The organism is Maribellus sp. CM-23, from assembly GCF_021354595.1.
GTDB lineage: Bacteria > Bacteroidota > Bacteroidia > Bacteroidales > Prolixibacteraceae > Draconibacterium.
In genome coordinates, this window is record NZ_JADWYJ010000008.1 from 115,343 (window position 1) to 162,680 (window position 47,338).

At 40.7% G+C, this 47,338-nt stretch carries 37 protein-coding genes (1 of these 37 only partly in view); 19 read left to right on the forward strand and 18 right to left on the reverse strand.

Annotated features, from left to right (window positions below; all coding sequences use genetic code 11):
• The 7 genes from INQ51_RS21395 to INQ51_RS21425 all read left to right on the forward strand — a co-directional run.
• Positions 1–249, forward strand: the 3' portion of a protein-coding gene (locus INQ51_RS21395) for a hypothetical protein (protein ID WP_119438356.1). It extends 60 nt beyond the left edge of the window; only the last 249 of its 309 coding nucleotides appear in the window; the start codon falls outside the window, past its left edge; the stop codon is at positions 247–249.
• 13 nt (positions 250–262) lie between these two features.
• Positions 263–445, forward strand: a complete 183-nt coding sequence (locus INQ51_RS21400) for a DUF2892 domain-containing protein (protein WP_233380027.1) — start codon at positions 263–265, stop codon at positions 443–445.
• A gap of 229 nt (positions 446–674) precedes the next feature.
• A complete protein-coding gene (locus INQ51_RS21405; RefSeq protein ID WP_233380028.1) occupies positions 675–995 on the forward strand; it encodes a NifB/NifX family molybdenum-iron cluster-binding protein in 321 nt (106 codons plus the stop codon).
• Positions 996–999: 4 nt separating this feature from the next.
• Positions 1,000–1,341 carry a NifB/NifX family molybdenum-iron cluster-binding protein gene (locus INQ51_RS21410; protein WP_233380029.1) on the forward strand — a complete coding sequence of 114 codons (342 nt, stop codon included), beginning with the start codon at positions 1,000–1,002 and terminating at the stop codon, positions 1,339–1,341.
• Between the two features lie 129 nt (positions 1,342–1,470).
• On the forward strand, positions 1,471–2,343 hold the full coding sequence (locus INQ51_RS21415; RefSeq protein ID WP_233380030.1) for a 4Fe-4S binding protein: 873 nt from the start codon (positions 1,471–1,473) through the stop codon (positions 2,341–2,343).
• Between the two features lie 12 nt (positions 2,344–2,355).
• Positions 2,356–3,231 carry an ATP-binding protein gene (locus INQ51_RS21420; RefSeq protein WP_233380031.1) on the forward strand — a complete coding sequence of 292 codons (876 nt, stop codon included), beginning with the start codon at positions 2,356–2,358 and terminating at the stop codon, positions 3,229–3,231.
• Complete coding sequence (locus tag INQ51_RS21425; RefSeq protein ID WP_233380032.1) at positions 3,228–4,013, forward strand: MBL fold metallo-hydrolase; 786 nt, start codon at positions 3,228–3,230, stop codon at positions 4,011–4,013. The genes INQ51_RS21420 and INQ51_RS21425 overlap by 4 nt, the downstream gene beginning before the upstream one ends.
• Here INQ51_RS21425 and INQ51_RS21430 read toward each other — a convergent pair.
• Positions 4,010–5,374 (reverse strand): M23 family metallopeptidase, encoded by a 1,365-nt coding sequence (locus INQ51_RS21430; protein WP_233380033.1) that lies wholly within the window; start codon positions 5,372–5,374, stop codon positions 4,010–4,012. The genes INQ51_RS21425 and INQ51_RS21430 overlap by 4 nt on opposite strands.
• Before the next feature lie 27 nt (positions 5,375–5,401).
• Positions 5,402–6,265, reverse strand: coding sequence for an alpha/beta hydrolase (locus INQ51_RS21435; RefSeq protein ID WP_233380034.1), 864 nt, complete (start codon positions 6,263–6,265; stop codon positions 5,402–5,404).
• A 198-nt stretch (positions 6,266–6,463) separates the two neighbouring features.
• Between INQ51_RS21435 and INQ51_RS21440 the strand changes: the two genes are divergently transcribed.
• Entirely contained in the window at positions 6,464–8,755 is a 2,292-nt protein-coding gene (locus INQ51_RS21440) for a patatin-like phospholipase family protein (RefSeq protein WP_233380035.1), read from the forward strand.
• A gap of 85 nt (positions 8,756–8,840) precedes the next feature.
• Here the strand turns inward: INQ51_RS21440 and INQ51_RS21445 are convergent, their stop codons facing one another.
• Together INQ51_RS21445 and INQ51_RS21450 are read right to left on the reverse strand one after the other, a co-directional pair.
• Positions 8,841–9,194, reverse strand: coding sequence for a PAS domain S-box protein (locus INQ51_RS21445; protein ID WP_233380036.1), 354 nt, complete (start codon positions 9,192–9,194; stop codon positions 8,841–8,843).
• Complete coding sequence (locus INQ51_RS21450; protein ID WP_233380037.1) at positions 9,191–11,005, reverse strand: hypothetical protein; 1,815 nt, start codon at positions 11,003–11,005, stop codon at positions 9,191–9,193. The genes INQ51_RS21445 and INQ51_RS21450 overlap by 4 nt, the downstream gene beginning before the upstream one ends.
• 240 nt (positions 11,006–11,245) lie before the next feature.
• Here INQ51_RS21450 and INQ51_RS21455 point away from each other — a divergent pair, with 240 nt between their 5' ends.
• Both INQ51_RS21455 and INQ51_RS21460 read left to right on the forward strand, forming a co-directional pair.
• Positions 11,246–12,115: a nucleoside phosphorylase gene (locus tag INQ51_RS21455; protein WP_233380038.1), complete on the forward strand. Its 870-nt coding sequence runs from the start codon at positions 11,246–11,248 to the stop codon at positions 12,113–12,115.
• 4 nt (positions 12,116–12,119) lie between these two features.
• Entirely contained in the window at positions 12,120–13,001 is an 882-nt protein-coding gene (locus tag INQ51_RS21460; protein ID WP_233380039.1) for a transglutaminase-like domain-containing protein, read from the forward strand.
• Between the two features lie 204 nt (positions 13,002–13,205).
• Here the strand turns inward: INQ51_RS21460 and rplS are convergent, their stop codons facing one another.
• The 4 genes from rplS to INQ51_RS21480 all read right to left on the reverse strand — a co-directional run bounded on the left by rplS (position 13,206) and on the right by INQ51_RS21480 (position 18,600).
• On the reverse strand, positions 13,206–13,553 hold the full coding sequence (gene rplS / locus INQ51_RS21465; protein WP_233380040.1) for a 50S ribosomal protein L19: 348 nt from the start codon (positions 13,551–13,553) through the stop codon (positions 13,206–13,208).
• A gap of 229 nt (positions 13,554–13,782) precedes the next feature.
• Positions 13,783–15,471, reverse strand: coding sequence for a dipeptidase (locus tag INQ51_RS21470; protein WP_233380041.1), 1,689 nt, complete (start codon positions 15,469–15,471; stop codon positions 13,783–13,785).
• Between the two features lie 123 nt (positions 15,472–15,594).
• Positions 15,595–16,779: an aminotransferase class V-fold PLP-dependent enzyme gene (locus INQ51_RS21475; RefSeq protein ID WP_233380042.1), complete on the reverse strand. Its 1,185-nt coding sequence runs from the start codon at positions 16,777–16,779 to the stop codon at positions 15,595–15,597.
• 123 nt (positions 16,780–16,902) lie between these two features.
• Positions 16,903–18,600 carry a M23 family metallopeptidase gene (locus tag INQ51_RS21480; RefSeq protein ID WP_233380043.1) on the reverse strand — a complete coding sequence of 566 codons (1,698 nt, stop codon included), beginning with the start codon at positions 18,598–18,600 and terminating at the stop codon, positions 16,903–16,905.
• A gap of 211 nt (positions 18,601–18,811) precedes the next feature.
• On the opposite strand from INQ51_RS21480, the gene INQ51_RS21485 reads away from it, so the two are divergent.
• The 3 genes from INQ51_RS21485 to rny all read left to right on the forward strand — a co-directional run bounded on the left by INQ51_RS21485 (position 18,812) and on the right by rny (position 21,064).
• The gene (locus INQ51_RS21485; protein ID WP_233380044.1) at positions 18,812–19,105 is read left to right on the forward strand and encodes a hypothetical protein; all 294 of its coding nucleotides are present in this window, start codon (positions 18,812–18,814) and stop codon (positions 19,103–19,105) included.
• 6 nt (positions 19,106–19,111) lie between these two features.
• Entirely contained in the window at positions 19,112–19,414 is a 303-nt protein-coding gene (locus INQ51_RS21490; RefSeq protein ID WP_233380045.1) for a cell division protein ZapA, read from the forward strand.
• A gap of 90 nt (positions 19,415–19,504) precedes the next feature.
• Positions 19,505–21,064: a ribonuclease Y gene (gene rny / locus INQ51_RS21495; protein WP_233380046.1), complete on the forward strand. Its 1,560-nt coding sequence runs from the start codon at positions 19,505–19,507 to the stop codon at positions 21,062–21,064.
• A gap of 468 nt (positions 21,065–21,532) precedes the next feature.
• On the opposite strand, the gene INQ51_RS21500 is transcribed toward rny, so the two are convergent.
• Together INQ51_RS21500 and gyrA are read right to left on the reverse strand one after the other, a co-directional pair.
• Positions 21,533–22,708: a tetratricopeptide repeat protein gene (locus INQ51_RS21500; RefSeq protein WP_233380047.1), complete on the reverse strand. Its 1,176-nt coding sequence runs from the start codon at positions 22,706–22,708 to the stop codon at positions 21,533–21,535.
• Between the two features lie 73 nt (positions 22,709–22,781).
• Positions 22,782–25,304 (reverse strand): DNA gyrase subunit A, encoded by a 2,523-nt coding sequence (gyrA, locus tag INQ51_RS21505; RefSeq protein ID WP_233380048.1) that lies wholly within the window; start codon positions 25,302–25,304, stop codon positions 22,782–22,784.
• A gap of 269 nt (positions 25,305–25,573) precedes the next feature.
• Here gyrA and INQ51_RS21510 point away from each other — a divergent pair, with 269 nt between their 5' ends.
• Entirely contained in the window at positions 25,574–28,096 is a 2,523-nt protein-coding gene (locus tag INQ51_RS21510; protein ID WP_233380049.1) for an ATP-dependent Clp protease ATP-binding subunit, read from the forward strand.
• 30 nt (positions 28,097–28,126) lie between these two features.
• Here INQ51_RS21510 and INQ51_RS21515 read toward each other — a convergent pair whose 3' ends face one another.
• The 4 genes from INQ51_RS21515 to INQ51_RS21530 form a co-directional block, all read right to left on the reverse strand.
• Positions 28,127–30,043 (reverse strand): SpoIIE family protein phosphatase, encoded by a 1,917-nt coding sequence (locus tag INQ51_RS21515; RefSeq protein WP_233380050.1) that lies wholly within the window; start codon positions 30,041–30,043, stop codon positions 28,127–28,129.
• Positions 30,044–30,074: 31 nt separating this feature from the next.
• On the reverse strand, positions 30,075–30,959 hold the full coding sequence (locus tag INQ51_RS21520; RefSeq protein WP_233380051.1) for a PfkB family carbohydrate kinase: 885 nt from the start codon (positions 30,957–30,959) through the stop codon (positions 30,075–30,077).
• Between the two features lie 247 nt (positions 30,960–31,206).
• Entirely contained in the window at positions 31,207–31,953 is a 747-nt protein-coding gene (fabG, locus tag INQ51_RS21525; RefSeq protein WP_233380052.1) for a 3-oxoacyl-[acyl-carrier-protein] reductase, read from the reverse strand.
• A 169-nt stretch (positions 31,954–32,122) separates the two neighbouring features.
• Positions 32,123–32,860, reverse strand: coding sequence for an SIR2 family NAD-dependent protein deacylase (locus INQ51_RS21530; RefSeq protein ID WP_233380053.1), 738 nt, complete (start codon positions 32,858–32,860; stop codon positions 32,123–32,125).
• Between the two features lie 177 nt (positions 32,861–33,037).
• Here INQ51_RS21530 and mnmE point away from each other — a divergent pair, with 177 nt between their 5' ends.
• On the forward strand, positions 33,038–34,432 hold the full coding sequence (gene mnmE / locus INQ51_RS21535; RefSeq protein ID WP_233380054.1) for a tRNA uridine-5-carboxymethylaminomethyl(34) synthesis GTPase MnmE: 1,395 nt from the start codon (positions 33,038–33,040) through the stop codon (positions 34,430–34,432).
• A 33-nt stretch (positions 34,433–34,465) separates the two neighbouring features.
• Positions 34,466–35,080, forward strand: a complete 615-nt coding sequence (locus INQ51_RS21540) for a DEAD/DEAH box helicase (RefSeq protein ID WP_233380055.1) — start codon at positions 34,466–34,468, stop codon at positions 35,078–35,080.
• Positions 35,081–35,736: 656 nt separating this feature from the next.
• Here INQ51_RS21540 and INQ51_RS21545 read toward each other — a convergent pair.
• Positions 35,737–36,450 carry a hypothetical protein gene (locus INQ51_RS21545; protein ID WP_233380056.1) on the reverse strand — a complete coding sequence of 238 codons (714 nt, stop codon included), beginning with the start codon at positions 36,448–36,450 and terminating at the stop codon, positions 35,737–35,739.
• A gap of 543 nt (positions 36,451–36,993) precedes the next feature.
• Between INQ51_RS21545 and INQ51_RS21550 the strand changes: the two genes are divergently transcribed.
• From INQ51_RS21550 to INQ51_RS21560, 3 genes are read left to right on the forward strand one after another with little or no spacing between them, the layout of a single operon-like run.
• Positions 36,994–37,260 carry a RyR domain-containing protein gene (locus tag INQ51_RS21550; protein WP_233380057.1) on the forward strand — a complete coding sequence of 89 codons (267 nt, stop codon included), beginning with the start codon at positions 36,994–36,996 and terminating at the stop codon, positions 37,258–37,260.
• On the forward strand, positions 37,257–39,305 hold the full coding sequence (locus tag INQ51_RS21555; protein ID WP_233380058.1) for a hypothetical protein: 2,049 nt from the start codon (positions 37,257–37,259) through the stop codon (positions 39,303–39,305). Before INQ51_RS21550 ends, INQ51_RS21555 begins: the two co-directional genes overlap by 4 nt.
• Before the next feature lie 41 nt (positions 39,306–39,346).
• On the forward strand, positions 39,347–43,879 hold the full coding sequence (locus INQ51_RS21560) for a TIR domain-containing protein (protein WP_233380059.1): 4,533 nt from the start codon (positions 39,347–39,349) through the stop codon (positions 43,877–43,879).
• 75 nt (positions 43,880–43,954) lie between these two features.
• Here INQ51_RS21560 and INQ51_RS21565 read toward each other — a convergent pair whose 3' ends face one another.
• From INQ51_RS21565 to INQ51_RS21575, 3 genes are all read right to left on the reverse strand, one after another.
• A complete protein-coding gene (locus INQ51_RS21565) occupies positions 43,955–44,938 on the reverse strand; it encodes a lipoate--protein ligase (protein WP_233380060.1) in 984 nt (327 codons plus the stop codon).
• Positions 44,939–45,033: 95 nt separating this feature from the next.
• The gene (locus tag INQ51_RS21570) at positions 45,034–45,570 is read right to left on the reverse strand and encodes a glutathione peroxidase (protein WP_233380061.1); all 537 of its coding nucleotides are present in this window, start codon (positions 45,568–45,570) and stop codon (positions 45,034–45,036) included.
• Between the two features lie 224 nt (positions 45,571–45,794).
• The coding region (locus tag INQ51_RS21575) for a T9SS type A sorting domain-containing protein (RefSeq protein WP_233380062.1) at positions 45,795–47,338 on the reverse strand (1,544 nt) is incomplete at its 5' end.

Sequence of the window (47,338 nt, forward strand, 5' to 3'; positions counted from 1 at the left end):
GAGCAGCTTCACATTAACTCGTACAGCGAAACCGAGGTGGAAGGCTTCATGAAAGATGTGGAAGGAAAACGGGAAATTGCAAACTGGTTTGGATCCGCAAGACGTCCTTACCGCTACATCATATCTTTCACATTTCTGGAAGAAGACAGGGCCAACGAATTGCTTCGGATGGTAAAGGAATTTAACGATTCGTTCGAGGCCATCAGCCCAATAAACGCTTACATTATGAACGTAGAAAAATATGTTTAAAAAGAATAAAATTATGAGGGAGAGAATTATACGCGGAGTAGCCGGAATTTTTGTTTTGACAAGCCTGCTCCTGGCCATTTTTGTTCATATTTACTGGTTAGGACTGGCCGCTTTTGTGGGGCTGAACCTGTTTCAGTCGTCGTTCACAAAGTTCTGCCCGCTTGAATATTTTTTGAAAAAAGCGGGAATTCAGTAATTGCATTTGATTTTTTTGACAAGCAGAAGGTTGGTGATTTGTTTCATCAACCTTCTTTTTTTGTATTGATTCAAAAATCAGCAGATACAGCATTCCCAGGGGATCCCGAGTCCCTCCATCTCAAAAAAACAGCGTGACATTCAAATTTTATTATGCACATATGTTATTTATTATTTTTTACACTATCTTTGTTTCAGACTTTTACAAATAACAAAGTACAGAAACAACAATGAAAACAATTATCACATCTACCGGGAATAACTTACAATCCGTTTTTGATCCCAGGTTTGGTCGTGCCGGATGGTTTTGCGTGTACGACCGTGAATCCAACTCGACCAATTTCATCGAAAACAGCTTTAAAAATGTAAACGGTGGTGCCGGAACAAAAACATCGGAAATGGCAGCCGAACTGGGCGCCAATCAAGTTATCTCGGGAGACTTCGGGCCTAAAGCCAGAACCATGCTCGAAAAGTTTAAAATACAGATGGTGATTCTGGAAGATGAAGGATTAAGTGTTCAAGACATTATAGACAGAATCAATAAAAATTAACAGAATGAAGAAGAAAGTTGCCATACCCGTTGACGAAAACAGCGTACTGGACGGGCATTTCGGACACTGTCATTACTTTTCGTTACTGACCGTGGAAGATCATAAAATTATTTCCGAAAAAATAGTAACGCCTCCTCCTCACGAGCCGGGCCTGCTTCCCAAATGGCTGGCACAACAGGGAGTAACCGATGTACTTGCCGGAGGAATGGGACAAAAAGCCATCGAGATTTTTAAATACAACGATGTAAACGTGTTTGTTGGAGCGCCCAAATTAACGGCCAACGAGTTAACAGAAGGTTTTCTGAACGGAAGCATCAGTTTTACAGCCAACTACTGCGACCATTAATATAAGTAAACCGGAAAGGTAGAACCTTTTAGACCAGATTTTAAATTAGCTACTGAGATTTCCCCGAAATCATTTTTCGGGGATTTCTTTTCATGCCCGGTAGCTTTCCATTTATCAAGAAAGTATTTTATGCGCATTGCCATTGCCAGCGGAAAAGGTGGAACAGGAAAAACAACTGTGGCCATTCATCTCTACCAATATTTGTCGAAACTTCTGGATGATCAAATTCAGTTGATCGACTGCGACGTGGAAGAACCCAACGATTTGCTTTTTATCCCCGATGCAGTCAATATTTACGAAAACACAGTTTTTACGATGGTTCCGGAGATTGACACTGCCCAATGTACATTTTGCAAAAAGTGTTCTGACTGGTGCGAGTTCAACGCCATTACCCTTGTAAAAAATCTGGAGTTTGCGGAAATAAACAAAGACCTGTGCCATTCGTGTGGCGCCTGCTCTCTTGCCTGCGAATTTGGCGCCATTCGTGAATACAAAAATCCCATCGGAACGATAAGCGGCTACAAAACAACTTTTGGCACGGGGATTACCGAAGGCCGGCTTCGGATTGGCTCTTCGATGCAAACTTCGCTTATTCGTGAGCTAAAAAAGCAGACGGCCAGCAACACTGTGCTTCAAATACTTGATGCTCCTCCAGGAACCAGTTGCCCGGTGGTGGAAACCGTTTCAGGAGCAGCTTATGTTATTCTGGTAACCGAACCAACTCCTTTTGGCCTGTACGATTTAAAACTGACCGTAGACTTGCTTAACAATCTCAAAATTCCGTTTGGAGTAATTGTCAACAAAGCCGGGTTGGGAAACAACGCTGTTTACGCATATCTGGCAGCAAATAATATTGAACTGATCGGGGAAATACCATTTTCGAAAGAATATGCCGAAAGCTACTCCAAAGGAGCACTTCTGAACAATGTTCCGGAAGAACTGGAAAACATTTACCTCAAAACAGCGGAAAGATTGCTGGAAGTGACCGGAATAAAAAAATGACCACTTAACAAAATGAAAGAGATAACAATTGTAAGCGGAAAAGGCGGTGCCGGAAAAACCAGTATTACTGCGGCTTTGGCTTCGCTGGCCGGCAATGCTGTGTTTTGCGACAACGATGTGGACGCCGCCGACCTGCATCTTATTTTCCAGCCCGAGATACTGGAAACTCACCCATTCTCCAGTGGCTCGGTTGCTGAAATAGATCCTGAAAAATGCACGCAATGCGGATTATGTGAAAGTTCATGTCGTTTTGACGCCATCCACACCAACAAGGTTTTATTTCCGGAAGTCAATCCGTTTCTGTGCGAAGGATGCCGCCTCTGTGAAAGAATTTGTCCCGCAGAAGCCATTACAACCCATCAGAAATTCAACAACCACTGGTTTGTTTCCAATACCCGATTTGGCAAGATAGTTCACGCAAAAATGGGCCCGGGAGAAGAAAATTCGGGGCACCTGGTTACCCACATTCGCGAGCACGCCAAAAGCATTGCCCGGGAAATAAAAGCCGAACTTCTGCTCAACGACGGCCCTCCGGGAATTGGCTGCGCAGCCATTGCCTCCGTAACCGGGACCGATGCGGTATTGCTGGTAATAGAACCCACCGTTTCGGGATTGCACGACGCCTCGCGCTTAAAAGAATTGGTTAGCTCGTTCCGGATTCCTATGTTTGCGGTGATCAATAAACATGACATCAACCTGGAAATGACAAGCATTGTGGAAGATTTTCTGAAAGAAAACTGCATACAACTACTGGGCAAAATTCCGTTCGACAAAAAAATGGTGGAGTCGATGGTACACAGCCAAACGATGATGGAGTACGCACCGGATTCTGTTTGCGGCGAAGAATTTCAGAATATTTGGAAAGAATTACGAAAATCCATCGCATGAAGCTGACTGTTTTAACCGACAACACCGCTGGCGGCAGGTTTCAGGCAGAACACGGTCTTTCTTACCTGCTTGAAACAGACGGTGAAAAAATCCTTTTGGACACCGGCCACTCAGATGTTTTTCTGAAAAATGCCCGTAAAATGGGAATCGACATTCAACAGGAGGTACTGAAAATTGTGCTAAGCCACGGACATTGGGACCATGGCAACGGATTGAAGTTTCTTCGGGATAAAACACTGATCACACATCCCGGATCTTTTCGGAGTCGCTTCCGCAAAAGGGACCACTCCCCTGTCGGAATTGAAACAAGCGGAGAAGAGATAGCCCTGCGGTTCCACTTAACACTGTCGGAAAAACCTGTTAAAATCACGGACAACCTTTGGTTTCTGGGAGAAATACCCCGGGAAAACTTATTTGAAAGCCAAGCAACCGCTTTTGAATTTACGGACCACTCGGAAGATTTTGTTAGCGATGATTCGGCATTGGCGGCCGTGGTAAACAATCAACTTGTCATCATCTCGGGCTGTGCACATTCCGGTATTTGCAACATTTGCGAATACGCTAAAAAAGTCACCGGAATTTCAACAATTAAAGCCGTGATCGGCGGTTTTCACCTGAAAGAGCCTAATGAGCAAACATTGCAAACCATCCGTTATCTAAAAGAAAACAAAGTGGAACAGGTACTTCCGGCACATTGCACCGAACTGCCCGCACTGTTTTTGTTTCACAAAGAATTTAATTCAAAACAGGTAAAAACGGGAATGAAACTGGAATTCGCCTAATAAACCATTTGAAATACGATCTCACTTAAACCGGCTGCTTTTTTATTTTCAGGATCGATATAAACACGAACCGTTAGTTTGCGGTCTTCCACCCTTACGGTTCTTTCATCTGTCCATTTTTGCTCGCCTGCCGGCAAGGAGAAAGTTTTATCGGGCACGCCTTCGTATTCAATTTTTTGCCACGATTCGGCTTTTAGGTCGCCCACTTTTGCCCGAATCCGGTATACTCCGTTCCTGACATTTATTTCGTACTCAAAGTAATCATTCGGATTAATACTTTCTGCCGGTGTTCCTGAGAATACCTTTTTCGCTAAACGCACATTGCCTCCTTCGCGCACAGAAACCGCCTCAACCTTATCCGAGCGGTTCCAGCGCCCGAAAATCCATCCTTTGCCCAGGTACTCTTCAAAAGCCGCATTGTTTTTGTCATTTCCGAGATGCGAAGCCGCCCTTCCAAAGCTAATCTTCCCCTTTGAATAAGACTTGCTGGCACTGTAGGTGTAAGCATAATACAACTCGTACAATTGTGGAAAGAAGTTGACACAATTCACAAAACGGTCATCAAAAGAAGGAATCGTATCGTTGCGAACAACCGCCAGGTGCGCGTGCCCCCAATTGGCATTTCCCCAGGCAGTACCGATCAATTCTCCCCGCATCAGCTTCTGCTCCTTTTTTACTTCCAGCGTTTTTTCGTACAGGCAATCGTACACATAATAAATTCCCGGACTTGAATCACTTGCCAGCAACACACAGGCTGTTCCCCCATCCTTTGCCTTGTCGACCCAAACCACAGTGCTGTTCGCGATGGCTACCAACCAATGCTTTTCAATGCCTCGTGCATCTTTCAGGTCAATCCCAATTCCGGGATAGGTTTCGTACTTCTTCTGCTGATCGTCGTACAAGTACGAGAACATGTAGGTATCTTCCTCTCCGTCCCAAACAAAGCCCTGGTTAAAACTTACCGGAAACACAAATTCCTTTTTATCCAGCATTTCCCTGTTTCTGTCGGAAATACACAACAGAATATCCTTTTTCAGCAAACCATGGATGAAAGTATTGTCCGCCAAGGCTTTTACGTTTCGGTTGTCGGCCACAAAAAGCTGTAAGCCGGCAACGCTGTGTGGCAGCGAACGCCCGCTTACTTTTACTTCAAGTGTATCGGCTCCAACCTTTAACTGATTGTATTGATTTTCAACGGACAGTAACTGTACACTGGTACTGTCGTACAAAATGCTGTCTCCAACATTCAGGCTAAAATAAGCGCAGTTTCCCCATAAAAAGTCAGGCTTGGTCTGGGCAACGTTTTTGAATGTAGTACCCAACAATCCCAGCAACAACAATATGGGAAATATGCGTTTCAAAACAATTGATAAAGGAAAAATGATGGATTATCGGTGAAAAGATTCAGCCATAAACTTCAATCCGTCGAATAAGCCAGTACGCCAGTATTCCCACTGGTGACCGCCGTTTCTGACTCTGTATTCGTGCGGAATGCCCAGGTCGCGCATTTTTACATGCAGAGCCGAATTTCCTTTGTACAGGAAGTCGTCGTCGCCACAGTCGATGTAAAAACGAATGGATTTAAGCTTTTCTTTATCTACGCTGTCGAGCAGGTGAATCGGGCTATTGGCTTTCCAGTAGTCGCTCACACCACTTTCGGGTTTTTCGCCATAAATATTTTTGAAATAATGATCGTAACGACCATTGCTGCTAATTTCTTCATCGGTAAAAGTTCCGGCACTCATGGCTACACAAACAGAAAACAATTCGGGATTGTGCATAGACAATAACAAGGCTCCGTTTCCGCCCATCGAAAGTCCGGCAATTGCACGGAATTCCTTTTTCGAACGAATCCGGTATTTCTTTTCCATGGCCGGGATAAACTCCTGGATAAACATGTCTTCCCAGGGATCTTTTCCGTCAAAACTATTCACATACCAGCTAACTTTCCCGTCGGGCATAATGATTATGCAGGGAGGAAAATCTCCGTTGGCAATTCCCTTGTCGGCAATCCGGTTTGCTTCGCCAAACTGGATCCAACCGGTTTCATCGTCAGAATAACCGTGTAGGAGATATAACACAGGATAACTACGGTTAGAAGTTTCATAATCAGCCGGCAGGTAAACAGAATATTCTACCGGGTACGAAACCAGTTTGCTCTCAAATTGAAGGGATTCCATAACTTTCCCGTTTTGAGCAAAAATTGAAAACGGCACGATCGCCAAAAGAAAAATCAAAATGTGTTTATACATGATTCAGGTTTTTAAAGAATGTTCCACAAATCTATTATTATTTGATTCATTGTCCTACAGATTCCAGGCTGTTTCTGAAGCAGTCAGGCATCTTTAACAACAGATATTTCAAAAATGCTTTATTTTTCGGAATATTTCTAATTAACATTCCGTAGATTTTGTAAATTTGGTTGTGTTCAGAATGTAGGCGGAAAAACCATGAAATTTAGACTTTTCCTTAGTTTATTTCTATTGTTAATCAGCATTCAGGGGAACTCCCAATCGGTGGGTGTGGTTTTGAGTGGCGGCGGTGCTAAAGGTATGGCGCACATTGCTGTTTTGCGGGTGCTGGAAGAAAACAATATCCCGATCGATTATATTTCGGGAACCTCGATCGGTGCGATCGTTGGAGGCTTATATGCAGCAGGATACACTCCTGACGAAATGGAAGAGTTGTTTAAATCGGACGACTTCTATTTTTGGTCTACCGGAAAAATTCAAACCGGTTACCGTTATTACTTCAAACAGCCCGAAGCCGATCCAACCTGGCTTCAGCTTAGAATTACCAAAAAGAACGAAAAAGTTAAATTACTCCCTCCCACCAACATTATTCCGGCCGAGCAGATGGATTTTGCATTTATGGAATTAACCGCCGCAACCAGTGCTGCCTGCGATTATAATTTCAACCAACTGATGGTTCCGTTTTTTTGTGTGGCTGCCGACGTGTATAACAGCAAACCGGTTGTTTTGCGAAACGGGGACCTGGGAAATGCCATTCGTGCTTCGATGACGGTGCCTCTGTATTTCAAACCCATTGAAATTGACGGTAATCTATTGTTTGACGGTGGGCTGCTGAACAACTTCCCCACCCAGCAGATGAAGGAAATCTTTAAACCCGATATTATTATCGGACACAAAGTGGCCAACAATGTCAGGGCGGCCGAGGCCGACGACCTGATGCAGCAAATCTCTAACCTCGTTATGCGGCCCACCAATTTCGAGATCGATCCGAAAGATGGTATCCTGCTCGAAACAAGATTTGAAGATGTTGGCTTGCTGGATTTTGCTAAAATTGACCAAGCCATGGAAGCCGGAGGAAAAACAGCCATGAATGCCCTCGACAGCATAAAAGCACTTGTTACCCGAAGAGTGTCGAAAGAGGAAGTACAGGAGAAGCGAAACAATTTTGTGGCGCGTAAACCTGCACTTTATTTTCAAAACATACAGGTGGAAGGCGTGCAAGACAACTTACAACGGCAATTCATTATCCAAAGTATGAAGCACGGAATGCCGATTGTATCGCTGGACAACCTGAAAAAGGAGTATTTTAAACTGGTATCGGATCAGCAGGTAAAATCAATACAGCCCATTACTTATTACAACAAGGAAACAGGCTATTTCGACCTGCATTTAAAAGTGGAGCCCGAGAAAAAAGTGGATGTAAACATTGGCGGGAATATTTCAACCAAACCCATTAACCAGGGATATGTGGGGGTAAATTACCGCATGTATAACCGCAGGGCTTATCTTCTCAACTCAAACCTGTTTTTTGGTCGTTTTTACAGTTCCTTTAAGCTGGGAGGAAGGATTGATTACCCATCGAGATTGCCGTACTACCTGGCATCTTATTTCACCTTGAACCGTTGGGATTATTTTGCTTCCAGCTCCGAGTTATTTTTCGAAAACGTGCGGCCTCCCTACATCATCCGCGACGAGCTTAGTTTCAGAATCGAAACGGGCTTTCCGCTTGGCTTGAACAGCAAATTCTACACGGGAGTTGCCTATTCTTCCGCTTCCGACCAGTATTATCAAACAGAGATTTTCAACAAAGAGGACGAACCGGACGAAAGCACCTTTAATGCCTTTGTAGCCGATGTAAGACTTGAAACCAACTCGCTGAATTACAAACAATATGCAACAGAAGGGCTTCTTCGGATGCTGGATATTAAATATGTTGTGGGCGAAGAAGGACACCTCCCGGGAAGTACATCAGAAGTACGGGGAAGGATCCTGCAGCACCAGGAGTATTTCCAGGTGAATGCCAAACTTCTTCGCTATTTTAATTTCGGGAAAGCCTTCACACTGGGAGTACATGCCGAAGGAATGCTGAGTACGAAAGATCTGTTCAGAAACTACAAAGCAGTAAAATTAAGTGCACCCGGTTTTCAGCCAACGCCGCATAGCAAATCACTGTTTCTGAACAACTTTCACTCCAACCAATTTACAGCAGGCGGACTAAAAACGATCTTTAACTTTACACCCGACATACACCTGCGGCTTGAAAGCTATGCTTTTTTGCCCATCAGGGAAGAGTTGATAAAAGAAGACCTAACGGCATACAGAAGCGACAATCTTTTCCACAATATCTACTGGCAGGGAATGGCAGCCATGGTTTATCAAACCGGAATAGGCCCGATTAGTCTGGCCGTCAATTATTACGAGAAAGAAAATACGCAATGGTATGTAACCCTGAACTTTGGATATATTCTGTTTAACAAACGTGGATTGTAATGGGTACCGGATAACTGTATTGCTGTGTTGCCGTTTGGCAGTTTGGTAGTTTTGCTGTTGTTTATCCCCGCCAAAACGATTGAGTCTATTTTCTAAAGAAATGAGGCATGGACGTATCCAGTTGAAACGAAATCTCAATCACTCCCCGAAACATTCCTTCCTGGTACCACGGAGTTTGATAAATGATTTTAGTAACACCGTCTTTCTCCGTTGTGTACATGTTGTCTATGGGCTTCTCCAACATCTCTTTCAACTTTGTTTTGGAGGGATCGGGATGGCAATCGAGCAAGTTGCTTCCCAAAAGATCGGCACCACCGTATTTATGAAATTGCTCAACAGAACGACGATTCATGTACACAATTATCCCCTTTCGGTCGCAAACTGTAATGGCGCCGTTAAACTCTTCGGCCCAGTCAACATTCCAATTGTTCAGCATCATTTTCTACGATAACATTTTACCCATTCTATTTCGAAATTAACTGCTGATGAAACCGGATTGATCACCAAACTGGAGGCTTCAATAAACAATTGCTTGTTCATTTCCGGCTTTTCCTGTTTCAAAATTTCCACTTCGTTAATTTTCCAAGTGAATGTTGAGCCCGCCTTTTCAACACTAAAAATGTAGGTGCTTTTTTTGAGGTTTGAGATATCGATTCCCTGGCTTTCTACCTTCCCGCTACCATTCAGGAAAGTAAAACCCAGATGGTTTCTGGCCCCCATCTCCAACAAATTCACACGGTTGGTTGCCTTTTCCCCGGTAAGGTACAAAGAGCTGACAACCTGTTTTACAGGATCGAATTTTATTTTAGCTTCCAGAATTCCGTCTTCCACCATAAACCTTGGCGCACTTGAAACCAGCCCGGATGTGTATTCAAAATCGGTCGGTACAAACCCTGCCGGCATTTGCCAAACTTTTCCTTTTGCTTTCTCTTTTTTTACCTGGATCACCAGCTTTTCTTCCACCTTCAGGTTATTTCCACTGGTAAAAATATTGAGGTCGCCCGGCATGGCATAATTCTCGCCCAGCAATTTATCGGCCACCGGAGTAGCAGTCGACCATTTTTCTGTATCCAGTTTTCTGCCCGAAAAATCATCTTCAAAAACAACTTCCAGGTTTCTAAACAAATCAAAATCTTTGGAATCCTTGTACTTGAAATAATTTACAAAATCAGGTATTTGTTTGTCTTTCAGATATTGCTGATACCTGGCGTATTCGGGCGTTTTCTCCCAACGTTTTTTGTCTTCCAACCAGGCTTTTTGTTTCCGGTATTCTTCCGACTGCAAAAGCGCATCCAGTTCGTGGTAGCGTTTCAGGTCGAAAGAATCTTTTACATCGAGGTAATTTTTATACAACGAAGACTTCTCGTACTTCAACACAAACTTTACGGTATCGTCGGCAGCAAGTCGTTTAAACTCGGCCTGTTTCTTATAGGCCTCGCTCTTTTCAAACTTCTGCTTGTCTTTCAAAAAAGCTTCCTTTTCTCTGAACTCTTTCGACTCCACCAAAGCTTTTAGTTCGAGGTATCTCTTCAGATCATGACTGCTACTGATCTCTTTATAAAGTTTCAGTTTTTTTGATTTCTCCAGCTTAAAATAGGCTTTGATCTCGCTGTCGCCCATAATTTTTCTGAACGCCGCTTTGTCTTCCTTGCTGCGGTCAGAAGCATTTTTCAATTCATTATACTTTTTGAATTTTTCGGAGTTTGCAAGGGCTTCGTGCCTCTTCAAAACCTCGGAGCCGTGCAATTCGAGGTAAGCTTTTATTCCTGCCGACTTTGCAAGCTTTTTGTATTCGAGCAGGTGCTTCTCCTCTACCGAACCTTTAAATACCTGGCTGCTAATTTCCTTTTTGTCCTTTTCAAACTGCCCTTCCTTCATATAATCGAGCAATACATAGTAGTTCTTCAGTTTGTCGGACTCACGTTCTTTTTCAAACCGTTTTAAATCGGAAGACCCTTCCACCGAAAAATATTTCTTAATGGGTCCCGACTTCTTTAGCCGCTCAAATTCCTTCCATTCTTTCTCTTCCTTACTCCCCTTATAGCTAAGGCCCTCAATCTCTTTTTTCTTGTTTTTATAAGCCTCCGAATTCGCCCAAGCTTCCAGCTCCAAAAACAGCTTTAATTCTTCCGAGCTTTCGGTCTTTAAAAATGCATCGAAATCTGCTTTTAACTGGGCTCTTTGCTTTTCAATGGTTGCCGTAGGTTTAATTTTACCAGTAAGTTGAAGTGAAAAGATTTTGAATGACATCCGTTTGTATGTTAGATTCGTTTCTCAAAAATAGAAATTTCGGTCGTTATTTTACCTAACCAAGGCAACACATTTCCCACAGCGGGCATTTTTTACCAAAACCGTCTCTCAAAAGCCAGTTTTTAACAAAATAAAAAACACGGGTAAATTTTCAAGATCAGGTTGTTTATATGTTTTCCCCGCTGCAATTGGCTATTCATCTTATTTTAAATAGTTTTGATTTTCATCAAAATTTCCGCTATGATCAGGAATTCTGAATTAATAATGAACCCCGACGGATCCATTTTTCATTTGCATCTGAAACCTGAAAACATTTCAGACAATATAATCCTCGTGGGTGACCCGGCCAGGGTTGACACCATTGCCAAACTTTTCAGTGAAATTGAGTTTACGACTCAAAACCGTGAATTCAAAACAGTTACCGGATGGTACAACAACAAACGTTTTACACTGCTTTCAACCGGAATCGGGACTGACAATATCGATATTGTTGTGAACGAGCTGGATGCGCTGGTAAACATCGACCTGGAGACCCGTGAAATAAAAAAAGAGCACAAAAGCCTGAACATTGTTCGAATTGGCACCTCCGGAGGATTGCAAACCGATTTGCCGGTAAACTCGTTTGTGGTTTCCGAAAAGTCGATTGGTTTCGACGGGCTACTGAATTATTACTCCGGACGAAACAATGTGGTGGACCACGCATTTGAAGAAGCTTTCAAAGCTTACACCGGATGGGATGCCTCGCTGGCTTCGCCCTACGTGGCAGATGCTTCTGCCGGACTTTTAGATCTGTTCAGCGGGGAAAATTTTTCAAAGGGAGTAACCATTTCTGCTCCCGGTTTTTATGGTCCGCAGGGCCGGGAATTAAGAATCCCGCTGGCCTTCCCACAGTTGAATGAAAAAATTGAGTCGTTCTCTTTTAAGGGACTGCGTATTACCAATTTTGAAATGGAAAGCTCAGCTATTTATGGTCTTTCAAAGTTACTGGGACACAATGCTCTAACCGTTTGCCTCATTATTGCCAACCGGGTAACACTTACGGCGAACGAGAATTACCGCGATGAGATGAAAAGACTGATCCAACTTGTGCTCAACAACCTAGCTAAATAAATCTATGGACAAAACCCGCCTGAAAGCACTCATTAACCTCCTCGACGACCCGGATGAAACGGTATTTGGGATGGTCGAAAAAGAGCTGTTAAAAAGTAAAGATGACATTATTCCGGAACTGGAGAAAAAGTGGGAAGCGAGCTTTGACGAACACAGCCAGGAAAGGATTGAAAACATTATTCAGCATTTACAGTTCAAAGAAACCAAGCGGCGAATAAAAAAATGGCTGGGTCATTCTGCCGAAGGCAGGAGTCTACTAAACGGCTTTTGTCATGTAGATCGCTTCCAGTATCCCGATTTGAATCCACTGAACATTCAGCTGAAAATCGAGAACCTGCGAAAAAGCATTTGGCTGGAGCTCAACAATTCGCTTACGCTGCTTGAGAAAGTTACCATTCTGAATCACTTTCTGTTCAACATAAACGGATTCGCGATTAACCTCTCCAATCCGCATTCGCCGCAGAATTGTTTTTTGAACCAGCTTTTGGACACCAAGAAAGGCAACCCGGTTTCGATGAGTATTTTTTACGTCATTGTTGCCCGTCAGCTTGAAATGCCTGCCTACCTTGTCGACTTCCCAAAAAATCCGCTGGTAGCCATTGTAGATGCCGAACTGGCGCAAAAAGTACACGGAACTTCGGTTAGCTCTGATGTTCTGTTCTACGTTAACCCATCCAACAAGGGCGCCATTACCAGCCGCAAAGAAATTGACTACCACCTGAAAAAGCATGAATATCTTCCCCTGTACGAATATACCGAACCCAAACCCGACACGCTGTTTCTGGTGCGCTTGCTGGAGTCGATGATGGAAGCTTATCAAACGGTTGGTTTTACTGACAAGGAAGACAAAATAAAACAGTTGCTGCGCTTGTTTAAAACAGCATAATTCTCATTGAATTTTCACCTCAAACTGAATTAACCTATCCCATTCCGGGTCAACATCGGCTTTTTTTTAAGCATGTTTGTTGAAAGTCTCCGTGTAACTCCGGCTTTAATCAGTGCAACTCTGTGGCAAAAGATTATCAGCAAAAGTTTAAAGCAAAAAAAAGGCCTCTGAACCAGAGACCTTTTTGAATATCGTTGTAAAAGACTAGAATCTTTTTTCTTTGATACGGGCTTTTTTACCAGTAAGACTACGTAAGTAGAAGATTCTTTTGCGACGAACGCTACCGCGTTTGTTCACTTCAATTGAATCGATAAACGGAGAATACAATGGGAAAATTCTTTCTACACCAATGTTTCCCGAAATTTTACGAATAGTGAAAGTTTTGGTAGTTTCTCTTCCGCGAATCTGAATAACCACACCACGGAAATTCTGGATCCTCTCTTTACCACCTTCCGCAATTTTATAACTTACGGTAATTGTATCACCTGCGCCAAACTTTGGGTGCGACGTTGCTACCTCAAATTCCTTTTCTACTGCTTTAATTAAATCCATTTTCTTGTAGTTTTTATAAGTTGGCAATGTAATCCGTCGGCTGACGGACAAGAGATTGCATAAAATCGGCTGCAAAAATAGCATTTCTTTTTATTTCAACAAACTTATTTTTATGTCAAAACTCAATTTTAGTTGACTGATTTTCAGCTAAAAAATAATTTGTCGCTCTAAGTTACAAAAAAAGGCCTCGCAACGGAGACCTTTTTCTATCTGTTTTAGTATGAAATGCTTAATGACTTGAACCAACTACTTTAAAATGATCGCCGGTTGCATTTACGATAGCCCTGTACCACCATTCCGGATATCCGGCAAAAATGGGTGAAGCCGGCATACCTGTTTCAGTACGTTCAAACTGACCGTCTTTTTCTTTTTTGATGTTGCCGTCAGTGTATTTTACCACCAGGTAATTACGGAGTTCTTTCCAACGTTTAGTCATATTGTTCGCCTCGTTTACCGAAAATTCGGAAATAAAACGACGGGCTTCTGCATCCCCTTTTTCTTTGTACAGAATTTCGGCCGCTTTGTCAATCACCGGAACATAACTTACAAATTTGTCCTCCAGTTCCGACTGAACCACCTGCACGTCCTTGATCATATCGTCGTAACGCAGGTAAGCCATGTTTGACACCTGGCTAAATGTCCAGAATGCAGCAGTTTCGCTAAACGTCAGCATGTCACCGTTACCAACAGCAAAGCACTCCGGAATTTCATTAATTCCGCAATACATAGGAGCATAACAGGTGCTATAAGCATCGTCCACTCCAAACCACAGGATTCCACCGATCGGATCGGGCAACCAGCTACGGCTCTGAGTAACAAACGAGAAACCGGTTTGCTGAGTTGAAATGGCCCTTTCGTTGCAGTATTGAACTGAATCCACTTCCCAGGTCAGTCCTCTCCAGCGGTAAGGCAATTTATAAGGGCCTGCTCCCAAATCCTGTGTCATATCCAGTTCAGTGCCTTCGAAATGATCACGCATCATTCCCATTACATCCTGAACGTCTAACTTTCTGTCAGGCTTAATCCACAACGGCATACGGTTGGTTGGAAAATTATGCTCACCACCATGTTCCACAATACCTTTGGCGTATTCAGTATATTTCTCCATTCCGGAAGCAACCATGTTAAAACCGGCCCAAACACGGGCGTCGCAAAAACGGGCTCCACCAAAATCAACCGGTGCATACACGTCAGAGAAACTAAAATCCTTGTTCGGTCCGTCGTACCATCCTTTTTCGCGGGCAAAAGAAATTACGTCCTTGGCATACACGCAATTTTCCTTGTCGTCGAGCGGAAATGTAGTAATACGCGCCTGATTAGCATGTCCGCTAATGTATCCGTCCGGAATACGCATGGCTACCCAAACCGCACCTTTTTCGCCTTCTCCTTTACCTATCAGTTCCAGTATCCAGGCTTCGTTCGGATCCGAAATCGAGAAAGATTCGCCGGAGCTGTAATATCCGTATTTTTCTACCAGGTCGGTCATTACCTCAATGGCTTCACGGGCCGTTTTGGCACGCTGCAAGGCCACATAAATCAAACTGCCGTAATCCATAATAGCACCAGCCTGGCTGGACAGTTCTGAACGGCCTCCGAAGGTAGTTTCAGCGATTGCCAGCTGAAATTCATTCATGTTTCCCACCACACTGTAAGTATGGGCAGGTTGTGGTATTTCGCCCAGGTAAGTCCCGGTATCCCACTCGTAAATCTTGCGCATGGCACCTTCGGGGTGATCCTGTGCCGGCTGGTAATACAATTCACCGTAAAGAGTGTGCGAATCGGCTGCATAGGTAATCATTACTGAACCATCTACCGACGCACCTTTGGTGATCAGGAAATTAGTACACCCATTCGAAACCTGTTGGTTGATAATCAGAAATGCAAAAATCAGCATTCCTATCATTGAAATTTTCTTCATTACTACTACTTATTTATTTTGCGAAAGAGACAAAGATAATGAAATCAGCTTCCCTTCTTATGATATTTTGCAGCTTGGAAATTTTACCTCGTCCATTCTAAATGAAAACAATAAATCAATCTGTTAAGCTAAACAGCTTTTAATTCGTTCCAATACTTCCTCCATGTCTTCGTCCAATCCAACCGACAGCCTGACCAATCCGTCAGACAGGCCCATTTCTTTTTGAACTTCCACCGGAACTTCAGAAGAAGTACTGTGTCCGGAACAACTAAACAGGGTACGGAAGTAGCCCAAAGAAACAGCCAGGTAACCCACGTTGGCCTGTTGCAATTTGAACATGATCTGGTTGGCATTCTTCTCTGTACCAAAATCGATGGCCAACAATCCTCCGTAACCAAAACGCTGGTTCATTAGTTGGGTATGGAGTTCGTGCTGCGGATGGCTTTTCAACCCGGGATATTTTAACGACAGCCCCATTTCTTCCAGTTTCTGAGCCAGATACATCGCGTTCGCACTGTGCTGTTTCATCCGGAGATGCAGTGTGTGAATGTTCTTCAAAATGCTTGAAGACCGCAGCGGATCGAGCACGGGGCCCAACAACATGGCCGTACCGTCGTTTACATTCGACAACTTGGCAATAAACTCCTTCGATCCACAAATGGCTCCTGCCACACAGTCGTTTTTCCCGTTAATAAACTTGGTCATACTGTACACAACAAAGTCGGCTCCCAATTCTGCCGGGGTAAAAATCATAGGCGTAAACGTATTGTCGACCATCAGTTTGGCTCCGGCTGCATGCGCAATTTTAGCCAACTCCGGAATATCGGAAACCTGGAGCAAGGGATTTGTAACCGTTTCGGTGTAAATAACTTTTGTGTTCGGACGCATGGCATTTTGCACCTGCTCCAGGTTGGTGATGTCCACAAAGCTCACCTCGATGTTGTACCTGGGCAGCCAGTTTTTCAAAAAGGCATAGGTACCGCCATAAGTTGTAACACTGGTTACAATATGGTCGCCTGAGCTGCATAATTGCAACAATGCACAGGTAATGGCAGCCATTCCCGACGATGTTACCCAGGCAGCTTCGGTATTCTCCATCGCCGCCAATGCATCGGCCAGGTATTTATTACTTGGGTTCCAGTGGCGCGAATACAGGAAACAACCTTCCAGGTGCCCCAAAAAAGTTTCTTCCATGGTTTCGCCTTCCAGAAAAGTATAAGTGGAAGAATCGGTAATGGACGGATTTACACCTCCAAACTCGCCAAATTGTTGAATGTCGTAGATTCTCTTTGCAGGATCAGATTTCATAACTCAGGTAAATTAGTTTGGTGCAATTTAACTGGATTCCCTGCCACTAAGAATGACGAAAATCTGTTTTTCATCCGGCCACATTGCTGTTAAAAAACACTTATACGACCGGTTTCATTCGGCTTACTTCCAAAAACCGGCCTTGTAAACCGAGGTATTGTCTTTGTAATCGCTTACCGTTAAAACGAATTCGTGCTGTTTTCCAAATTCAAAACGTGTTTTGTCAAAATAATGGGTAATTACATTGTTTTTCGCATCGTACTCAAACAAAGCCCATTTTCCGTCCAGAATACCTTCAATATTTTTTATGCCCGAAAGATCGTCACTTATTTTAAAACGAATTCGTGTTGATTCGCTTAAACGACCTTCAGTTATACTAAGCGGTTTGATAACCGGCGGAATAGTATCTACCATCAGAGCATACCGTCCCAAAGTGCGGATGCTTCCTTCCACCCAACCGTTTTTAAAAGTCCCTCCAATAGCACTTGGCTGTCCGCTTTTTGAATTCAGACTTACAATCAGTACTTTCGGCTCCAGTTCCGAGGGTAGATTGCGCGGCTTTATCTTTAAGCCTGCCGAATTGTGAAGCGGCACTTTTTCGTTTTTCAAAACCTGAAATTCAGAATAAAAAGCATCGGTAGTCGGTTCTTCCTTGTACAAAAATTCTTCATCAGAATAAAGTGCTCCCTTGGGGATACTTAGCACACAATTTTCCGACTCAAACAAATTATCCTGGTCGTATTTCATCACGATGCTCCCATTCGGAACAATTGCCTGCATTTCTTTAAACTTTCCTTCCACCTTAAATTCAAGCAAAGAAGAATTCCCATAGGTATCTGCCATTTCGAGCTGAACTTTGTGAAGACCATTGCTTGCCAAAAAAACACCTTGCGAAAGATCGTAAGTATAAATGGGTAGTTGATTTCCGCGATCGACCCAGGTTTTAATAAAACGCCGCCCCGATTCGATGTACTCGCCGTAAACGATATGGCTGTTGATATACCGCGAGTTGCCAAACGAAAAACGCTTTAGCTGAAAAGCAAAGCTGGTTAGATCGTCCACCGAGAGGCTGAGCCGGGTGATACCACATTTATTGTAGCTGCCATCCAGGTAATCGTTGGTCTGAATGGCAAAACCCACCGGCCCGTACACCGGAATTACCGGATTTCCTTTTACCCAATATTTTCCTTCGGATAAAACCAGCGGATAACTAGTTGCCGCCGGCTGATAATTAACATGCGAAGTGTCGGATAGTGGGACTACCAATAAAGAGAACATTTTTGGCGCAATATTATCAACCACTGAAAATCCATATTCCAGAGGGTTTAACGGCTCTTCTGACTGTGTATCCCGAATTTCAAAATGCAAATGTGGTCCGCCCGAACTACCACTGTTTCCGCTTTTGGCAATTTCCTCTCCCTTTTTCACCTGGAACAAAAATGACGGCACCTCCAGGTCGACCCGAAAAGATTTTTGCTCGTATTGCCGGTCTGTCACATATTTTTGAATCGCCGGGGCAAAACGTTCCAAATGCCCGTAAACCGAAGTCGTTCCGTTGGGATGATGAATATAGAGCGCATATCCGAAACCGGAGGGAGAAACAGAAATTCGGGAAATATACCCTTCAGCGACTGCATTAACGGGAAATCCGGAAACTCCCTGCGTCTTAATGTCGATCCCTGAGTGAAAATGATTGCTCCGCAGTTCGGCAAAACTACCGCTTAGCAACAATGGTATTTTTAACGGATCGCTATAGTATCTCTCCTGTGCATTTGTTCCCAGTGCGACTATAACCAGGATAAACAGAACGAAAGTTCTCATAAACATCATTTAGTTGGCCTGCAAATTTAACTTTTTACTGGCTTCAATTTTTACTACAACGAAGCGCAAACTATTTTATTTGCAAAATCTTACGTCGCTGGTACCTTCATCTCATTAACACAGAGATGTTAGCATTATTTATCCCCAAACAAATACTTTTACTTTCTTAGTATTGAAAAAAAGTTAACTTTGCCTCTGAAATGCAGCTATAATGACCGAAGAAGATCGTTTGCTTCTGAAAGAATTAAAAACGAATGTGCAGCAATTATTCAGCAGTTTCAAGCATTTGGAAAATGAAAACCAGTTGTTGCACGACGAAATTTCGAAACTCCGTAATAAAATCGGAGAATTGGAGCATGAAAAGTCGGAGGTCGGTCGAAAAAATGAGCAACTAAAAATTGCCAACCAATTGTTATCTGAAAAACAAGGCAACGGGGAGGCAAAACAGAAAATTAACTTATTGATACGGGAGATTGATAAATGTATCGCATTACTAAATAAGTAATGTATTGTGAAAGACAACGATTTTAGAATAAATATTAAGATTGACGGGCGGAATTATCCGCTGACCATCAATCGCAGAGATGAAGAGAGATACAGGAAAGCTGCAAAATTTGTGAACGAGACCATTACTGAATTCAGAAAAAGGTTTCAACACAATGACCAACAAGATATAATGGCGATGACTGCATTTCAGGCGGCTTTGAATTACAGCAACTTACAGGAACGCCAGGATTATTCTCAATTCATCGATGATATTAAGGATTTAAATGACGACATTTCTGATTTCTTAAAAGAACAGAATTGGAAATAGAAATATAAAGTATTTATCAAAGCCCGTATTGGGCCTTTTCCCGAAAGAAAAGGTTCTCTACGGGTTTTTTAGTATTTAAATTAAAAATTCATGGACATAAATTTGATATTTGCAGTAGCTGCGGGTTTTGTTGGAGGTGGTGGATTGGCCTACTTCGTATGGAACAAAGCCCTGAAAGCAAAGAAAAGAAAGATAGTAGCGGAAGGCATGGCCGAAGCTGAAGTGATCAAAAAAGACAAGATTCTACAGGCGAAGGAAAAATTCCTTCAGTTAAAGTCGGAACACGAAAGGTATATTAACGAGAAGAACTCCACGCTGTCCAACCTTGAAAACAAACACAAACAGCGCGAAAATATGCTTAACCAGCGTCGCGATGAAATCAACCGAAAGGTTAAGGACTTCGAAACAGAGAAACGAGAAATCGAAGTTATTCGTGAAAACCTGAATGCCCAATTACAAAGGGTAGAACACAAAAACGAAGAGCTCGAAAAAACTTTCAAACAAACACTCGAAAAACTGGAACAGGTTTCGGGTTTATCAGCCGAAGATGCCAAAGCACAACTGGTAGAATCGCTGAAAGAAGAAGCCAAATCGGATGCGGTGGCTTATATCAACGAAATAATGGAAGAAGCCAAGCAAACCGCCAATAAAGAGGCGAAGAAGATTGTGGTGAAATCCATTCAGCGTGTGGCAACCGAAACTGCCATTGAGAATTCTGTTACCATTTTCCATATTGAAAGCGACGAAATCAAAGGCCGTATTATCGGGCGTGAAGGACGAAATATTCGTGCTCTTGAAGCTGCTACCGGCGTTGAGATTGTTGTAGATGATACTCCAGAAGCCATTGTGCTTTCAGCGTTCGATCCGGTACGTCGTGAGATTGCCCGTTTGGCATTGCACCAACTGGTAACCGACGGACGTATCCACCCGGCCCGTATCGAAGAAGTCGTTCAGAAAGTGAAAAAACAAGTGGAAGAAGAAGTGATCGAAACCGGAAAACGTACCGCAATCGACCTTGGGATCCATGGCCTGCATCCTGAACTGATCCGTTTGATCGGCAAAATGAAATACCGTTCGTCGTATGGTCAAAACCTACTGCAACACTCGCGCGAGGTTGCTAACTTAAGTGCAATTATGGCGGCTGAGCTGGGATTAAACCCGAAAAAAGCAAAACGCGCCGGATTGCTGCACGATATTGGTAAAGTGCCGGATGATGAGCCGGAATTGCCACACGCAGTGCTGGGGATGAAGTTGGCCGAGAAATACAAGGAAAAACCGGACATTGCCAACGCCATTGGTGCTCACCACGACGAAGTGGAGATGCAGAGTCTTCTTGCTCCTATCGTTCAGGTTTGCGATGCAATTTCAGGAGCCCGTCCGGGAGCCCGCCGCGAGGTAGTGGAATCGTACATCAAACGATTGAAAGACCTGGAAGACCTGGCACTCTCCTACCCGGGCGTTATGAAAACTTACGCCATTCAGGCAGGACGCGAACTGCGCGTAATTGTAGGTGCCGACAAGATGAACGACCAGGAAACCGAACAGCTCTCGTACGACATCTCGAAACGTATTCAGGACGAGATGACTTACCCGGGACAGATAAAGATCACAGTAATTCGCGAAACACGTGCTGTGAGCTACGCAAAATAAGAACAAAGAAACTTGAAATATCCGAGCCTTCCGTTGAAAAACGGGAGGCTTTTTTGTGCCTAAAATTTAGGTTGTCAAGTGGAAAATTCATTCTGAAAATCCGTTGGATCTTAATTTATAAGGGTACTGCCATACTACTTTGTGAAAGGGTTGCTGAGTTACAAGTTAGAAAGTCTTTTGGAGAGTAATTTCAAATTGCTCAAACAGTTTTTCTTGAGTAATCTTTACAATTAGAAGGTATGAACTTCAAACAAGTGAAGTTTCCGTCAAAGTGGAAGACAATTGACCTTCACTGACGACTTGAATACTAAAGCGATGCTTTGGGGGAACTAACAGCCGATCGTCACAGTTTTCTAGGCCCTGAACTTTGAGATGTTGATGCTTCTCAACTATCATTTTTACATTATAAAAAAAGCCGCTCGCCCGTCAACTGACGGAGGAGCGGCTTTAGTATCTTTTAAATACTTCTTACTGACCTAATTTTTCAAGAATAGCGTTGTATTTATCCATATTCTTCATACGGTAATACAGGTTTTTCAGCGACTCAAGAGTACTGGTTTCCTCTGCATTCAGTTCGTGGCATTTTTCCATGTAAGGCAATGCTTTTTCAAACCATACGTCTGCTTTCTTCAACTCAGCTTCGTATTTTGCATTATCATTCGCCGGAACGCTGTTGGCCACTTCAATTTGTTTTACGCCTTTGTTGTAGTACAAAGCTCCTAAGTTGTAATAAGCATTAAAGAAGTTGGGATCAACTTCGGTGGCTTTCTGATAAGCATCTACAGCTTTTTCTTCATCACCAAATTTTTCTAGCAATGCACCTTTGGCAAAGTAATAGGTTACGTTTGTTGGATCTTGCTGAATAGCCATATCCAGGTATTTCAACGCTTCTTCGTTTTTATTCAACTTCATATACAGGTCAACCATGGCAGTTAAAACACCATTGTCTTCCGGGTATTTTTCAAAACCTTCCTGAACGGTTTTTAATGCGTTAACTGTATCCTGCATTTGCATGTACGAATCAGCAATCAAACTATAAGTACGTGCACCGTTGTAACCATATTTGGTTACTTCTGTGTAATACTTAACTGCTTTGTTATAATCTTTTGAATTATAGGCAGCAAGACCGGTATTGAAAAGTATTACTGTATCTACACCATCAGGGTTATCAGCCTTTACAATGTCAAGGTTTTGAACCTCCAGGATTTGTTCGAACGACTTTAATGCTGCAGGATAATCATTGGCGTTAAAAGCCTCAACTGCCTGGTTGGTAAGGTCGTTAGTCAACAATGTTAATTTGATTTTTACACCGTTGCTAGCTTTTCCTTTGTCATCCAGCTCCAGTGCTTTTTTATACGACTCCAAAGCAGTTGTTAACGGATCATCAGCCAGTTTTTTAATGTTTGCATCTTTACTTTGGAAAATCGCTTGGTAAATCTCCCCACGTACCTCCCATGTTTTTGGCCACGGAAGAGATTTCTCTGCCTTTTCGTTGGCCGGGTCGGTAGCCTCATTAATGGCCTCCAGCGCTTTATCCAATTTGCCGCTATCTTTAAAGGTCTGAGCACTTGTTACTTTTCCCTTCTGAGCAAATGCTCCTGAAACAGAAAGCACCAAGGCAAGTAGAATAATAGTTTTTTTCATCACTTCAGAATTTTTTTGTTACTTAAATATTTTGCAAAAATAGATGTTTTCACTTTTATCGCAAGCTTAAGCTTTAGGAATCAAAAGATTGTTCCTGATCCAGATTGTTCTCGTCCTTTTCCACGGATTCACCACCTTCTTCTTCGTTTTCGTTGGGTTCATCCATCGCAACACGCGCTACCGACGCAATATGGTCTTCTCCTCGCAGGTTAATTACCCGCACTCCCTGAGTTGCTCTACCCAATACAGAGATAGAACCAACAGGAACACGAATCGTAATGCCATTTTGGGTTATGATCATAAGGTCGTTTTGGTCCGAAACATTTTTGATCGCAATCAGCTCGCCTGTTTTTTCGGTAACATTGATGGTCTTTACTCCTTTTCCACCTCTGTTTGTTACCCTGTAATCATCAATCTTAGAACGTTTTCCATATCCGTTTTCGGAAATTACCAGGATATCCTCGTTTTCGTCCTGTACACAAATCATACCAATCACTTCATCGTTAGCGCTGCCAAGGGTTATACCTCGCACTCCTGATGCTGTTCTTCCGATCGGACGAACAATACTTTCGTTAAAGCGAATGGCCTTTCCTGAACGCACCGCCAACATCATTTCGCTATTTCCGTTGGTCAGTCTTGCTTCAAGTAGTTGGTCTCCATCTTTAATGGTAATGGCATTAACACCATTCTGTCGAGGACGTGAATAAGCTTCCAGTGTGGTCTTCTTAATGATCCCCTTCTTAGTAGCTAAAATGATGAAATTATTGTTGATGAAATCCTGATCGGTTAACGTTTTTACTTTAATAAACGCCAGCACTTTATCATCCGGCTCAATGTTCAGGATATTCTGGATCGCACGGCCTTTAGATGCCCTGGTTCCTTCAGGAATCTGGTATACCTTCAACCAGTAACATTTTCCTTTTTCTGTAAATAATAACAGTGTATTATGCATGGAAGCGATAAAGAGATGTTCCAGGAAGTCTTCGTCACGCGTTGTACTTCCTTTTGAACCAACACCTCCCCTTCCCTGTGTACGGAATTCAGACAGCGGTGTGCGTTTGATGTAACCCAAATGCGAGATGGTAATTACCATGTCTTCATCGGCATAGAAATCTTCCGGGTTAAATTCTTCGGCGTTGGGAATTAACTCGGTACGGCGTCCGTCACCATACTTTTGTTTCATTTCCTGCAACTCTTCCTTGATAATGTCCATCCGTAAGTTTACGTCTTCCAAAACTTTTTTCAGGTATTCGATTTGGACCATTATTTCTTCGTACTCTTTACGCAGCTTGTCTTGTTCCAGACCTGTTAACTGACGCAAACGCATCTCAACAATCGCACGGGCCTGCACATCGCTCAACTCGAAACGCTCCATTAAGCGGGTACGAGCTTCGTCGGGTGTAGAAGAACCACGAATAATGGCAATTACCTCGTCGATATTGTCACTGGCAATAATAAGCCCCTCTAAAATATGTGCACGCTTTTCAGCCTGTTCCAGTTCATACTGGGTACGGCGGACAACCACCTCATGACGGTGATCCACAAAATAGCGGATCAGGTCTTTCAGGTTAAGCATTTTAGGGCGTCCGTGAACCAATGCAATATTGTTTACACTGAAACTGGTCTGCAGCTGCGTATATTTGTAGAGTTTGTTTAACACTACGTTGCTCATTGCATCGCGTTTCAGGTCATAAACCACGCGCATTCCTTCCCTGTCCGATTCGTCGTTAACATTCGAGATTCCTTCAATCTTCTTTTCGTTAACCAGATCGGCTGTTTTCTGGATCATTTCGGCACGGTTCACCATGTAAGGAATCTCGGTTACGATAATCTTCTCGCGACCTCCTTCATTTTCAATATGAGCCTTGCCCCTGATAACAATGCGTCCACGCCCCGTTTCGTAAGCATCCTTCACTCCCTGGTAACCGTAGATAATTCCACCGGTCGGGAAATCGGGTGCTTTAATAATATCGATCAACTCATCCATGGTAATATCCCGGTTGTCGATATAGGCAATTGTAGCATCAATTGTATCACTCAGGTTATGAGGTGGCATGTTGGTAGCCATACCTACAGCAATACCCGAAGCACCGTTGATTAACAGTTGCGGGATTTTTGTAGGAAGAACCGTTGGTTCATTCAGCGATTCATCAAAGTTCGGCTGAAAATCAACCGTATTTTTATCCAGATCGGCCAACGTTTCCTCAGCAATTTTTGACATTCTGGCCTCGGTATAACGCATCGCCGCGGGGCTGTCGCCATCAATCGAACCAAAGTTTCCCTGACCATCAACGAGCGGATAGCGCAAAGACCAATCCTGCGCCATACGAACCATAGTGAAATATACTGATGAGTCTCCGTGAGGGTGATACTTACCAAGCACCTCTCCCACAATCCTGGCAGACTTCTTATGAGCCCTGTTTGATAAAATTCCTAATTCGTGCATCCCGAACAAAACACGGCGGTGCACTGGCTTAAAACCATCTCGTACATCAGGTAATGCACGGGATACAATCACAGACATTGAATAATCGATGTAAGCAGATTTCATCTGCTCTTCAATGTTTATTCTGATAATCTTTTCTCCTTCTGACATTATATCTCCTTTTAATCCTTAAAATCATTTTCAAAAGACCCACAAAAATAGTAAAATCATTGGTTTTTAGGTCCTGTGCCCATCTCTTTTAGGAAACCACTGAGCAGAAGATATTAACAACACAACTGTCATAAATTCATACAATAAACCGAAGGATTTAATAACTTCTGCCATTTCGGTAATACCGCCTGTGAATTTTTAAGTATTTTGTGCATTCAACCTTTTGGGAACAGAATTTGTTGAAACGACGTAAAACACAGAAAAATTATATGGATTCACAATTTTCACCAAGGATAAAGGACATCATAGGGTACAGCCGGGAAGAAGCTATCCGTTTGGGAAATGATTATATCGGGCAAGAGCACCTGTTTCTTGGAATTCTGAGAGACGGTGAAGGGATTGCCACCGACATACTGGAAAACCTGGGTGTCGATCTGGCAGAAATCAAACAACTTGTTGAAAAAAAAATCAGGACAGATAAAGAGATCAATGGAAAAGCAGACCTAGTGATGCTTAAGTCCACTGAGAAAACGCTGAAGCTTATATACCTTGAAGCTCGTTCCTTTAAAAGTGTCACTGCCAACAGTGCACATCTTTTACTGGCTATTCTGAAAGACAGTAATTGTTTGGCAACTCAATTATTAATAGAGATGGGAGTTAATTATTATATGGTAAAATCGCAACTGCAGGATTATAAATTTCCGGAAGCGAAATCAGATTTCCCGGAAGGCGAAGACGACGGGCCGGAAGGATTTTCAAAAAATCCATCGGGACCACAGGCAGGGAAAAAAGGTGCCGGAGCTAAATCGGATACGCCTGTACTCGACAATTTTGGAATCGACATTACCAAGTTGGCAGAAGAAGGCAGCCTGGATCCGATTGTAGGCCGCGAAAAAGAAATTGAACGACTGGCGCAAATCTTAAGCCGCCGGAAAAAGAATAACCCGATTCTTATCGGAGAGCCGGGAGTAGGAAAGTCGGCTATTGCCGAAGGCCTGGCTTTACGAATCGTTAGTAAAAAGGTCTCCCGGATTCTTTTTGACAAACGTGTGGTTAGCCTCGATATAGCTTCGATTGTTGCCGGAACCAAATACCGCGGACAGTTTGAAGAAAGGATGAAAGCTATCCTGAATGAATTGGCCAAAGTAAACAATGTAATCCTGTTCATCGACGAAATTCACACCATTGTGGGTGCAGGAGGAGCCACCGGATCGCTGGATGCAGCCAATATGCTTAAACCTGCTCTGGCAAGAGGTGACATTCAATGTATTGGGGCCACTACACTTGACGAATACCGTCAACAGATTGAAAAAGACGGTGCGCTGGAAAGAAGGTTCCAAAAAGTAATGGTTGACCCAACATCGATTGATGAGACCATTGAAATACTCAACAATATTAAACAGCGGTACGAAGATCACCACAATGTAATTTATACCAAGGAAGCGATCGACAGCTGTGTGAAACTGACAGCCCGTTATATTACCGACCGATATTTACCGGACAAAGCGATTGATGCTTTGGACGAAGCCGGTTCGCGGGTTCATATTGCAAATATTAATGTACCGGAAAAGATTGTTAAGCTCGAAGAAAAAATAGAGAAAACAAAAGAAGAAAAAATAGCCGCTGTTAAGAGTCAGAACTTTGAACTGGCAGCCAATTTCCGTGACAAGGAGAAAAACCTGCTGACTTTGCTTGAACAGGAAAAAGAAAAGTGGGAAAAGGAACTGATCAATCACCGCGAAATTGTAGATGAGCATAAAGTGGCAGAAGTAGTTGCCATGATGTCAGGTGTACCTGTACAGCGAATTGCCCAGGCGGAAGGAAAGCGTCTAATGAGCATGGGACACGATCTGAAAGGAAAAGTTATCGGGCAGGATGAAGCGATCGAAAAGATTGTAAAAGCGATCCAACGAAATCGGGCAGGTCTAAAAGACCCCAACCGGCCAATCGGTTCTTTTGTTTTCCTTGGACCAACCGGAGTTGGAAAAACCCAGCTTGCAAAAGTACTGGCGATGTATCTTTTTGATTCACTCGATTCCCTAATCCGGGTTGATATGAGTGAATACATGGAAAAATTTGCGGTATCGAGACTCGTAGGTGCGCCTCCCGGATATGTTGGCTACGAAGAAGGCGGACAATTAACAGAAAAAGTAAGAAGAAAACCTTATTCGGTTGTCTTGCTTGACGAAATCGAAAAAGCACATCCAGATGTTTTCCATTTATTACTGCAATTACTCGATGAAGGAAGGCTTACCGATAGTCTGGGGCGCAATGTGGATTTCAAGAATACGATTGTAATCATGACTTCCAACATTGGTTCGCGTCAGTTAAAAGAGTTTGGCCGCGGGGTTGGTTTTTCCACCAACCAAACACCGGAACAGGACAATGAGCATGCCAAGTACATTGTACAAAAGGCGCTGAAAAAAGCGTTTGCTCCTGAGTTTCTGAATCGTATTGACGATGTGATCATGTTTAACCAACTGGAGAAAAAGCATATTCACCAGATTATCGATATCGAAATCGATGGTTTGTACAAACGTGTTGAAGCGTTGAATTACAAGTTAAAGATTTCGCCAGCAGCCAAAGATTTTATCGCAGAGAAAGGATACGATCCGCAATTTGGAGCCCGTCCGTTAAAAAGAGCGATTCAGAAATACCTGGAAGACGAAATGGCAGAAATCATTATCAAAGCATCGATTAGCGATGGCGACACCATATCGGTAGGCTACGATAAAAAGAAAGACCGATTGCAAATGCGAATATTATCGAATAACAAAGCATTAAAAGAATAATAAAAAAGGCCGGATTACCCGGCCTTTTTTCTATCCATAATATTTTAACACCAATATACTGATATCATCATTTTGCTCTGCGTCGCCTGCAAACAACCGAACACTCGTCTCAATTCTTTTTACCATTTCTTTAGGTTCAAGGCCAACCAGGCTCTTCAGATTTTCTTTTAGTCTTTCATGCCCATAAAAAAGTCTGTTCGAGTCGCTACGTTCGGTAACACCGTCGGTATACAAAACAATGGAATCGCCTTTTTCCAGCTGATACCTTCCTTCGCGGTATCCTTTATCGCGGTACAATCCTAAAGGCAAACCATGCGATTCAACCAGTACTTCAATATTCCCGTTAGCTTTAACAATGTAGGTCGAATTATGTGCTGCGTTGCAGTAGGTCAGTTTTCCGGTTTTGATATCCAGAATTCCTAAAAATAAAGTCAAAAAGAACTGATGCATATTATTTGAATGCAACTCATTGTTGACCCGCGCCACTATCGATGAGCATCGTTTGATCGCCAGATCAGATGCAATGGTTTTTATAACTGTTTGGGATACACTCATAAAAAGTGCAGCAGGAACACCACTTCCGGAAACATCCCCCATCGATAAGACCAAATGGTCCTTGTCTTTGAAAAAGTAATCAAACAAATCGCCACTAACAATTCTTGCCGGATTATAGGAGGCAAACAAGTCAATCTCGGCAATATTCGGAAATGCAGGAAAGTCAACCTTAATTAAGCTTTTCTGAATTTCAGCTGCCTGCAGTAAGTCAGTATGTTGTAGTTTATTAAACTTTTCTTCTTTCGAAGCTTTTAACTGGTACTGTTCGTACCAAAGTTTCATCAGGTTTAAACTGTCAGCAACCTGTTTTATCTCATTCATCGATTCTTCTCCCGCGTACGATTCGCTGGAAATATTGGTAAATCTCGTTAACTGCGAGGTAACGCTGCTAAGCGGCTGAATTTGTTTATTGGAAATATAGGTAACCAAAATGTAGATGATCAGAATTCCCAACACCGAGAAAAAAAGCATTTTCAAAATGGGTACATAAAGTGGCTCGAACAGCTCTTTGTGCGGAATAACCAGCAAAAGTATCCATTCGTTTTCTTCAATTCGCGAATGATATACAAAACTCTTCTCATAGTTCAGCGTCTCAGGATAAGCCACAATCGAACCGGTGTTTGAACTTGTGAGGAAATCGTCAACTCTTAGTTGCCTTTTCTTAAAAACTTCGGGTGGTATATCCCGCAGGTTTCGGGTTAAAATCCATTCTTTATTTGGATGAGAGATATAGGTTCCGTCTTTTGACATTAAAACAGAATAGCCTTTTTCCCCAATTTTGATCTTGTTGATGGACTCGTTGAGTTGCAACAGCGACAATTCGCAAACAACCTCGCCAATTTGTATTGTTTTATCATTTCGAACGTAATAAATCGGCGAATAGAAAGCGACGACGACGTGCTTATTCCTTTCACAAAAAATAGGTTCCGACCAATTTTGTTTTTTTCCTTCTGCCAGCGCTTTATAATTTGGGTGTTTACTCACGCAATTCTCAAAGGGTTTATTCCCCTCAAAAAAATACGTTGAATCATTTTCACGGTAACTAAAATAATTATGGGACTTCAGTTCCAAGGTTGAATCAATATTAATATGAATCGCATTAATAAACTGATACTTCCTTAAAAGATGGTCGAAGAATGGCTGTACATAATCTTTCTGATCGTAAAATACAATCTGGTCGGCGACATTCTGTGTAACCTCCTTTGTTGTGACAACATATTTTTTTATTTCGGCGGCAACCTCAGCCCCTGCACTAACTGCTTTATTGTCAATATTCTCCTCTATTATCTTCATATTAAAAAGAAAATAAATGACAATAAATGCAATAAAGACAGCCACTACCGCAAGGGAAATATAAATACTAAGGCGATAGGCCAACGATTTATCTAACATAGTAACTGATTTTCATCTTCCGGAATACAATTTAGGTATTTTTTGATAAATAATCACCCAAATAAGTCAGCCATTGTCGGGTTCCATTAAATTTACAGCTGAAAGATGCTACTCGGGAAGCTTTTGTTAATGCAGACGTAAATTCGCGTTCCAAAAGATAGTAATAACAAAAAGCCCCATGCAGGATATCACCGGCGCCAAGGGTATCTTTTGTCAGCACATTTTCGACCTGAATTTCGCTTTCATTTTTCCCTTTTCGAAAAAGGATACTATCTCCGCCACGCGAAATAGCAGCCGAGTGGATGCCCAACTCATTGAGATAGTCAAAAACATCAGCAGGTGAAGAACAAAAAGGTGGATAAAAATCGGAAGAGCAGATAGCGATGTCAACAAACGGAAGTAATTCAGGAAGATGCGGTTTCCAGCTACCACAGTCAAGTACAACAGGGATTTTCCGGCTTCTGGCTTCCCGGGCAAGCGCTACACTAAACTCGGGATAAAAACCATCCATCATCACAATTTCCGGGTTTATTTCATCCAGTATTTGCTTTGGCGTATAAACTGTTTCTAACGGTAGCGGATGATGCGTAAATATATTCCGGTCGCCATTACCCGAAGTTACCACCGTGGCAATAACCGGTTGATTGGCTTTTTCTGCCGACAGGTCCGTAAAATCTATATTGCTAATTTCAAAATCATTTCTCACCAGGTCTGAAAACGAATTCTCCCCTGCCGAGCTAATTAAAAATGCTCCGTCATTCAAGGCCGAAAAAGCAATGGCCGCGTTTGTTGCCGGGCCACCGACAAGCATCTCCGGAGCAGTTACTTTTACTTTTTGATTGGCTTCCGGAAATACATCAACAAAATACTGGATGTCGACTGTTGTAAGTCCAACAAACAATCCTTTAAATTTCATCTGTTTATTACTGTCAATTTTCTATGGTAACAGATGGAACTCGCATGATTATAATCGCTTATGTATGAAAACTTACTCATACTCGTTTCATTCCTTAAAAGATTAAAAAAGATAAGGTTCGACTACTGGCAATTTTTGGATTGAGTCGCCTTCTATAAATAAGAAAAGCTGCCAGAGAATTTCTGACAGCTAATATATTTTTCCAGTAAGCTATTCTTTTCGAACAGCTTTCTGTTTAGCTCCTTTATTATGTGTTCATCGCGCCGCAAACAGTAATTACCTGTCCGCTTACGTACGACGATAAATCAGAGGCCAGGAAAGTTGCCACTCCGGCTACTTCCTCGGGTGTTCCACCACGTTTCATCGGGATTGATTCTTCCCATGCTTTACGAGCTTCTTCCGGAATTTTACCGGTCATTTCGGTAATGATAAAACCAGGTGCGATGGCGTTCGAACGAATTCCCCTAGACCCCAGTTCGCGCGCAATAGACTTGGTAAAACCAATGATGCCTGCTTTTGACGCTGAATAGTTAGATTGTCCGGCATTTCCGCTAACTCCTACAACCGAGCTAAGGTTAATGATCGAGCCACTGCGTTGTTTCAGCATGGTTTTTTGCGCCGCTTTTGTGAAGTTGAAAACAGATTTTAGGTTTACACTGATTACTGCATCCCACTGGTCTTCTGTCATTCTCATCAACAGCGTATCTTTTGTAATTCCGGCATTGTTTACCAAAACATCAACTCTTCCGAAGTCGTTTACAATCTGCGTTACCACTCTGTCTGTATCGTCAAACTTGCTGGCGTCAGAAGCATAACCTTTTGCCTGTACTCCCAAAGCCGCTAATTCTGCTTCGGTTGCCTTCATGTTTTCATCTTCAAAAAGATCGGTGAAGGCAATGTTACAACCTTCTTGTGCAAATTTTACAGCGATTGCTTTTCCAATTCCGCGCGAGGCGCCGGTAACAATCGCGGTCTTTCCTTCAAGTAGTTTCATTTTAAATTATGTTTTGTACTGTTATACTATCAACGGTATTTGCAGGGGAAAACTGCGAGGCAAATATAATTTTTCTTCATCGGAAAAGAAAAGCAGCGTAACGAATATGCAATTTTGCCACTAACAATTCCGCGTGCCCGACTAAACTTCAAACCAATGGTTGAAAAATTCAAAACAACTCACTGGACAGTTTTGTCAATATCTCTGATGCTTTTCCTTTTAAATGAATATCGGTGATCTGCGATGTAAACATCGACTCTTCTGGATTAATCTCAATAATTGTTGCGCCAGATTGTTTCGCTGTTCGCGGTACGTACGAAGCCGGCGTAACTTCTCCGGTCGATCCTATAATAAGGCAAACCTTTGCCCGTTCGGCAGCTGCGAAGGAATTGGAATACGCCTCGTGAGGTATTCCTTCTCCGAAGAATATAAAATCAGGTTTCAATATTTCCGAATCTTTTTTACACAACGGAGGCAGTGACTCCAAATCCACCTCATTCACATCGTAAACCGATCCGCATTTCAGGCATTTCAGCTTTTTAGAATTACCATGAAATTCGTAAACTTCCTTGTTACCGGCTTCGTGGTGAAGGTTGTCGATATTTTGAGTAATAACGGCTTGCAACAGTCCGGCTTCCTCCATTTTTGCAAGCACCAAATGCGCAGGATTCGGCTTTGCATCGGCAAAAAAATCATAAAATATTTCGCGAATGTATCCCCAACATTTTTCAGCATGATCCAGGTAATACCCCAGGTCCAGCACTTCCGGATTGTATTTGTTCCACAAACCGTGCTCTCCCCGAAACGGAGGAACTCCGCTTTCCACTGATATTCCGGCACCGGTAAAAGCAATCGTAAAGTCTGACTCTTTGAGTATTTTGGCTGTTTCTTTTATCAATAAATCCATTTAACTATGTTTTGAAAAATCTAAATTTAGAAATTATCGCTCAACCATATTCCAAGAATCGGCTCTATTTATTCACCATTTCGTGCGCCACTAAATAAATGCCGGATTATCACTCAACAAACCAGATATAAAATCAGTTGAAAAAAATCATTTAAATTTGCGGAAACATTGAATAGAATGCTTGATCAATCCACCATATGTGCCATTTCTACTTCGCCGGGAATGGGAGCCATCGCAGTAATCCGGCTCTCTGGTAGCGAAGCCATTACAATTGCCGATAAATCGTTTCGTAGTCCGAACAAAAATAAAAAGCTCACTGAGCAAGCGCCCAACACGCTTCACTTCGGACAATTTACTGACCAACAAGAAATTATTGACGAAGTTGTTGTGGCTTTGTTTAAGGCGCCCCACTCTTTTACGGGTGAGGATATTGTGGAAATATCCTGTCACGGATCAACTTTTATTCAGCAAAAGATTCTGGAAGTACTGATTGAGAATGGAGCGCGTATGGCTTTGCCAGGAGAGTTTACACAACGTTCGTTTCTAAATGGAAAAATGGATCTTTCGCAGGCAGAAGCCGTGGCCGATGTAATTGCCTCGTCGAATGCTGCGGCGCATAAACTGGCACTTAACCAGATGCGTGGAGGATTCTCAAAAGAAATCGGGGCACTGCGTGAACAGCTGCTTCATTTTACAGCCATGGTTGAACTTGAACTCGATTTTAGCGAAGAAGATGTGGAATTTGCTGACAGAAGTGAACTTCGCAACCTGACTGAAAGAATCGAACGCCTCTTGCGCAAGCTCAAAAACTCGTTTCAACTGGGGAATGCCATCAAAAATGGAATTCCGGTAGCCATTGTAGGCGAAACCAACGTTGGAAAATCGACCCTGTTAAATGCCCTGCTGAATGAAGACAAAGCGATTGTTTCGGATATCCACGGAACCACCCGCGATGTTATCGAGGACGTAGTGAACATTCACGGAACCGCTTTTCGCTTCTTTGACACGGCCGGCATCCGCGAAACCAGCGATCACATAGAAAACCTGGGTATTGAAAGAAGTTATAGTAAACTGGAACAAGCCACAGTGGTATTATTGGTAGTGGATACACATAATCCTTACCCGCTTGTAAAAAGCCGGATTGACAAGATCAGGGAGCGTATTTCTCCCGGACAAACATTGATAATTGTTGCCAATAAAATTGATTCGGGACTGCGTGATACCATCCAGCTACTGGAAGTACTCGACTTGGCAGATAACGAGAAGATGATATTTATTGCCGCCAGGAAAAAAGAAAACCTGGATGAACTGATCGACCACATGATCCATTCGGTAAACATCGATACCGTTGAACAGGATGTGATTGTTACCAACGCACGGCACTATGAGATATTAAAACATGCACACGATGCCATTTTGCGTGTTTTAAACGGACTCGATACCGGAATTACCGGTGATTTTCTTTCACAGGATATTCGTGAATGCCTGCATTATCTCTCAGAAATCACCGGAGAAATCAGTAACTACGAAGTACTGGGACATATTTTTAAGAATTTCTGTATCGGAAAGTAACGCCATCAAACTTTCTCGATTTAATCCACTAAAATGAAGCTAAAAAAAATAATTCCGGAGTTAGCCCAGAGCATTATTGAAGCAGGTTTTGACACTAATCCCAGAGAAATACAAAGTAGTTGCATTTCCAAAATAAAATCAGGTGCAGACCTGTTAGTAATCTCTCCTGAGGATTCAGGAAAATCCACAACTATTGTTATTGGCATTATTCAGCAGCTAAAAAAGGCATACGAAGAAGCTCCCCGCGCAATCGTAATGGTATCGGACAGAGACAAAGCTTTTGAACTTGAAGAACAATTCAAATTAATGGGAAGTAAGACCAACCTGCGCATATTTACAGTTTTTGATAAAGGAGATATTCAATATCAGAAAGATATGATTTATGAGGGGCTGGATATTTTAATTGGTACACCAATACGAATAAATGAACTGCTAAGTATTACAGGCATTCCAACTACAGCTCTTAAAATATTGGCAATAGATGATGCAGAAATGATATTTCCGGGCAAATACCATACTGTTGTTTACAGAATTGCTGAACGAACCAAAAAATTGCAATTTCTATTCTTTGCCAACAAATGGCACGAAAAATTCGAAGATCTTACTGAACGTATACTAAAAAACCCGGTTATCATTCGGAAAGATTAATCGTATTTCGTAGTTAAACGCCTTGTTTTTAGCTCCGGGGACAGATAATGCCCCCAAAACCTTACTCCTTCAATTTTAAATCCGGGGTTAAACAAACAACAGGATTCTCCTTCCGCAAGTGTCGGATATCCAATTGTGTCGGGCACTTTCCCATCAACGCCGAAAAGCCTTACATCAGGGTCGAAAAGCCTTGCGCCAGGGTCGGGAACACTTCCACCTGAGGCGGGTAAATTTCCGCCGGTGTCGAATTATTTGCCGGCCAGGGAGTTTTCTTATGCATATACGTCGGATTGTTTTCCGGTTAAGACAGATTACCTGCTGCCAGGGTCGGATTCGTTTTCAATTGGAGCGGATTGGTTTCCGGTGTTACCACGAAAAACCGGGTAAAGAAAAATTCCTCTTTACCCGGTATATAAATGCAAACAATTAAAATTTCGCATATCCGTTTAATTACCACAAATATTTGCAACCAAAACAATATCAAACATTTATCGTGGTTATCGTATTTTAAAATACATTACTCACCCTGATTGCGATCCGTCAGTTGACGGACACAATCGTCCCTCTCTTCACGAAGAGAGGGAACGAGGGAGAGTTCTTTTGATCTAAAAAATTCATTTTGTGGCATCATTTCGGATATGCATATTAAAATTGTATTATTCTGTCACCTCTTCTTCTGCCCTGTGCTTTTTTTTCATTTTCCCCACTACTTTCGAGAATGTAAATTCCTCTTTTAAAAGTGGCTCATCAACATAGTACCCCGATGCTATTTTACAAATTCCAATAACCTCATTATACACTTCCATAAAGGCTTTTACCGCCTCTTCCGAAACCTGTTTGGTTGTTACCTTCAGGCCTTCCTGCAATACATTGGCCTCGCTTACTTGGCCGGCATAGTCTAAAATACGTTCTATCAACGCGGGATTGATCCCCTTTTCAGCCATCTCTCCTGACAGAACTTCGTCCATCCCCTTACGAAAGGCAAACAACAGTTGTATCAAGGCTTCCTGGTCGCCCTTACGGGCTTTTTTATAGTCGGTGCCATAGCCCAGCTTTTTCAGTATGGCACCGGCCTGTTCTTTAAAGTCGACCTCAATCTGTGTTTTTACAAACGAGAGGTCGCGCAGGGCGGGTATCTGGATGTTTTCGAGCTGCATGGTAGCTTGACGCAGCACTTCTTTTTTGTCGAGCCCCAGGTAGCGCTCTGTGGCATCGTCGATTTTTGTTTCAAAATGAGTAGCGTATTCATCATTCCAGTTGGAACGAATCACGCTAAGGTCGGTTAAATGGTTGCGAAACGAACCTAAGATGGTTTTCGATGCAAGCAACATTTCAACGTCTTTGCACCGGTAATTTCTGTTTGTAGGCATAATTTAAAATTTAAAGAATTAGTATATTTATTTGTTAACAGCCTACAAATTACAAAATACCAATACGTTAAGAAAATTTCCAAGGTATGTTTTTATCGGAAACTGTTATCGAGGCTAATTATTAAAAGAATGAATATGATTAAAGCACGATAAATTGGAAAATGCAAGTTTTAGTATTGAATTAAAGTCGACAAAATAATTAGAAATTGGACGGAAGCCAGATACGACACAAGAACATCAAAAAACGAAACATCAGTTCTCCTTTTGAACACACTTCTATTATTCCGCCCCTGCAAATACCTACATATACTTGGTTTTGCAACACTTACAACTCTTTATAAAAAAACACAATCTAATTAACAGTCGAGGCAACAACATTTTATATTTCCTCAGCTTGACATATTAATTATTACTAAATAATGATTAGTTTAGTAGACACAGAAATCGGAATCAATATACCAGACTATAATCCCAAATATGTTATAGCCTAACAAAGATGTGTTTCCTAATTAATAATGCGAACCAACTAAAAAACCAGAGTATATGGATGAGGAAACGAACATACCTGTATCTCTTCAAAAATTAATAGAAGAATTAGCAGAAAATGTCCATGAAACATGGATGGAAGCCCGAATTAAAGAAGGCTGGGTTTGGGGAGAGAAAAGAAACGAAGATAAAAAGACTCATCCATGTATCATTCCTTATGAGCAATTGCCAGAATTTGAAAAAGATTACGACAGGAAGACTGCCATAGAAACGATTAAATTTATTATTAATGCTGGCTACCAGATAAATAAAATAAACATATGATATTCAAAAATATAAGTTCTTGTTCCTGGGTTAAGTATAAATATGACAGAGCCATTTCAGGATCATGGAGCAGACAAATTAAATTTCTTTTTGCAATTATCCTGCTTTGGTTTATCCTTCTTTTTATTGGCAGTCTGTTTTTTGCTAGCAATATTCAAACAAACAACTTTGCTTCGGAACAAATAGAACATGTACAAGAAGAAATCCAAGGTAATAACGTTATTCCTGGCGATGATTTTAACAGTTCCATGGATAGCCGTTTTTGGGGTATTTTTTCTCAATTCATTGATCCCGGGAATGTTCATATGGCAAATAAAAACAGGAGGTGGTATGCAGCCTTTGTTGCTTTAATAGGAGTAGTATTCTTTAATGGTCTTCTTATCTCAACTCTATCAAATATGCTGGAACGAAGAGTAGATCGTATCAAAGCAGGTTTAATTCGTTACAAATTGAAAAATCACTTGTTAATACTTGGCTACGAAGATTACATAATTGCCGTAATTAAAAATTTTACGATAAAAAATCCGGGGAAGAAAATTATTATACAAACATCTGCATACCCGGCTGATTTAAGTAAACGTATTAACATTCTGCTGGATGAAAAAGAACGTAAATCAATATTATACTATCAATGTAATAGGGATTCAAGTGAGGATATCGGTCAAATGTATCCTGAATATGCTTCTTCAATTTACATACTGGGAGAAGTACATGACCGAGAAAGAGATAATAAAAATTTATTTTGCTTTAAACAAATCCAAAATAGGATTGGTAAATCCTTTAATGAAAAATACAATGGAAACGAATCAAATATTCCTTTACCTATTTATCTTTTTATTGAAGATCATGCTATATATGACATTACAAAAGATTACAATTTAGAAAGAAGGGATTTAATTAATTACAGGTTAGTTAACTACTACGAAGAATGGAGCCGTAGAATATTTGCCGACCCACAGAGCATTCATCCCGATAAAAATGATTTGTTTAGATCATCTGTTCCAGCAGAAAAATTTCAAAAAAACTCAAAAAATAAACTGGAAATAATTATTGTTGGATTTAATACAATGGGGCAAAGTATTGCAAGAAATGCTGTGAGATTGTTGCATCTCCTAAATCATTCAACAACAAAAATTACAATAATCGATAAAAGAGCAAATGAGCTTTTTGAAGAATTCTCTACTAATTATCCGGGATTTGAATTGTTATATGATATTGAATTTAATACAATTCAAAACAATTTCTTTTCAAAACAAGTACAAGATTATATCCAAAACATTCACAAGCAAAAAGAAATTATTCCATATATCATAATTACATTGGGAAACACGAGCGAAGCTTTTAAGCTGGCACTCAATCTTCCTAAAGCCGTTTTTGAAAGCAAAACTCCGGTTTGGGTTCGACAAGAAATTGCAGAGGGTGGAGAGCTTCTCAAGAGTGCAAAAATACCACCTAAAGAACTTGAGCAAGCTGAACGAAATAATGTATATGCAAATCTCTTCTTTTTTGGAATGCTGGACACTGAGCTAATGGCATTAAACGATTATCAGACCAGAGAGCATTTAGCCAAAACAGCCCACAATACATATTTAGAGGCAGCTGCAAAAATGAATTGGCTTGTTCAGGGAGAACCTAATAAGCCCGACGAATTGCCATACGAGGAACTAGCAGAAATGTACAAATGGTCGAACCGACACCTTGCCGACAGCTACATATTAAAACTTAGAAGTCTGGGATATTTTTTAATTGAAAATAAGGGCTATGACGATTCACTTTACGAAGAGGTTCGAAATATAGATGAAGATAATAAAGAAGCTATGGCTCAAAGCGAACATGCCCGCTATGTTGGTGAAAGAATTATGGCCAGGTGGACACATGGCCCCAGAAATGATGATTTTAAAACCCATCCCGATATTTTAACATGGGAGAATCTTTCAATAACAAACCATCAAGTACAAGATTACGATAGGGAATTAGTTTTAAATATGATTAGGAATTTAAATGAGAATGGATTTATTGTACTAAAGGAGAAAAAGAGAGAATAATTATGGCATGTTCTGTTTTTATAAGTTATAGAAGAGAAATTATGAACGATCCTTCGATTAACTATCGCATGTTTATGGATCATTTTCATTCAACTCTAATGCATCTCGTTGCAAATATCAAACAAAACACAAATATTTTCTACGATAAGAGAACTATACCTGAGGGTAAAAAATGGAACGAAAGCATTAAAGAACATGCCGAAAATTCAGATGCCATGATTATAATAATACATGACAACTGGGAAGAGTCTTTTTTGAAGAAAAAAAACGCCACGGATGGAGATTGGGTAAAAAAAGAAATACTATGTGCATTAGAAAATCCAAACACCGCGATATACCCAATCCGTATCAATCGCACAAAAGAAATTGAAAAAACAGATGAACGGATACCTGAGGAAATAAGGTTACATACAAATGCCGATAATCTTTTTTACGCCCAAAATAATATAATACTGAAGGTTAACCAAGAAGAAGATTTACTGAATAAACTAAATTCGCTTGTTGATGCAATAAGTGAATGCTATAATAAAAAGAGTTCCACTGCTACATTTCTGCCGCAAATAATAAAGAAAGGAGTACAAATAACGCCTGAAGATATACTAAGTGAGCGGGGAAAAATTGAGAAAGGTTTTCGAGAACGATATTATTTCTCCAGAGTTATTGTTGATGATAAAATTGGGGAATTATTAGAATCAAAAAAAAGAGTACTTATATATGGAAAATCAATGTCCGGAAAATCACGGGCGATTTACAAATACATAAAAGATCACAAGAAAGATGCAAACATTATCCTTGTAAATAATGATAATATTGAAAAATTACATAAAGCAGTAGAAAATGATACTCATGAAAAAATTGCTTTGACGAATGGAGTTGTAATAATGGATGAGATATATCGGCTGAATTATCATAATTCCAATAAATTTCAAATTATTTATGAAAAACTAAAAAGTCTCCCAATACTTGCAAGTTGTACCGAAGATGAATACAAGTTACTTAGAAAGAGTAGAGAGACAAGTGATTTTGTTAACAATATCACAGATCCAAAGTTTTTCGGGCATATTAACATCCCCCCCCTGTCAACTGAAGAAATTCAGAGGATAAAAAAAGAGTTAGGATTAGATAGAGAGGCTAACGCAGATACTATAGGTACTCTTTTAGGTGTTGAAACGCCATGGCATAGAATAGACGATGAAATAGCTGAAGACAGCCTCCCGGGGAAAATACTTGATGCGATAAAAAACATTGGATTTATTAAAACCGGCAACGTTGACTTAAAAGATGTGTTGAATTACTTAAGTAGCGAAAATGAAAGTTACAATTCGAGAGACATAGAAGGCGCAGTAAACAGACTGGTCGATTTTGGGGTAATTCTTTCTTTTGAAAAAGGTTCTTATTGTCAGGATTTGGAATTGAAGATTGATCCCTTATTTAAAAAAGAGAGAATCGATACACTAATTTACCATACAGTAAAAAGTCAAATATTAGAAAATTACAAAACAAACAAAAACATCGCCCGGCTAATTGCTAAAACAAAGGATCAAAGGATTATAGATGACCTTCACAATAACCATATAATTAAAGATGAAGATAATATACATTGGGTGCACAATGCTTGGGTACAACAAAAATTTGATGATTTCGAAAAAGCAAAAGAAAAGTTTGAGAGTATTTATGGGCAAGAAGTAATTTTTGACATTGTAACATATAAAACATTGGCACGCTTATGTAAAAAAGACGAAGATATTAAATATGTGTTAGAACATGCACACAAGATACCTAACACCGATTATGAAACTGACGAAGCATACTTTCAACCCAAAAGAAACCTCATTTTAAATGAACTGTTGCGCAATCACTCAATCGACAAAATTAAGAAAATCGGAAATGATATACCTCAAAAAATAGAATTTCAATATAACACTAATACTTATCTATTGATTTTAAAATCAATAACAGACAAGGAAGAAGCGAAAAAGTATTATTACAATAATAACCTGCAGAGAGAACTCAAGGCGGCAAAAGAACTCATCAGAAAATTCAACTTGAATCTTTCTGAGTATCAGGAATTCATAAAAGGTTTTTTCTCAACTGAACATGAAAATTTAGATAACAAAAATGAAATTCAAATCCTTTTTAATTTATCGTTGAAACACTGTCGTTCCGGATACATAGAACTTTACAAATGGGGAAAAGAACAAGAAATTGAACCTGACCATATAACAACAAATACAATATTATCTAAATTCCCTAATAAAGGAAAATTAATCAACGAATTAAAAAAAGACAAGGATCTTTTTAATATTCGTATTCTAAATAGTTTGATCCAGAATTCAATTACATTCTCCCAGGCTTATGAATGGTTTGAACGAATCCAAGCACCTGATGATTACTCTTATAATTTCTTAATCAGCAAAATCAAAACAAAAAATGATTACGAAACAATAAAAAGAAAATTAAGAGATGCTGGGAAACGGTTTGAATACGCTTTGGGAAGCTTAGTTAATATCAGATTAAAAATGGGATACCAACCCGTTGAGATTTTCAATGAGTTTGAAGAAGAAACGAATCGAAATGTTTTTGAGTTTAATTATATCATTATAGGTGAATTAATAAAAAACACAACAACAAAAGAAGCGGCATTTGAAATATATCAGCAGGCTCTTAAAAAGAAATACGAATTACCTATTGACATTTACAACCAACTAATTAACATTGAAGATAAAGGAGATATTGAACTTATCGGTTTTTGCGAGAAAAAATTTAAAAACGAAATTGATATTTATTTCTACAAAGCCATACTTGGTAATTTAAGCTATCCACAGACAATCAGAGATAAATATTATCAAGCGTATATTACTAAAATAAAAGAAGATAAGCTTGAATTCGATGAAAATTGTATCCTTAACTACTTAAAATCAGAATCAACTTTTTCAGACAAGCTTTCAAAATCAGAAACTATTCAAGAAGATTATAAATTTGAATATACACCTCTTTTCATAACCGAAATAACGAAAGGCTTCAAAAATGAATATGAAGCAATAATTAGTTTTGGAAAAGAGAATAAACTACCGACTAAAGTTGTAAGCAACGTGATAACGTACCTTGTAAATGAAAAGAAACAAGGTATTTTAAACACACTTAAGGATTTCGATAAAGAAGGGATACTAACTTCATTCTCGCTCAACAAAACACTAAAACTGTTTACTGATAATCATAAAAACGTAACAAAAAAAGGAATTGAGACTTTTAGCGAGGATCAAAATCAAACCAAATATGAATTCATACAAACTGTAATAGAAACTTTCAATACAAAAGAATACTTAACAAGACCGGATATAGCAACTTATGCAGAATGGATTAACTGTGCTGACACCTTTGAGAAAGCTAAGTTTGCTTATGAAGCTTGTTTAAATTCAAGAATCAAACCTAACCACCGGCTTTATATTAACCTGCTAAAAAAAGCCGATAATATTGAAAACTTTGAAGATATATTCTCTCTTTTATCAGAAGAAATATTAATGCCAAACAAAGAGAGTTTAGATACAACGAATCTGCAAAGTACATTTAACATTTGGTATGATTTTATTGAAAAAAGAGTTGAAAATGAACAAGAAAAAAACAACTGTCATAAAAATCGTAAAAAAAATGAATTGGAATTTGGATACGAAGAAGATAGCTATAGGCTAACATCAATAATCAAATATGATAATTATAAAGGAGTAAAAGAATGGTTGGAAGAAATCTCGAAAAACGGGAATCGGAATATTGAAGTGTACAATACCCTTATTTATAAATGCAAAAATTTAAACGAGTTAAACGATGTATACACAACTATTAAAAAAGACTTTTTCATAGGGTTCAATATCGATTCTTTTCTGAGAATTTTTATTCAAACATCTAAGTTTTCCAACGATAATCAATCTGTTTTTGAATTCCTATATGAAGTAGCAATTAAATTAAAAGAATTTTTGCCCGAAGCCCCAACTGATAAAGACAAGAACAAGTTAAGAACTATTGCAAATCATTGGAGCTTTAAATGTACTTCTCTTAATAATCTCAAACGCATAAAAGAATTCTTCCCTCATTGGAAAATTAAAATATGTGAGGAGACGGAAGTTATTTTGGACAATATCTCGAAAACTATTTCAACGTTGGAGGATGCATCTTTTTTATATGAGCATTCTTCTGGTAATCGAGCAAAGAGAAATGAGCTATATGAAAATCTATGTATAAATAATTGCAAAGAAGAAGTACAAAAGAGAAATGAACAATTAGCTGATTGCACAACCATCGATGAACTTAAAGTGCTAAAAGAGCGATATCCACTATTGAAAGTTTCATCAGACAATAGAAATATTTGGTATCAAAATTTAATAAAAACAATCACAACATTACAGAATGCCAAACACTTTATACATTGTATCAAGAGACCAAGACATTTCAATGTAACAGATTTAGTATACCAACTACAAACTAATGCAGATAGAAAAGAATTCTTTCATTTTATAGAAAAGGAATATCCAGAGATCAACTACAATCAATCCCGAATAAAGAAAATTTTGAATGATTAATAAAGAAAATTCTTAAAGTTAACTATCCCAAGGCACGCCAAGGGATATTACGTCAAAATCCTTTGAATTAATTTTTTACCTGAACAGATCAATTACTTCATCTACCGTTACATTACCAAAATAGTCGGTCAAATTTGCCCATGAAAGAATTTGGTGTATGTGGTCCGTTTCGTGCTTTTCGCCAAGTAATTTTTCTTCCAATTCTTCGATGGGCTTCGAAGCAAAGAAATCGCCAAAAATCTTAATGTTCTGAATAATCCCTCTTTTTACATCTAAATGAAGTTCGATAAAACCAGCCGACACTTTAATTGCTTTGTTGAAATCGTAAGAAGGAGAAACGCCAAAATTCCATTTCCAGGTACTGTATTTTTCGCTTGCCAACTTTTTAATCCCTTCCATCTCCTCCGGAAGCAATTGATGTATGCTTGCATCTTTGTTTTCTTTCAGAATTTGATCGACCAATAGCTTCTTAAACGAATCCACGGTCGTTTTTTCCGGCAAATACTCAATCAGGTTGGTTACACGTGCCCGAACTGACTTAACCGCTTTATCCTTAAATTTTAATGGATTTATTTTCAGAGCCTCACTTAAAACGCTCATTTCCGAGTTCAGCAAAATAGTCCCGTGTTGAATGACTTTTCCGTTGCGGGCCAGTTTGGCATTCCCGCTAAACTTTTTCCCGTCAACAACCAGGTCGTTTCGGCCTTCGAGCTTGGCCTGAACACCCAAACCATTTAATAAATCAACTACCGGTTGCGTAAATTTTGAGAAATCCAGGAAATCATCGACTTCGGATGGTGCATGAAATGAAAAATTCAGATTTCCCAAATCGTGATAAACAGCACCCCCTCCCGACATTCTTCGCACCACCTTTATGTTGTTTTTCGAAACGTATTCAAGGTTAATTTCAGCAAGCGTATTCTGAAATCGCCCCACAATAATCGAAGGCGCGTTTATATACAATAAGAATATCTCCTGGTCGGGATATTTATTTAGCAAGTACTCTTCCGATGCAATATTAAAATAGGCATCGTTCGACGGTGAATCAATAATCAGCATGAATCAGAAATTTCGCCAAAAATAAAAATTTCAAGAAGATTAACTCTTGAAAGTAAGGGATAACCTTTTTGATAAACCAAAGGGCAATCGCCCTTTTAATTCTTGAGCCAACCAACAATCCTCACGTCATCGGGTTTGACCTTTGGCTCAACTACATCAACCAGGTTCCCCTCTTCATCAATTAAATATTTTTGAAAATTCCAGCTCACCTTCGAATCCATTTTTCCGTTTTTGCTTTTTTGGGTGAGCCACTGATAAAGCGGGCAAATATCATCGCCCTTTACCGAGACTTTCTCCATCATCGGAAAAGTAACCCCATAGTTCTTTTCGCAAAACTCCATTATGTCTTCATTTGATCCCGGCTCCTGGTTGGCAAAATTATTGGCAGGAAATCCAATGATCACAAATTGCTCTCCTCCGTACGTTTTATATAATTCTTCAAGTTGTTTATACTGAGGAGTCAGGCCACATTTCGATGCAGTATTAACCACTAAAACTTTCTTTCCCTTTAGTGATGAAAGTTTAAAGTCTTTTCCTTCGATGTCTTTTACAACAAAGTCGTAAAATCCCGGTTGGCCATAGGACATTATCACGATCAACATGAATAAGCTCAAGAACATTGTTTTTTTCATCGGTAATTTTTTAAAATTCACTATCCATCAATCAATAACACAGGTAAAAACAAGCACCACAAACAAATGTTCGGAGATGCTTGATCGCTTTTACCTATGCCTGATAAAAAGAAAGAGGCTGCTCCACTGAGCCAGCCTCTAATCTTACTTTTTAAAGTAGAACCTCCCGAAATCAACTACTCTTAATATTTGCAATAATTGATCTATTTAAAGTCGTATGAGTATTATTCATTTCGGTAAATGATCTTTCCTATTTGTATATTTCCTTCCACATTCAGTCGGTAGAGGTAAATTCCTGAGGATTCAGAATCAGGTCTGTACTGAACTTTCTGCTCTACTCCTGCTTCGATATACTGATCGATCAAGGTAGCCACTCTCTGACCTACCATGTTGTGAATTTCCAGAACTGCATGTCCGCTTACCGGAGATACGAATTCGATATTCACTTTATCGCTGAATGGATTCGGATATACTCTTAATTCAGATTCGACTGTCGGATTTGTTTCAATAGTACTTGCTGACTTCTTTCCTTTCGAATTTGTTTGTTCTGCTGCAGTGTTGTTATCACATGTACTATCATCGAATACTGCATCGTAAGTATTTCCATCATCAACACCTGGCCTTTCACTACATCTGCAAACCTCCTCACAAGTAACCGCATGAGCAATTACATAGAAGTTTTCATCGACATTTGTGAAGGTTACAACAATGTTCTTTGAATGCTCAAGCGATCCGCTGTTGGCAGTAAATTGCCCCGGAGCAACGGTAGGAACATAAGATTTCCCTTTCTTTTGTAACGGGAACATTCCACATCCTACATAAGTATGAGCTTCGGACATTGCATAACCATCGGCAATCATATACTCAACAGTTAACGAACTTCCGGCAGCATCATAAGTCACTTGCACAGTTCCAACAGAATCACCTTTTTCCGTTTCACAATGAGCAGCACCTGCCCAAAGTGTCAGATAAATTGTTGTATCCTGACCTCCCGTTTGGATGTAATTAGACCATCCCCAACGATCGAAACCATTGTCAAGGAAGCAATTTGCACCTTCTCCTGCCATTTTTCCGAAAGCAGTTTCGCAATTGTCATATTTGTCGATACGATTAACAATAGTTGTTGTATCCCTGGCAACATTACCACAATCATCCGTTACTTCGAAATAGTAATAAGCCATTTGCTCACAAATATTTGTATCATCTTGTACTGACATCCACGCAGTATCTGTGCCTGCTCCACTACACTCGTCATACCAACTTGCCACCAGGTATTCCGGGAATTCTCCATTACAATATTCCTGATCGTCAGGAGCTGTAATTTCAGGATCGGTCAGATCAACTTTCCAGGTGTAAGTTACATATGCTGTATCGCTGTTGCCACACTCGTCCATCACGGTATACATGAAGGTCTGGCTCTTGTCGCAGTCACCTCCTTCTACCTGACCCGGAGTACATACCACATCCGAAGAAATGTCTCCGTCGCAGTTGTCACTCGCGGTTACTCCCTGGTCACAGCTTGGTAAAACTTCCGGGTTACAGCCCAGATCGCCGCCTGTTGGTACATCGGCCAGTACAGGATCGGTCACATCAACTTTCCAGGTATAAGTTACATACGCTGTATCGCTGTTGCCACACTCATCCATAACGGTATACATGAAAGTCTGGCTCTTGTCGCAGTCGCCGCCTTCTACCTGGCCCGGGGTACATACCACATCCGAAGAAATGTCTCCGTCGCAGTTGTCACTCGCCGTTACTCCTGCATCGC

Excerpts from the sequence above, each read along its gene's own strand:
- INQ51_RS21455 (WP_233380038.1), top strand. The coding sequence starts at position 11,246 with ATGATCAGGAATTCTGAATTAATAATGAACCCCGACGGATCCATTTTT.
- gyrA (WP_233380048.1), bottom strand. The coding sequence starts at position 25,304 with ATGTCAGAAGGAGAAAAGATTATCAGAATAAACATTGAAGAGCAGATG.
- INQ51_RS21570 (WP_233380061.1), bottom strand. The coding sequence starts at position 45,570 with ATGAAAAAAACAATGTTCTTGAGCTTATTCATGTTGATCGTGATAATG.
- INQ51_RS21550 (WP_233380057.1), top strand. The coding sequence starts at position 36,994 with ATGGATGAGGAAACGAACATACCTGTATCTCTTCAAAAATTAATAGAA.
- INQ51_RS21440 (WP_233380035.1), top strand. The coding sequence starts at position 6,464 with ATGAAATTTAGACTTTTCCTTAGTTTATTTCTATTGTTAATCAGCATT.
- INQ51_RS21450 (WP_233380037.1), bottom strand. The coding sequence starts at position 11,005 with ATGTCATTCAAAATCTTTTCACTTCAACTTACTGGTAAAATTAAACCT.
- INQ51_RS21415 (WP_233380030.1), top strand. The coding sequence starts at position 1,471 with ATGCGCATTGCCATTGCCAGCGGAAAAGGTGGAACAGGAAAAACAACT.
- INQ51_RS21515 (WP_233380050.1), bottom strand. The coding sequence starts at position 30,043 with ATGTTAGATAAATCGTTGGCCTATCGCCTTAGTATTTATATTTCCCTT.
- INQ51_RS21425 (WP_233380032.1), top strand. The coding sequence starts at position 3,228 with ATGAAGCTGACTGTTTTAACCGACAACACCGCTGGCGGCAGGTTTCAG.
- INQ51_RS21410 (WP_233380029.1), top strand. The coding sequence starts at position 1,000 with ATGAAGAAGAAAGTTGCCATACCCGTTGACGAAAACAGCGTACTGGAC.
- INQ51_RS21500 (WP_233380047.1), bottom strand. The coding sequence starts at position 22,708 with ATGAAAAAAACTATTATTCTACTTGCCTTGGTGCTTTCTGTTTCAGGA.
- INQ51_RS21400 (WP_233380027.1), top strand. The coding sequence starts at position 263 with ATGAGGGAGAGAATTATACGCGGAGTAGCCGGAATTTTTGTTTTGACA.
- INQ51_RS21405 (WP_233380028.1), top strand. The coding sequence starts at position 675 with ATGAAAACAATTATCACATCTACCGGGAATAACTTACAATCCGTTTTT.
- INQ51_RS21545 (WP_233380056.1), bottom strand. The coding sequence starts at position 36,450 with ATGCCTACAAACAGAAATTACCGGTGCAAAGACGTTGAAATGTTGCTT.
- INQ51_RS21475 (WP_233380042.1), bottom strand. The coding sequence starts at position 16,779 with ATGAAATCTGATCCTGCAAAGAGAATCTACGACATTCAACAATTTGGC.
- INQ51_RS21510 (WP_233380049.1), top strand. The coding sequence starts at position 25,574 with ATGGATTCACAATTTTCACCAAGGATAAAGGACATCATAGGGTACAGC.
- INQ51_RS21460 (WP_233380039.1), top strand. The coding sequence starts at position 12,120 with ATGGACAAAACCCGCCTGAAAGCACTCATTAACCTCCTCGACGACCCG.
- INQ51_RS21565 (WP_233380060.1), bottom strand. The coding sequence starts at position 44,938 with ATGCTGATTATTGATTCACCGTCGAACGATGCCTATTTTAATATTGCA.
- INQ51_RS21485 (WP_233380044.1), top strand. The coding sequence starts at position 18,812 with ATGACCGAAGAAGATCGTTTGCTTCTGAAAGAATTAAAAACGAATGTG.
- INQ51_RS21435 (WP_233380034.1), bottom strand. The coding sequence starts at position 6,265 with ATGTATAAACACATTTTGATTTTTCTTTTGGCGATCGTGCCGTTTTCA.
- fabG (WP_233380052.1), bottom strand. The coding sequence starts at position 31,953 with ATGAAACTACTTGAAGGAAAGACCGCGATTGTTACCGGCGCCTCGCGC.
- INQ51_RS21540 (WP_233380055.1), top strand. The coding sequence starts at position 34,466 with ATGAAGCTAAAAAAAATAATTCCGGAGTTAGCCCAGAGCATTATTGAA.
- rplS (WP_233380040.1), bottom strand. The coding sequence starts at position 13,553 with ATGGATTTAATTAAAGCAGTAGAAAAGGAATTTGAGGTAGCAACGTCG.
- INQ51_RS21420 (WP_233380031.1), top strand. The coding sequence starts at position 2,356 with ATGAAAGAGATAACAATTGTAAGCGGAAAAGGCGGTGCCGGAAAAACC.
- INQ51_RS21480 (WP_233380043.1), bottom strand. The coding sequence starts at position 18,600 with ATGAGAACTTTCGTTCTGTTTATCCTGGTTATAGTCGCACTGGGAACA.
- mnmE (WP_233380054.1), top strand. The coding sequence starts at position 33,038 with ATGCTTGATCAATCCACCATATGTGCCATTTCTACTTCGCCGGGAATG.
- INQ51_RS21560 (WP_233380059.1), top strand. The coding sequence starts at position 39,347 with ATGAACGATCCTTCGATTAACTATCGCATGTTTATGGATCATTTTCAT.
- INQ51_RS21445 (WP_233380036.1), bottom strand. The coding sequence starts at position 9,194 with ATGATGCTGAACAATTGGAATGTTGACTGGGCCGAAGAGTTTAACGGC.
- INQ51_RS21470 (WP_233380041.1), bottom strand. The coding sequence starts at position 15,471 with ATGAAGAAAATTTCAATGATAGGAATGCTGATTTTTGCATTTCTGATT.
- INQ51_RS21520 (WP_233380051.1), bottom strand. The coding sequence starts at position 30,959 with ATGAAATTTAAAGGATTGTTTGTTGGACTTACAACAGTCGACATCCAG.
- INQ51_RS21555 (WP_233380058.1), top strand. The coding sequence starts at position 37,257 with ATGATATTCAAAAATATAAGTTCTTGTTCCTGGGTTAAGTATAAATAT.
- INQ51_RS21530 (WP_233380053.1), bottom strand. The coding sequence starts at position 32,860 with ATGGATTTATTGATAAAAGAAACAGCCAAAATACTCAAAGAGTCAGAC.
- rny (WP_233380046.1), top strand. The coding sequence starts at position 19,505 with ATGGACATAAATTTGATATTTGCAGTAGCTGCGGGTTTTGTTGGAGGT.